The following is a 57,671-nucleotide window of genomic DNA, read 5'->3' on the forward strand; positions in this document are numbered from 1 at the left end:
TGTAATTTCAATTACTTCAGAAACTGAAGGTGCGGGAGAAGTAATTTCTCTCCATGTTCTCCAACCGGTAAAAACTAACACAGCCATTACAATCGCTGGAATGATTGTCCAAATAATTTCTAACTTATGATTAACAGGATAGAATGTTGCCTCATTTCCTCTCTTGTTGCGATATTTAAAAGCGAAGAAAAACAATAAAGTATTGGTAACAAATAAAGCCAAAGTAACAATCGCCATTGACATCCAGAACATATTGTCTGTCTTAATACCATGCTCAGAAGCAGCAACTGGTAAGAAATCAGGCTGAGAATCTAAAAATGACCAAACCCCACCAACTGTACCTAACAACCAGAAAATAATAAATCCGATTGCATTTGTATTGTTGCTTGAATCTAATGGTGTACCATCATTTTCGCCACCTTTAATTTTATTACTTAGGCCTGCACTTTTGCTAATAACAGCAAAGGCTAATCCTAAAAATACTATAGACAAAAGACCAATTAGGTAATTCATAATATTAAATTTTGAATCGTTTTAAAATTTATTCGATATTAAATATCGTGATGTAAAGCTTCTGGTAAGAACGGGTGATTTTTTGCAACCAAAGATGCCTTTGTAAGTTCCGCAGAAATCATGTAAATAAATGCAGAAGCAAAAACTGTAACCATTCCAAATTCTACTAAACCGTAACCTCCATGCTTACCTAAAACTCCTGGCATAATCATTTGATAGAAATCGATGTAATGACCAGCAATAATTAAAAATGCAGCAATCTTTAAGAAAATACGAGTTCTTTTCGCGTCACGAGTCATTAATACTAAGAAAGGTAATAAGAAGTTTAATAAAACCATCAAAACTTCAGAGGCCTTGTAAATTTTATCATGACCTTCCCAACGCTCTAAGAAATAAATAGATTCTTCAGGTAAATTAGCATAGTAAATCAATAAGAACTGCTCAAACCAAACATAAGACCAGAAAATTGAGAACGCAAACATAAATTTACCTAAATCATGTAAATGGTTTTCATTTACATAAGCCATTAAGCCTTTATCCTTTAAGTATAGAATTGCTAAAACGATAACTGCATAAGTAGTCACATGCCATGAAGCAAACATATACCAACCAAACATAGTTGAGAACCAGTGCGTATCGATTGACATAACCCAATCCCAAGCAAAAATTGAACTTGAAGCACCAAATACAACGATAAATGCCGTTCCAATTTTAACTTTTTGAGTGAATAAATCTGTTCCACCAATCAAATCTTCTTCTAAAGATTTTTTGCGAAGCATATTCCATAGGATAATCCAAATTGCACCAAAACCTAATAAACGAATTAAGAAGAAGTTTTTGTTTAGGTACCCAGATTTTCCAGCAATAATTTTATCATAATTAGCGTTTCCAACTTCTGTTACACCATGATGCATCCAATGGAAAATAACATCTCCTTTGAAGAAAAATACTAAAGCTAAAATTGGTATAGAAACGAACAAAAACTTAGGAAATGCCTCAGGTACGCGTTTCATCACTGAAGACCAACCAGATTTAGTTAAATATTGTAAGGATACGAAAAACATACCAACAACCGCAATTCCAGTAAAGAATACAGCGTTCAACCAAACGTTTGCCCAGATACGGTTTGTCCAATCATAATGCTCTTCAGCACCTGCTTGATGTGAAACTGCACCACCAGAAACATGTGCTTGTGCTGCTTCATGGCCTGCTCCGGCTGCTTCATGGCCAGCAGCTGCAATTTCATGACCACCTGACTCTCCTTTGGAAAGAAGATAGATACCTATGATTGTTGCAACCAAACCAACAATAAAAGCAATTATTACACGACGTTTACCTTCTGAAGTAAATTCAAAATGCTCTTCAACGTTTGCTGGGGAAAAATGTGAATGTCCCGCCATCTTATTCTATTTTTAAATTAAATTGTAATATTATTGTTTTTGTAATTCGTGTACATAAAGTACAATCTTCCATCTATTTTGTGGAGAAACTTGAGAACCATGTGGCCACATACGACCTTTACCATTTGTTATTACATGGTAAATATGTCCATCGTTCATTGTTTTCAAAGCATCAGAAGAATAAACCGGTACACCTTTATAGGCTTTTCCTGCTAAACCATCTCCTTTACCTGTTTCACCATGGCAATGCTGACAAAAACGCTCATATTGTACCTTTCCAGCCTCAATATTTTCAGGGGTAGCTTCTAAAGGGTTTTTTAAAGCAGCCTCTGAATAAGAAATACTGTCATGCGGAATACCACGAGAAATCAAATCTTGGTCTAACAAAGCTTTCTTTAAGCTATCAGGACCCGAGAATTTGTTTCTAGCAACAGTACCTTTTACAGGTAAACGCATGTTCATTCCATGAGGGTTAATAGTATTTGTATCTCCTTCTGTTTGAGACATTGGCTCATACGCAACAGAATGGTACATATTAGGCGCAAATTCAGTTCCCGTATCATTCGGATCCGAACCGCAAGAACTTAAAATTCCTGCTACTAAACCTGCTACTATAAGGATTTTGCTATTTTTAACTAACATCGTCTTATATTTCTCTAGAACGTTTGTTCTGGTTTTATTTAACATTAACTTCTATCGCACCTGAACTTTTCAGTGCTTTTGTAATTTCATCCTGACCCAATTTATTTTTATCTAAATTGATCGCCATTACAAATTTATCATCTGTAATACGTAAATCAAGAGGTTCTACATTATTCCCAGGGAACAAGTTATTTGAAATACAAAATGTAATTACCAAACCAAAGGCGGTAAATAATACAGTACCTTCAAATGTTACTGGTATCCAGTTTGGAAGGGCAAAGAAATCTTTACCACCAATGATCATTGGCCAATCAAAAACCATTGTATAGCTGATTAATGATAAAGCACATATCATACCCAAGGTACCAAACATAAAAGCAGCAATTGGTAAACGTGTACGCTCATGCCCAATAGCCGTATCCAATCCGTGAATTGGAAAAGGAGTATAAACTTCATCAATTTTGATGCCCTTTGATTTTACCTCGCTTACAGCGTGTAAAACTTCGTCCTCATCATCAAAAACTCCTAAAATATAATTAGTTGTAGAACTCATAATTATTTTATTTCTGAATGCTAAAAATCTTATTCTTCTGATTTACTTTTCTTTGCTACTTTTTTCGGAAAATTTGACGAAACCCCCTTCATAACCGACTTAACCTCTGCCATATTTACAACTGGCAAGAACTTAGCAAATAAAAAGAATAACGTAAAGAATAAGCCGAAAGAGAAGATGTAATCACCAATATCATACATAGTCGGAGAGAACATTGCCCAAGATGATGGTAAATAATCTCTATGCAAAGAAGTAACAATAATTACAAAACGCTCAAACCACATACCAACGTTTACAACGATAGATAAGAAGAAAGAAACCATTAGGTTGGTACGAATCGACTTAAACCAGAACAATTGTGGAGAAATTACGTTACAAGTCATCATCATCCAATATGCCCACCAATAAGGACCCGTAGCACGGTTGATAAATGCATAACTTTCGTATTCAACTCCAGAATACCAAGCAATAAAGAACTCTGTTAAATAGGCAATACCTACTACCGAACCCGTAACAGTTACAACGATATTCATCATTTCGATATGCTCAATAGTGATATAATCTTCTAATTTGAACACAACACGAGTGATTAATAACAATGTCTGTACCATGGCAAATCCTGAGAAAATCGCACCTGCCACGAAATATGGAGGGAAGATTGTTGTATGCCATCCTGGAATTACTGAAGTAGCAAAGTCCATAGATACAATCGTGTGTACAGAAAGTACTAAAGGAGTAGAGATACCTGCTAAAATCAATGACATGTACTCATAACGAGCCCAAGTTTTTGCAGAACCGGTCCAGCCCAAACTGAATAAACCATACCAGAATTTTCTTCCTTTAGTGGTTGCTCTATCACGAATAGTTGCCAAATCTGGCACTAAACCCATATACCAGAATAATAAAGAAACTGATAAATAAGTAGAGATTGCAAATACGTCCCAAACCAATGGTGAGTTAAAGTTAACCCATAATGAACCAAAAGCATTTGGAAGTGGTAAAGCCCAATGAGCTAACCAAGGACGACCCATGTGAGCTAAGATAAAGGATGCAGCACAAAGTACGGCAAAGATTGTCATTGCTTCAGCAGAACGGTTGATAGAAGTTCTCCATTTTTGACGGAACAACAACAATACTGCAGAGATCAATGTACCGGCGTGACCAATACCCACCCACCATACGAAGTTGGTGATATCCCAAGCCCAACCTACTGTTTTATTCAATCCCCAAACACCAATTCCTTGCCACCAAGTATAAAACAAACAATACGCTCCATAAGCGAAGATTACGCAAGAGATTGCAAAAGCAATTTTCCACTCTTTTGTTGGTTCTCCCTCAACCTGCTTACAAATATCGTGAGTAACATCTGAATAAGATTTGCCTCCGGTAACCAGGTGCTCTCTTATGGGTGATACAACGTGCGACATATATTTTTAAATTTTAAGTTCTAAATTTTTATTAATTACGCTTCACTGTGTTTTTTAGCTTCCTTGTTTCTCACCTTCATTAAGTAAGAAATATTTGGCTTAACATTGATTTCTTCAATTACTCCGTAAGCTCTTCCTTCTCTCTCTTCTGCCAATAAAACTGAAATTGCTGATTTCGGGTCATTCATATCACCAAATGTGATTGCATTAGTAGGGCAAGATTGAGCACAAGCGATTTCGATTTCTCCGTCAATTGGTCTTCTCTTCTCTTTCTTCGCTGCTAACTTACCTTCCTGAATACGTTGAACACACATTGAACATTTTTCCATAACCCCACGTGAACGAACTGTTACATCTGGGTTAATCACCATACGACCTAAGTCATTGTTGAAATTGAAATCGTATTCATCTGTTTGGAAATAACGGAACCAGTTGAAACGACGAACTTTGTATGGACAGTTATTTGCACAATAACGAGTACCAATACAACGGTTGTAAGTCATTTGGTTCAATCCTTCTGATGAGTGAGTAGTTGCTAAAACTGGACAAACTGTCTCACAAGGAGCATTGTTACAGTGCTGACATAACATAGGTTGGAATACAACCTCTGGATTATCAGAAGCAACTTCTAATCCTTTTAAATCTTCTACTTCTGCATCTGAAGAATAATAACGGTCGATACGCATCCAATGCATCTCACGACGATTAATTACCTCCTGACGACCAACTACGGCGATGTTGTTTTCCGCATTACATGAAACCACACAAGCAGAACATCCAGTACAAGTATTTAAGTCGATTACCATTCCCCATGCGTGGTTGTTGTAATCGTGTCCATTCCACAAGGAAAGATCTGTAGCTTTTTTCTTTCCTTCAGAAGTTAAAACTTCAGGAACAAAGCGACCAGACATTGGATTTTTAACAAACTCTCCTAAAACAGTTTCTTGAACTACTGCCTGACGAGCCATTACTGTGTTGTGCGTTTGAGTTTGAGCGATAGCCTTCTCCTCACCTGTGGATGTTACTGAAACACCTTTAGTACAAGCACCTACACAAGCACCGTTAACCTCTGTAATAAATGGATAAGCATTAACACCTACCCCATTTGCAGATTTACCAGCCTTCGCACGACCGTAACCGATAGAAATGGCTACCGTATCGTTGGCTTGGCCTGGTTGAACTAAAACTGGAAGACTAACTTCAGTTCCATTTGCTGAAACCTTAACTACATCTCCTTGTTTTAAATTTAATTTAGTTGCAGTTGGTTGCGAAATAGATGCATAATTGTCCCAACATGCTTTTGATACTGGCTCAGGGAATTCTTGCAACCATGGATTGTTTGCCTGGGAACCAGTTCCCAAACCAACTTTCTCATAAACTGCTAATTCTAAATCAGAACCATTTGAATATGCTTTTGAAATGGCAGCAGCAGCTTCTGCAGTATTAACTGCTGGGCTAGCTGAAGAAACAGTAGCATTCCCACCAAATACACCATCGTGTAATGCAGTTTTCCATGCTAAAGATCCCGACTTTAAGATTGTCGACTCCCAATTTCTCTCTAAATAAGTTGCGTAATCAGTCGTATTTCCAGCCCAAGTCAAGAAAGAATCTTGTGCCTGACGAGTTTTGAAAATAGTTGAAATAGTAGGTTGAACTAAAGAATAGAATCCAGTTTTGGGCTCAGCATCGTTCCAAGATTCTAAGTAATGAGAATCTGGAGCATTGTACTGACAAAGAGAACCTGTTTCATCTGCTCTATCATTTGTAGAAAGAGTTAATTCAACTTTTGCTAATGCAGCACCTAATTTAGCCCCCATTGGATGGTTGTAAACTGGATTTGCATTGTAGAAAATTACTGCAGAAACTTTACCTGCAGAAACTTCATTGATAAAATTTGACATTGCCATGTCATTACCTTGACGGTAATTTACAGCAACACCTGTATTAATTGTAGCACCATAAGCACCTACTAAAGCATTTGTTGCAGCAACAATCTTTTGAACTTGAGGATCATTCGAACCAGAAACAACGATTGAAGCACCTTTTGATTTAACCAAATCTTTAGCAGCAGCTTCTAAATGATCAATTTTTACAGAAGTACCAGCTACAGTAGCAGCACCTGTTAATTTTGCCACGGCATTGTAAAGAGCAACAGCCACTAAACCTTCTTGGGAAGGCTTGTAGGCAGAACGGTAATCTGCGTTTGCACCTGTATTTGATAAAATTGTTTCAAATTGGTAGTGACGAGACATTTCTTTCTTGCCATCTTTTCCAGAACCCACACGACGAGTTTCAGCCCATTGGCCAGCAAACTCAGTTGGAGCTACCCAAGTACCTAAGAAATCGGCACCTAAAGAAACAATTGTTTTTGCTTTTGAGAAATCAATTGATGGAATGATACCTCCATGAGCAACTGAAAGGCCGTATGCAGAGTTTGCATCATATACTACATGTTGTGTAGTTGGATATTTTGCGGTAAACTCAGCAATTACCTTCTTAGTTGTTGGAGATAATATTGTATTCGAAACAATACGAATTTGACCACCTTTTGCAGCAATTGCCGACAATTTAGCAACAAACTCCTTATCTAATTGGACCCAATCAGTAGCTTTGCCACCTGCTTGAGGTCCTTTTAATTTTTCATTATCGTATAAACTCAAAACTGAGGCTTGAGCTCTTGCAGACAATGCACCTTTAGAAACTGGAGAAAGTTTATTACCCTCAATTTTGATCGGGCGACCTTCTCTTGTTTTCACTAACACAGAAGCATATTCACCTCCGTCAGTAAATGTAGAAGCGTACCAGTTTGCGATAGTTGGCTCTACATCTTCAGGCTTGTTTAAATAAGGAATGGTATTTTTAACGGGAGCTTCGCAGGCAGCCAATGAAACAGCTGCAACCCCAAATCCTAACACCTTTAAGAAATCACGACGATGTGTACCCGTTCCATCAACTAATGAATCCCCTTTGGAATCATTTTCAGATGGCATGTTACCAAACTCGTTGTGGATATTCTTTACGAATGATGGATCATTGGTTAACTCCTCAATCCCTTTCCAATACCTCTTGTTCGAATTTTCCATATAATTTTTCTTATTCAGAATAATTTTGAATCGATTTTAATTTATTAATAGTGACACTTAGAACATTCTAAACCACCAATATTTTGCACTTTCAAAGGAGTCTTGCTATCCTTATTATGTAATTCTACTAATTTATCGTAGTAGGCGTTTCCTTTTGAATTAACATCAGTTTCACGGTGACAATCAATACACCATCCCATTGTCAAAGAAGAACGTTGCTCTACAACTTCCATTTTGTCGATATCTCCGTGACAGTTCTTACACTCTAAACCTCCCACATTTGTATGTTGAGAGTGATTGAAGTATGCTAAATCTGGCAAATTGTGTACACGAACCCATTGTATTGGCTCATCTTTTTCAATTGCACGGTAGATTTTTTGAATTTCTGGAGACTCTCTTTTGATTGCATTATGGCAGTTCATACAGATGTTTGCAGAAGGAACGTTTGCCCCTTTTCCAGAATAAACCCCCGTATGGCAATAATTACAATTGATTTGGTATTGTCCTGCGTGCAATTTGTGAGAAAACTTAATTGGTTGCTCTGGAGCATATCCTTGGTGGATACCTACACCGTAAGCTGCATCAATAGTTGCTTTACCTCCAAATAATAAGATTAAAACAATAACACCCGTTTTAATTGCTGAATTTGCAGCCATTGCTTTGATGTTATCTTGGATACGCTTTGCTAATGGAGTTTCGTCTTGCGCTTCACCTGATGCTAATTTAGATAAGGTATTAACAATTGACAATAAAGCAACCAAAACTAAAACCATAATAAGCAACAAACCAACTAACAAACCTTCCATCATTCCGCCAGAAGATTGTGCAGGAGCTGCTGCTGCGCCTTCTGCAGGTGCTGCCCCAGCCGCTGGTGCTGCAGGTGCTGCATTTGCTGCATCAATATATGCAACGATCCCTTTAATTTGATCATCTGAGAAATTAGGATAAGGAGTCATAGCGGCCTTATTGAATTTCGTATACAAATCATTTGCATACTTATCTCCGGAACCGATTACTGCCTGTGGATTATGTACCCACTTGATGATCCAGTCGATTGGACGGCGCTCAGAAATACCCTTTAAACCAGGTCCTACCAACACTTCATCGCTGGTATTGTGACAAGCCGCACAGTTGTTTTTAAACAATGTTTCTCCCTCTGCTGCATCTTGTGCAAACACCACATTACTCGAAAATAATAGTGCTAGAGAAAAAAGAAATGTAACAAGCGTTATTTTTCTGTTGAACATAATTATAGAAATCTCATTTTAATTCAGTCCGCAAAGCTACAAATCGAAAAGTTTGTATGCAATTTATTTTTAATCGTTTTTCAGGAATTTTTAAGAAGTTGCGGCTTATTTAAAACATTTCTAAATAAGTGTTTTATAAATTTGAACTTTTCTAAGAAAAATTGGACTGTAATAGAATAGATTGTAAGAAAACAAAAAAACCTTCCGTTTCGGGAAGGTTTTTATTAGGTGAGGCTTCGAGCGGATTCGAACCGCTGTACAAGGTTTTGCAGACCTCTGCCTAGCCACTCGGCCACAAAGCCCTTTAATTGGGATTGCAAAAATAAGCTTTTGTTTGGGATTTACCAAATTTGCCAGGTAAAGAATTTGAGAATATTAGAATCGAAGAATTGAAGAAAATTTTAACATTCACAGATTCTCCGATTCACAGACTCACCCTTTCACAAGTTCAAAAATGGTTATCTCCGGTGGCATACCTACTCTACCTGGGTAGCCCAAATATCCAAATCCCCGATTTACATATAATTGTTGATTATCTTCTTGATACAAACCTGCCCATTGTTTGTAAACATATTGTGCTGGCGACCAACGATAATCGCCTACTTTTACACCAAACTGCGTTCCGTGTGTATGTCCAGCAAAAGCAACATCTACATCCTTGTATTTTTTTCTTACTTCTCCGTCCCAATGGGTTGGGTCATGAGAAAGCAATAATTTAGTTGCAGCCTCCTCTGTTCCTTGATAGGCTTTTTCCATATTACCATACCAAGGGAAACGTTTGCCGATACCAATATTTTGAACTCCTAGAATGGCTAATTTGTCGCCCGACTCCTCTAATATATGATTAGTATCGTTCATCAAATTCCAGCCCATTAATTTATGGGCCATCATTAGGTCATTTAAATTTTGTTTTTTAGCCTGTGGTGAAGCCCAACGGAAATAATCCCCATAATCATGATTACCTAAGGTACTGAATACACCTAAAGGTGCCTTGATCTGTGAAAACATATTGAAATAATCTTCAAATTCTCTGGCTTCGTTGTTTACCAAATCGCCCGTGAAAAACACCAAATCAGTTTTAGCGTTTTTGATCATATCCACCCCACCCTGAACTGCCGTTTTATTGAAGAAACTACCGGAGTGTACATCTGAAATTTGGGCAATTCGTAATCCATGAAAAGATTTGGGCAAATTTGGAATAGCTAATTTTACTTTTTCCAATCTATAATCATGAGCACCAGAAATAATGCCATAGGTAAAGGCTACGGCCGGAACCGTACCTGCTGCCAAAGCAGCTTTCGCTAAAAATTCGCTTCTAGAGATTGGAGCAAGTCCTGCCTTTTCCTCAATAAACATTTGTTTTCCTCTGCCAACACCCCAACGGATTACCCGAGTGATGTCCTCAATCAGCAAAAAAATCATCATGAACAATTTCGACACAATGGATACCATCACCAAACCCATAAAAAATACACGGAGATTGTTGGTCCAAACGCTCAAGGGTAAAAAATTGTAGGCTAATATTCCTAAAATAATCAAAGCCGAGATAAACCAGAAAATCGATTTTACTGCTATTTGAATTCCTGAATTTGCATTTTGTACAGCTAATTTGACAGCTTGATATACATAAGTATCAATGCTTAGCAATAAAATAGAAAGTAAAGGAATAAAAATAAACTTGTTCATTGGCGAAATTGAAATCTTAGCAAATAAAACTAATTTTAAGAGAAATTTGTTCCATTTAATTATCAAAGGTTGAAAATCACTATTTACGGTACAGGTTGGCTAGGGAAACCGCTCGCTGAAAAATTAGTACAAAACAAATTTGAAGTAATTGCTCCAAATTGGCGTGCTAAAACCTATCAATCAATTGATTATTGGAAACCGATGATCGAATCTCCTATTCAAGTATGGAGTATTCCGCCAAGAGTTAAACAAAATGGGCCCGATTTTTATGAAAAGATTTTGACAGAATGGACAAGTTTTTTGCAACAAAATCAGGTTTTAAAAATCGTATTTTTTTCATCAACTTCAGTCTATGAATCTTCAGGAGATCTTATCACGGAAGAATCTGCAACAAATCCTGAATCCATAATAACTAAAGCAGAGCAAATTATAATCAATTCTGGCTTGCCTCATTTAATCATTCGTTTGGGGGGACTGATGGGTGGGGATCGATTCGTTGCAAAATATTATGCTGGCAAAACGGTAGAAAGAGCCAATGACCCGGTCAATTATTTGCACCAGGAAGACGCTGTTTCTTTCGTTTCTGAAGCAATCCAACAAAATTTATCTGGAATCTATAATCTAGTAGCGCCTGAGCATCCCTTGCGAAAAGCGGTTGTTGAGGCAAGTTGTCGAAAGCATAATTTACCTTTTCCCGTAGAATTTAAATCAAACGAAAATTCCTCAAAAATCATCTCTGCTGAAAAAATTTCTGAAAAATTGGGCTTGTCTTTTAAACACCCGAATCCGATTAATTATTAATTGTTAATGGTTAATGGTTAATTGTTAATTATAGATTGGTTAATTCCATAATTGCTAGCCAAGCCATAAGACCGGGTCCATGAGCAAGGGCAGATTCATCGATATCAAAATTAGGGGTATGAACCCCGTTAACAATTTCTTTTTCTTCGTTTCTGACACCTAGTCTGTAAAAACAAGCATCAACGTGATGCGTATAGAATGCAAAATCCTCTCCGGCCATCCAAAGATCTAAATCAACTACATTTTCTGCACCCATGTAATCTATGGCAGCTTGTTTCATTTTTCGCGTAAGTTCTGGATTGTTTTGTAAAAATGGATATCCTTTCAAAACCTCAAAAACAGCAGTCCCGCCCATTGCCTCTGCCATACCTTCGGCTAATTTTTTCATTTTTGACAATCCATCAGCTCTCCAGGTTTCATCCATTGCTCTGAATGTCCCTTGAATTTTTACTTCATCTGGGATTACATTTGTAGCTCCGAGTCCCTCGATTTTCCCGAAAGTTAAAACAGAAGGTAATTTCGGGTTTTTGTTTCGAGAAATAATTTGTTGCATAGCCACAATTATGTGGGAGGCGATGACAATTGGATCTATACATAAATCGGGCAAAGCGCCGTGACCACCTTTACCAATAACAGTAATATAAATTTCATCTGTACTTGCCATGTACATTCCTTCCCGAAAACCTACCTTACCTACGGGAACGTTTGTAGCAACATGTTGTCCTAAAATGGCAGCAGGTCTAGGATTTTCTAATGCTCCCTCTTTGATCATAATACTTGCACCACCGGGAGCTTTTTCTTCTGCAGGCTGAAACAACAATTTAATAGTTCCTTCAAAATCGTCTTTAACTGATTGTAATATTTGGGCGGTAGAAAGTAAAGAAGAGGTGTGGACGTCGTGACCACAGGCATGCATAACGCCAGGATTTTGAGATTTGTAGGACACCTCATTGCTTTCAACAATTGGAAGAGCGTCCATGTCTGCCCGGAGGGCCACAATTTTTTGGGAAGGATTTTTTCCTTCAATCAATGCTACTAAGCCTGTATTAGCAATTTTTTCAGACTTTATGCCCATTTTTGACAATTCTGCCTGCACATATTTTTGGGTTTCAAACTCTTGAAAAGACAATTCAGGATGCGAATGTAAATGTCTTCTACGCTCAACAGTTTGTTGGGCAATTTGAACAGAAAGGGATTTAATTTTTTGTAGCAAAGATTCCATTTTCTCAGATTTACTACAAATTTAAGAAAAAAACAGCTAGTACTTAAATCGGCTAGTAAACCTATTGATTATTAGGAATTTATCTAGTAACTTTAAAGACAAGAGAGCTGAGGCGTGGGAGAACCAAAATTACCTCTTTTGTCAATGAGTCAGAAAGTTTTAATTCTAAACCAAGACTACAGTGCTTTAGCTGTTTGTTCAATGCCCAAGGCGTTTTTATTAGTTTATATGAACAAGGCAGAATTAGTAGCAGCCTCCACTACTGAAAAGCTTCATTCCATTACTCAAACATTTCCATTTCCTTCGGTCATTCGTTTAAATCGATACGTTTATTTTCCCTATAAAGGTGTAGTATTGACCCGACAAAATATTTTTAGAAGGGATAATAATTGTTGTCAATATTGTGGCTCAAGAGATCATTTAACACTGGATCACGTATTGCCAAAATCGCGCCAAGGAAGGACTAGTTGGGATAATTTAACAACAGCTTGTAAATATTGTAATTCAAAAAAGGGAGACATGACACCTGAAGAAGCTGGGATGCCATTGAAACAAAAACCATTTCGTCCATCTTTTATTATGTTTTTGAGAAATTTTTCTGGAATTTTGGATTCGCAATGGCTTCCTTTTGTAGGTGCCAAAATGGAACAAATAGTTTAAAATGAAAATTTCTTTTATTGGTGCTGGAAATGCTGCTTGGCAATTGTCGAGATCCTTTGAAAATGCAGGAGAAACGGTTATGGAGGTGTTTAGTCGACACGCAACACATGCCAGAGATTTAGTTAAATACCTTTACAATGCCCACATCCAGGAGCATTTGGATTTTTCTGAATCTTCTTCAAGCGTTTTTTTTCTTTGTATACCAGAAAGTGCTTATGCACAAGTTTTGCCAGAGTTAATTCTTCCTAAAGATGCTACTTTGATTTTGGTCACAGCTCATTTTAGTTTAAATGAGGCGGCAGATTTGTACGATCCTGTTAGGGAAAACAATAATCCTATCGGTATTTTTTACCCTGTTCAATATTTACAAAAAGGCGTCAATACAAGTTTTGACCAATGCATGATTTGCATTGAGGGTGATAGTCCTACAACTGAGTTATTATTAAGTGCTTTTGGTAAAAAACTTAGTAAAATAGTTTACGCTGTATCGGAGGAAGAACGAAAAAAAATTCACTTGGCAAGTTTGTTTGCAGGCGATTTTACAAGGTTATTATGGAACCAAGCTGAAGGATTATTAAAGGAAATTGAATTGGAAAGTCATTTAATTCAACCTTTAATCCGAAACCATTTAGCACATTTACAGCAGAATTTTCCTTATCTCAATCGGGCAGAAAGAGAATTTTTATCGCATCCTAGATATGTCCGCGAATTAAAGGATGAACTTGACTCAAATGAATATAAGGAATTATTTGAGCAATTTGTAAAAATGATTAAAAAGGGAGAATAATTCGTATCTTTGCGGTTTATTTACATTTCAATAAATTATGCTGGAGCAATTAGAGGCTATTCGAGAAAGATTTTTAGAAGTTGAGCAGCAAATAGCAATGCCGGAGGTCGTTTCCGACCTAAAAAAATTCAAAACTTTAAGTAAAGAGTATAAAGATTTACAAAAAATTGTAGAACAATATCTTTCCTTCCAAAAAATTCTTTCGGACATTGAACAAGCGAAAGACGTTATTGCCAACGAAAAGGATGAGGAATTCAGAGATATGGCAAAAATGGAATTGGAAGAGTTGTTGCCTCAAAAAGAGGAAATGGAAGAAATGTTGAAAGAAATGTTGATTCCAAAAGACCCGAATGACTCCAAGGACTGCATTCTTGAAGTTCGTGGGGGAACAGGTGGAGATGAGGCTGCAATATTTGCTGGAGATTTGTTTAGAATGTATCAAAGATATGCCGAAAGTCAAGGTTGGACTTTCCAGATCATGGATTATACAGAGGGTACTTCCGGAGGTTATAAAGAAATTATTGCTTCGGTTCAGGGGGATGATGTATATGGAAAATTGAAGTTTGAGTCGGGCGTGCACCGTGTTCAACGTGTTCCAGCAACTGAATCTCAAGGAAGAATTCATACCTCAGCAGCTTCTGTTGCGGTATTACCAGAGGCCGATGAAGTTGATGTACAAATCAACATGAATGACATCAGAAAAGACACTTTCTGTTCTTCTGGTGCTGGTGGACAGTCGGTAAATACCACGTATTCTGCTGTTCGTGTAACGCACATTCCAACGGGCTTGGTGGTTCAATGCCAAGATGAGCGCTCTCAAATCAAGAACTTTGACAAAGCGATGACCGTATTGCGTTCTCGTTTGTACGAAATTGAATTAGCGAAACGAAACGCTGAGATTGCAGGCAATAGAAAGTCGATGGTTGGTTCTGGTGACAGATCTGACAAAATTCGTACGTATAATTATCCACAAGGTCGGGTTACAGACCACAGAATCGGTTTAACAGTATATAATTTACCTGTTGTAATGGATGGTGATATTGGAGAATTTATTGAGCAGTTAAGGATTGCGGAGAATGCCGAGAAATTGTCCGAGGGAGGGAATTGATGTAAGAGGTAAGAGGGATGATGTAAGATGTAAGAAGTAAGAGGGATTAGGTAAGAGGGATGAGGGATGAAGCTAGGGTTTTTAAGTGGTCTGCCGATGAAAAATTATCAGTTTAATTTTATTAAAAACATGTAAATTGCAGGGGGTAAGGGGAGTGATTTCCCCAACAAAAAAATAGTTAAATTTCCTATCATTTAACTGATTTTAAATGTTTTAGAGAATTTATAAATTAATTTCAACTCATACCTATTACCTATTACCTTTTACCTATTACATCATACATCTTATACTTTTTCTAATTTAAAAGAAAACGTGGTCCCCTTATCAATCTTAGAGCTTACTGATATCTTGCCTCCGTGGGCTTGAACGATGTGTTTTACGATGGAAAGCCCTAATCCAGAACCTCCAGAGAGTTTGGTTCGGCTTTTATCTACGCGATAAAATCGTTCAAATAATCGGGGCAAATGTTCTTCCGGAATTCCTGGCCCATTGTCTTTTACATCAATTTGAAAGGTTTTGTTTCTCTCAATAATTTCAACTGTAACCTTTCCGTTTTCATTTCCATATTTTACGCCATTATCAATTAAATTGGTTAGGACTTGAGAAATTCGTTGGTAATCTGCTTTAACTAAAATAGGTCCTTTAAAACCCAATAATTTTAAGGAAACCCCTCTTTTTTTTGCTTTCCCTTCTAGTTGTTCAAAAATCTCGAGAATTACCTCTCGGAGATCTATTGATTTTTTTTCAATCTTTACTGCACCAGTTTCAATTTGGGAAACGGTCAATAAATCTTTAACCAACACATCTAATCCGTCTAAACTTTTGGCAGCTTTTTCTAAAAATTTGGTCCGAACCTCTTCTTCTTCGTCCGGATTATCCAACAGTGTATGGACAAATCCTTGAGCGGCAAAAATTGGGGTTTTTAATTCGTGGGATACATCTGCCAAAAACTCTTGTCGGTATTTGGCGGCCTTTTTCAACTCCTTAACTTCATATTCTGTAGAAGAAACGTAGGTGTTTAATTCTCGTTTTAACAATTCGATTGGATTTTCCTTTTCAATTACCTGTCTTTTGGGAGTTATTTTGAAGTTTTTATTCTTAATCTTTTTGATGTTGTCGTATAATTGATTGACCTCCTTAAACACCAAATAATCTAAGGTAAAGAAAATCAGGATAGAACCGAAAATCAATACAGAGATAAAACATACAAATAGTGTAAAAAAATCAGTTTCAGGCAAAAACGACAAAAAAGCAGTTGCTACTCCGGCAATAATAAATGCTAAAATAACCGATAAGATTCTTGGACTAAGCATTTTATGAATGAGTAAATTAACATTTCAAAGATACAAATTCTCCGCTAGGATATACCAAAAGCAAGGGAAAAAAGCCTTATCTTTGCACTTTGAAATCAAATATGGATTTATCTTTACTTAGTGCCATTTCTCCTGTGGATGGCAGATATCGCAAACAGACAGAAGCATTAGCCCCTTATTTTTCTGAATTTGGACTTATTCAATTCCGTATTCGGGTTGAAATCGAATATTTTATTGCGCTTTGCAATATCCCATTAGAGCCGCTGAAAGGCTTCCCACAAGCTGCTTTCCCTGAACTAAGAAAACTTTATATCGAGTTTACAGAAAAAGATGCTCAATGGATAAAAGATAAAGAAAAGGTTACGAACCACGATGTAAAGGCCGTAGAATATTTCATCAAAGAGCGCATGCTTAACTTGAAGGAATTTGGCGATTTATCCACATTTGTAGAATTTATTCATTTTGGCTTAACTTCTCAGGATATCAATAATTCTGCTATTCCATTATCGATGAAAGAAGCGCAAGAAGCTGTTTTATTCCCTGGAATTGTAGAAGTTAAAAAACTTATTGCGGATGCAGCTGAAGCGTGGAAAGATGTTGCTTTATTGGCTCATACGCACGGACAACCCGCCTCTCCTACTCGCTTAGGGAAAGAATTTAAGGTCTTTGTAGAACGTTTAGACAGACAAATTGATTTATTAGAGCAGGTTCCCTTTTCTGGAAAATTTGGAGGTGCTACAGGGAACTTCAATGCCCATACAGTTGCTTTTCCAGCAATAAATTGGCCAGATTTCGCCCATCAATTACTACAAGATTTAGGCATAAATAGAAGTAAAGTTACTACTCAAATTGAGCATTACGACAACATGGCGGCCTATTTTGATGCCTTGAAGCGTATCAATACTATTTTAATTGACTTGTCGAGAGATATTTGGACGTACATCTCTATGGGGTATTTCAAGCAAAAAATTAAAGCAGGAGAAATTGGCTCTTCGGCCATGCCACACAAAGTAAATCCCATTGATTTTGAAAATGCCGAAGGAAATTTGGCAACTGCAAATGCCTTATTTGAGTTTTTGTCTTCAAAACTCCCAGTTTCTAGATTGCAACGCGATTTAACTGATTCAACCGTCTTGAGAAACGTTGGTGTACCATTAGCCCATACGCTAATTGCCATTAATTCATTGAAAAAAGGTTTAGGTAAATTAGAATTAAATCCATCCGCAATTGAACAAGACCTGCAAGACAATTATGTAGTAATTGCTGAGGCCATTCAAACAGTGCTAAGAAGAGAGGCATATCCGCAGCCCTATGAAGCATTAAAAGATTTGACTCGAAATAATCAGAAAATTGATAAAGCTGTTTTTGACCGTTTTATCGACGATTTAGGGGTTTCTGAGGCTATCAAAACAGAATTAAAACAAATTACACCATTCAACTATGTTGGAGTAAGGGAGTAAAGTTTGTATTTTAGTAAGCCCATTTAAAAAGCCCTTTACAATTGATGGATTATTTATCAGGACTCAATGAGCCCCAAAGAAAAGCTGTACTTCATACCGAAGGTCCCTTAATGATTATTGCCGGTGCAGGATCAGGTAAAACACGTGTTTTAACCTTTCGAACTGCACATTTAATCGAACAAGGAGTTGACCCATTTGCCATTTTGTTGTTAACCTTTACTAACAAAGCGGCAGGAGAAATGAGGCATCGTATTGAGCAGGTAATCGGGAAACAGGCAAAAAACATTTGGATGGGAACTTTCCACAGTATTTTTGCTAAAATATTGCGTTTTGAAGGAGAAAAATTGGGCTATACATCAAGCTTTTCGATTTATGACACAGATGATTCCAAGTCTTTGTTGAGAAGTATCATTAAAGAAATGAATTTGGATGACAAGGTTTATAAAGTAAACTTGGTTTTAAATCGAATTTCAGCTGCCAAAAATAAATTAATTTCTCCTCAAAGTTATTTTAACAATGAGGTCATTCGAAATGAAGACCGAATGGCCAAAGTTGGAGAAATTGGAGCAATTTATAAAACCTATGCCTTACGTTGCTTCCAAGCAAATGCAATGGATTTTGATGATTTATTGTATCAAACCAACATTTTGTTCCGCGACCATCTAGATGTATTGAACAAATACCAACACAAGTTTAAACAAGTGATGGTGGATGAGTTTCAGGACACGAACGTGTCGCAGTACCTGATTACCAAAAAACTTTCAGCAGTAAATCAAAATATTTGTGTTGTAGGTGATGATGCTCAAAGTATCTATGCTTTCCGTGGAGCAGATATTCAAAATATATTAAATTTTGAAAAAGATTATCCTGATTTGACGACCATCAAGTTAGAAGAAAATTATCGATCTACACAGGCTATTGTTGGTGCTGCAAATTCGATCATCTCAAAAAATAGACACCAATTACAAAAGAATGTATTTACTTCCAATGAAAAGGGGGAAGATATTGAAATTATAAGAGCAACCACGGACTCCGAAGAAGCCCGATTAATTGCAAGTTCAATCTTTGAAGGAAAACAAAGAGATGGCTTAAATGGTTCAGATTTTGCGATTTTATATCGAACAAATGCCCAATCCAGATCATTTGAAGAGGCTTTAAGAAAACTTAATCTTCCTTATAAAATTGTAGGTGGCCTATCTTTTTACCAGCGTAAGGAAATCAAAGACCTTCTATCTTATTTACGATTTGTAGTAAATCAACAAGATGAGGAAGCTTTTAAGCGTATAATCAATTTACCCAAACGAGGTATTGGTGACACAACCATTGCCAAAATTTCTGTTACAGCAGCTGAAAACAATGTTTCTATATGGGATGTTGTTTCGAATATTCAACAATATTCAGGCAAGGGGGCCCAAGCCATTGAAAATTTTGCTGACTTGATCAAATCCTTCAAAATAATGGTTGAAGTTGACAAAAAAGATGCATACGATGTGGCAAATCATGTTGCAAAGGCTTCTGGACTATTGAGAGAATTGTATGAAGACAAAACCGTAGAAGGTTTGGCTCGTTACCAAAATATTCAAGAATTACTGAATGCTATCAAGCAATTTGTAGATTCAGAAGAAAATGAAGATAAATCTATTGCTACCTTTTTGCAATCAGTATCTTTATTGACCAATGCAGATCAAGAAGAGGAAGGAGACATTAAAGAAAAGGTTACTTTGATGACCATCCATTCGGCCAAAGGACTTGAATTTAAAAGAGTATTTTTAGTGGGCTTAGAGGAAGATCTATTCCCAAGCCAAATGATGTTGGCTAGTCAAAGTGATTTGGAAGAAGAAAGAAGACTTTTTTACGTTGCTATCACACGAGCTGAAAAACGCCTTTACATTTCTTATGCAGAATCTCGCTATCAATTTGGTCGATTAAAAACATGCGAACCCAGCAGGTTTATTGACGAACTGGATCCACAATATTTACGCATTTCAAAATTAGGAGGCAAAAAAGAAATCCAAGGATTCAAACCCGTTCAGAAGGTCGGAGGGTTTGCACAAAAAACTCCAGTTAATCAAGGTCAACAATTGGTACAAAAAGCTGCACCATCAAATTATCAGCATATAAGTAGTTCCAATTTTACTCCAAGTAATCCACTTGAATTACAAGTTGAGCAGCGAGTAGAACATCAAAAATTTGGCTTTGGAAAAATTCTTCGAATTGAAATCAATGGAGCAGAACGGAAGGCCGTTATTGCCTTTGAAAAAGGTGTAGGAGAAAAAACCTTATTACTTAGCTTTGCGAAGCTGATGGTTATCGGCTAATTTTTCTGTAAAATAAAGATGTACAGGATTGAGTGATTGTGCTGTTTCAGACAGGGTATAAAAACCTTTTTCATAAACCGCAAAGGCCACTGCTTCTCCCTGAGGTTCCAGTTTGCTTGGCACAGATTTAGGTTTTCGAGAAAGAGCCTCTGGAATGGATTCGAATTTATTTTTTTTCCAGTAATACACTTCTAAATAATTCCTTAGGGCTATTTCATTATTTTGGGAAGAAACAGAACCGCCTGTCAAAAAGTACAATTTTTCAATTAATGAAATAGAAGAATTACTTGTAGAAAACTTTAAAGTTTTAATTTTTTCTGCCTCAACTTTGGTTCCCCAGGTTTTTGAGGGGATTTTGTAGAGGATTTTATACTTTTCTCGTTTAGAAACAACAAAAATATCACTTGTCCGTTGATCTATTAAGAGAGTCTCCATATCTCTTGACTCATCTGGCAGAGAAAATTCAATAGATTCAATAGTAGAGATGATGCGATTGGGTGCTAAAAATTCTTCAAAACGAGGTTCTTCGAAGCGATGAATAAAGTAGGAAGGATATTTTTTATCATTATCTCCAATATCTGCAATATAAATCCAGGATTTACCTGCTTCATCTAAAAAGGATCCCATATCTTCCCAATCTCTATTTTTTATTCCTTTTAAAAAAAACTCCACTTTACCTTTTCCGGAATTATTTATAAGAAAAATGCGTGGAAGATCCCCTGAGTCATTATGAGTCCAAAAAAGATTAGAATTATAATTACTGGCTACAAGACCTGAAGCTTCTTTTATCTCAAGATTATTTAAAACACCTTGGTCTTTTGGATTTGAAAATTTAGTTCCTTCAACTAAGTGGTCATAAATAAAAATTGAACGACAGCCCCAAAGGAAAAGTAAAATAAACAATAATGCTCCCTTATTTCTAGATCGCATTATTTCCTCTTAAAGAAATACAAATGACTTTGATTTCCATCTGAATTTTCAGAAATTGAGTAATAGCCATCTGCAGAGGTTGAAAAAGAAACACCTTCTCCTTGGGATTCCCCTTGTTGATCTAAAGAAGAATATTTTGTTCGGCTCGGAACCACTTTTGCTTGTCTACTTAAAGCTTGGGGAATGGTTTCGTTTGTCTCACGTTTCCAATAATATATTTCTCCATAATTTCGAATAAGAATTTCTGTATTATCTGGAGAAACATTTCCGTCGGTCACATAAAAATATGTTCTAACTTCTTCATTACTTGAAAACGGATTTGAAAAATCTAAATCTTTCACAAACTCGGCTTTTGCCACATTTCCATTAACCAACTTATCAGCAGAAATCATATATAATTTCTTTAAGTCCTCACGTTTAGAAATAATGTAAACATCTTTAGTTTTTTGATCGATAAGAATGGTTTCCATATCTCTTTTTGAACCATCGGACAAGGTAAATTCCAATTTGGAAACATTGTCCAGGGTTCTATTTGAAGTACCCGTAAAATCTACCTTTGGCTCATTAAACCAATATAAAAAATAACTATTATACTGGGCATAATTATCCCCAATTTCGGCGACAAAAAGGCTAGAATTCCCATTACTATCTTTAAAAATTGAGATGGCTTCCCAATCACGATTAGGGGCACCATTTAAGGTATAGTTAATTAATCCTTTCCCATTAGAATCAAGTAAAAATATTTTATTGGGATTCCCTGAATCATTAAAGGACCAAAGATAACCAGGATTATTATTTGAATATACTAATCCAGAAGCCTCATCCAATTCGGCGTTTTCTACAATGCCTCTATCCTCATATGAACTAAACGTTGATGAGCCAATGATAACGGGTTCCAGTTTTTTCAATTGCTGACAAGAGCTAATTAAAAACAAAAACGAAATCAACAATAAAATTTTGGGACTATAATGCATCATCTTTCCTTATGGGTTGGTTAAATGTCACTCTAACCTTTTTAATCCTTTTTAAATCGACGGATTGAATTTTAAATTCAAATTCCTTAAAACTAATTTCTTCGCCTGCACTTGGTATTCTCCCAAAAAGTTCGATAAGCATCCCTCCTAAAGTTTCGCTTTCCCCTTTTGCTTCCTCAAAATAATCTTGTTCAAGGTCTAAGGCTCTATGAAAATCCATTAAGGATGTTTTGGCCTCAAACAAGTAAACATTATTTTCTAATACTTTGTAATCCAATTCCTCCACATCAAATTCATCGTTAATTTCTCCAACAATTTCTTCGATGATATCCTCCATGGTCACTAATCCTTTAGTTTCACCATATTCATTCACAACAATAGCTATGTGAACGCGCTTTTCTTGAAAATCGTATAGTAAATCGTCAATTTTTTTGTTTTCAGGAACAAAAAAAGGTTGATGAATTAATTCTTGCCAATTGAAATTCTCGTCTTTGTCAATATGTTTTAAAAGGTCCTTAATATAAAGAACACCTTCAATTTTATCTAAAGTGTCAACAAAAACAGGTACACGAGAATATCCATTTTTATTTATTTTATCCATCAATTCATGATAATTTAAAGAGGTTTCAAAGGCAATGATTTCTGGCCGGGGTCTCATAACACCTTTTACAGAAATATTGCCAAAATTTAAAATCCCTTTTAAAATATCTTTTTCTCTTTCTGAGGTGTTTTCATCAGTAGTTATTTCCAGGGCATGATTTAATTCTTGCGTAGTTAGGGTGTAGGATTTACGCTCAACTCTTTTTTCAATTAAATTTGAAATGCCCATTAAGGTTTTTGATAAGGGAGCAACTACAAATGAAAAGAACTCAATTATCGGTCCGGTAAACAAAGCAAATTTGAGATTATTTTGTTGCGACCACACCTTCGGGATTAATTCTCCAAAAAAAGTTATCACAAAGGTTACGCTAAATAATAACACTAAAACAACAATGGGTTCTTCAATAGACTCCTTCCCAACAAGTTGCTCTGTTAAGTAATTTGCAAGCGTTATAAAAATAATATTTACAAAATTGATGGAAATCAATAAGGTAGCCAACAGCTTTTGAGGTCGATTCAACAAGTTTGTTAGCGTTCTTTCTTGACTTCCATCACTATCTCTCAAAAAAGCCCTTTGCTCATTATTTAAGGAAAATAATGCTACCTCCGCCCCAGCCAAAAGAGCAGTTAAAAACAATAAAAGCAATAAAATAAATCCGATAAATAACACTGAGCCTAGATTAAATTGGGGCTCAATTTGCAATAAAAGGGGACTGGGATAAGGGTCAGCGTCCATAAAATCTTACAGATATTTGGAACAAAAATAATAAAAACCATTAAAATGGCAAAACATCATCCTCATCCATGGCCTCTAATTTTACTACTGGCTCATTCACTGAAGGACTCCCCAGATTACCCATTCCTGGTGCAGGTTTAGCGGCTTGTACACCAGCATTGGAATCGGTCCTAGAACCAATTAAATTCATCGATGTAGCTCTTATTTTATACGAACGAGCCGTATTGCCACTCTTATCTTGGTATTCTTCTGACCGAATTTTACCTTCGATGTAAACAGGATTGCCTTTTTTCAAATACTGTTCAGCAATATTTGCTAAACCATCCCATAATTCAATTCGGTGCCATTCTGTTTGTTCAACTTTTTGCCCTTCCTTATTTACATAACTTTCGGAAGTTGCAATACTAAAATTTGCGACTTTAGTGCCACTCGGCAAATGACGAATCTCTGGATCTTGTCCAAGGTTTCCTAATAAAATAACTTTGTTTACTCCTGCCATGATTAAAATTGTTTAAAGTGAAAAGGGGAATACATTTCCGCTTCAAATGTAAAAAGGATTCTAAGAATTGAAAACAGGCAATTGAAAATTATCAGTTATTAGATTTCCAATTAATACTGGTTTTCCCAATTCCTCAAGCTCTATGGCCGATTTCCACTCATATTCCCCGCCTAATTCAAATTCAAAATTATCAGGAATTTGGACATGAAATGCTTTGGAATAAATCTTTTGATGACTTAATTGATGAGGTTTAGGAGCTGGTAATTCATTTGTAAAATTTGCAAAAAATGCTATTTTTTTGTCATTAAGCAAGATTTCTTGTAAACTTAAAACACTTTCCGTTTCAATTAAATAAAACTCATATAAACCTTCCCAAATATCCTTATTTGCCCTTTTTTTGACCAAAATTTTATTATTTTTTTCAATGACAAAATAATTAAAAAACCTACTTAAAATTTTTACTTTATTTGTCTTTACGGGCAAAGAGTTAACCTTCCCATTTAAAAATGCAAAACAACCGATTTTAATAGGGCAACCATCACAATTGGGAGAAGGACTGCATTGAAGCGAGCCGAATTCCATGATACTTTGATTGAATTTTGCAGCTTGGGACTTTATGAGTAAGTCGTTGGCTAGTTTTTCAAAAATTTTACGGTTTTTTGAATCTGCGATATCGACCTCAATTCCAAAGTACCTTGCCAAAATTCTAAAAACATTTCCATCAACCACTGCATGGGGTTCACCAAAGGCAAAGGAACTAATGGCTGCGGCAGAATACGGCCCAATTCCTGGCAGTTTTATAAGTTCTTGGTAGGATTTGGGGAAGAACCCCTTAAATTGTTCCACTACTATTTTGGCCGTCTTTTGTAAATTTCTTGCTCGGGAATAATAGCCAAGTCCTTGCCAATGCCGAAGTAATACATTTTCGGGAGCAGCTGCTAAATCAAAAACTGTAGGAAAGTTTTCTTTGAATTTTTCAAAGTAAGGTAAGCCCTGCGCTACTCGGGTTTGTTGCAAAATTACTTCCGACAACCAGATTAAATACGGATCGTTTGTTTGCCTCCAAGGCAAATCGCGGGCATTTTTTTCATACCAGCTTACTAATTGTTCAGAAAAAGGATGAATAGTTGACATAATGATACCTTCAAAGATACTTTAATTTTTTTTAGATAAATCCAACAAGACCTTTTCAAATTTGAGAGAAAAGCATTACTTTTGTGTCCCCGTTCCCAAAAGGAATATTTATTTTTAGTGAAAGAGAATTTTTAAAGATTAATTATTGTGACTAAGGCAGATGTAATTGCTGAGATTGCCAGCAAAACAGGGATTGAAAAAAAAGATGTTTCAGAATCATTAGAAACCTTTTTTGAAGTAGTAAAAGATAATTTAGCTAAACAAGAAAACATTTACATCCGAGGTTTCGGAAGTTTCATCAACAAAAAAAGAGCTAAAAAGATAGCAAGAAACATTTCACTGAATACGGCTATCACAATTGACGAACATTATGTACCTAGCTTTAAACCAGCTAAAGTGTTTGTTGAGCAAGTTAAAACTAGTGTAGTACCTACAGAAAACTAGGGCCTTTTAAATGGTTCAAGCTTATGAAAAAGTCATTTTTGATTATTATTGGCGTTGGACTGGCATTGATTTACGGATTATTTCAATTGCCGAAAGGAAATGTGAGTAAACAAAATCTTGCTTCGGCAGGAGCTGCCAACCGAGACGCGGGTGGAGAAACATTGAAAGAAGAGAAAAACGAAGAAACTAGCCATGCGGCTCCAATTTCTGAGGCTCTCCAAAAGAAAATCGCAGGATTGAAAATGGAATTAGCCCAAGCGAAAGGAGGTCCAAAAGAATTAAATTCCTTGAAAGAGCTCTTAAAGGCATTTTCAGAAGGAAATCGATTGGATAGTGCAGGATTTTATGCTGAAAAATACACCAATGAACACCCTTCAGTGGCAAATTGGAACATGACAGCAGAACTTTATTTCCAAGCCCAAACCTATGCATTAAATGCACAAAAAGGACAAGCTATGGGAGCAAAGGCTAGAGAATTTTTCGAAAAAATATTGTCGCAAGATCCGAATAACCTATTGGTAAAATCAAATCTTGCAATGACATATGTGGACACTCAAACACCGATGAAAGGGATTACTCTTTTACGCGAAGTGATTGAACAAGACCCGACATTTGTGCCGGCATTGTTTGATTTGGGTGTTTTGTCCATCAAATCGAATCAATTTGGGAAAGCCTCAGAGCGATTCGCACAGATCTTAAAGTTGCAGCCCAACAACTACAAAGCCGAGTTAAACCTTGGTTTTTGTTTGGCGCAATTAGAGAAAAAATCAGAAGCTGTGGAACATTTAAAACGAGTTGAAAAGCTTAGCAAAGACTCAGAGGAAATCAAAGCAGCGAAAGAACTACTTGCAGAAATGCAAAGCCATTGAGTTTGAAAATCAAACTCGTACATTTTTTACAATATAAACGCTTAAAGGTATGCCTTGCGGAAAGAAAAGAAAGAGACATAAGATCTCAACTCACAAAAGAAAGAAAAGACTTAGAAAGAATCGTCACAAGAAGAAATAATTCCTTATTTCTGTGAAGTTTAACACAAAAAACAGGCATTTAAATTAATTGCCTGCTTTTTGTGTTTATATCTATCTAAATCATTTTTCGTCTGAACAATTGTGAGTAATGAACTAATCATTAATTCTACACCCACGGGTGATAGAATTGCCCTTTTGCAAGACAAAAGGTTAGTAGAATACCATATAGAGCAGTCGGAACCCCAATTTTCTGTGGGCGACATTTACCTAGGAACCGTGCGCAAACTGGTTACGGGTTTAAATGCTGCCTTCATCGACATTGGATATGAAAAAGACGCATTCCTACATTATCATGATTTAGGTCCACACCTAAATACCCTCAATAAATTTACCAAAGAGGCAATGACCCAAAATGGGAAAAATGCCAAAGTGGAAAAAATAAAATTGGATGAGGAAATTGATAAACTAGGAAAGATTGACAAGGTATTGACCAAGGGTCAACCTATTTTGGTACAGGTAGTAAAAGAACCTATTTCTACCAAAGGACCTCGTTTATCGTGCGACATATCCATTGCTGGAAGATTTTTGGTATTGGTTCCCTTTGCAAATGGGGTAAATATCTCAAAAAAAATCACATCTAAAGCAGAAAGAAATCGCTTGCAAAAGTTGATGTCGTCTGTAAAACCCAAAAACTTTGGGGTGATTGTACGTACTGTAGCGGAGGGAAAAGCCATTGAAGAAATGGAAATGGACCTTCGCGATTCCATCGCCAAATGGGAAGATGGAATTAAGAAATTAGGCAATGCGAAGCCTAATGACCGAATTATTGGAGAAATGAGTCGAGCAACTTCCATGTTGCGCGATTTATTAAACAATGATTTTGACAACGTGATGATGGATAGCCCTGAGGTTTATCAAGAAGCCAAGGATTATGTGCATCATGTTGCCCCTGAAAAAGAAAAAATAGTCAAACTACATACTGGGAAAACAAAATTATTTGAACAAGTAGGCATTGAAAAGCAATTAAAGATGCTATTTGGTCGTTCTGTATCTTTACCAGGTGGTGGATATTTGATTATTGAACACACTGAAGCCTTACATGTTATTGATGTAAACTCAGGGAATAAATCCAATTCTGAGCAAGATCAAGAAGCCACAGCTGTAAGTGTGAACCAAGAAGCAGCCAAAGAAATTGCGCGACAGCTTCGTCTAAGAGATATGGGTGGAATCATTGTAGTTGATTTCATCGATATGAAAAAAGCAGAAAATCGGAAGAAAATTCAAGATTTAATGCGTGACGAAATGCGCCCTGATCGATCCAAATACACAATATTGCCTTTGTCCAAATTTGGATTAATGCAAATTACTCGTCAGAGGGTCCGACCAGAAATGAATGTTTCCACTGTTGAATCTTGTCCAACTTGCGGCGGAACAGGAACAATCACGGCAAGCATTGCAGTTTCAGAAATCATTGCACAACACGTTGAGCATTTGGTTTCAAAGCAAAACGAAAAGGATTTGACTATTTTAGTGCACCCTTTCCTTTTTGCTTACTTTACAAAAGGCTTCCCTTCTATCCGAATGAAGTGGTTTTTCAAATTCAAAACCTGGATTAAACTGAGAGAAGATTCTTCTTTAGGTTTAACAGACTTTAAATTTTTAAACCGAAACGAGGATGAAATTGAATTATCGTCTTAAATTTTTAGTACTACTTCTTTGTCTTTTTTCACTAAATGCAAACGCACAATGGTGGAAAAAGACAGAAGAAGCAGAAAAAGAGCGTTCCAAAGGAATGTTGCTTTTCACCTCCGAATTTCAAGTGGAGGCTACCTATGCCATTAACCAAATGTATAATTACAAATTCCCGGAAGCAGAAAGGGAATTTAATTATCTTAAAATCAAATACCCCCAACATCCCCTACCCGATTTATTACTTGGACTTGTACAATGGTGGAAAATTGTACCAAACACCCAAAATGAAATTTATGATGAACGTTTCAACGAATTCATGGATTCGAGTATTGAAAAGGCTGAAAAAATTTGGGATGATACCGAGAATCCGGAAGCTGCATTTATTTTGGCCGCATCCTATGCTTTTAAAGGCAGGTTACATGCTGAAAGACAACATTGGACCAGAGCTACCTGGGCGGCCAGAAATGCCTTGAAATATTTAGAAGAGTGCAGAGATTTTGCAGACTTTAGTCCTGAAATATTATTTGGAGATGGTTTGTACAATTATTATTACCACTTCATCAAAAAGAATTTTGCCCTGTTGAGACCTGTTTTGTGGTTGTTCCCAAAGGCTAACAAAGACCAGGGTATCAAACAAATTGAAAAGGCCGTTTACCAAGCTTTTTACACTCGAACAGAAGCAAGGTATTTTTTATTACAAATTTATGCAATGGAAGGCATGAGTAATAAATCCTATGATTTGGCAAAATACACACACGAAAATTATCCTGACAATCCTTATTTCCACAGATACCATGCAAGGGAGGCCTATATGCAGGGAAATATGGAGGAGGCAACGCTATTGTCAAAACAAATTTTAGAGCGAATAGATAATCATGAAGTAGGCTATGAAGCAGTTTCGGGCAGATATGCAAGTTATATTTTGGGCTATTATCAATTATATGTTTTACGCAACCTTCCTGAGGCCAAAATGTACTTCGAAAAATGCATTGATTTTTCAAATCAAACTGGCACCAAAGAATCTGGTTATTATTGGGCTTCTTTACTAGGTTTGGCAAGAATCTCCTTTCAAACAAAAGATTATGATAAGGCGGTAGACTATTGCAAAAATGTTTTAGAGAATGCAGATAAAAAATCGGCTCAACATTCAGAGGCCAAAAAACTGCTTTCAGAGGCCAAAAAAGCAAGGAGAAAGTCTAAGTAAACAAATTTAACAATTCCTTAACATTGACTTTACAAAGTTTGTATAGTTTTGCAATCATATTTGCACCAATATAAATTTTAAAACAATGTTTGGACTAGAACCAACTCTATTTTTCCTCTTATTTTTCTGCCTTTTTGCTGCCTGTGCATTTGAATTCGTGAACGGATTTCATGATACAGCCAATGCAGTCGCAACAGTTATTTACACACATTCCTTAAAACCAACCCAAGCAGTAGTTTGGTCTGGATTTATGAATTTCCTAGGTTTATTAACCGGAGGAGTAGGTGTAACAATGAGTATCATTGGGCTACTACCCACAGAGCTTCTCATAGACGCAGATGTTTATCACTCCATGTCAATGGCCTTAGCTATGTTGATTTCAGCAATCTTGTGGAATGTGGGCACATGGTATTTCGGTATTCCTGCATCAAGTTCTCACACTTTAATTGGTTCAATTATCGGTATTGGCGTTGGTCACGCATTATTACCTGAAAATTCAAATAAAGGCATTTCAAGTATCAATTGGGACAAAGCTTTAGAAATAGGGCAAGCGTTATTATTGTCTCCATTATTTGGTTTTGCTTTGGCAATTATCCTAATGTATGTTTTGAAAAAATCAGTAAAAAACAAAGAAATTTTCAAAGAGCCTAAGAAAAATTCCCCTCCTCCAACATGGATTAGAGGTATCTTGATCGCAACTTGTACATTAGTGTCTTTTTTCCATGGAAGAAATGATGGACAAAAAGGAATTGGTTTGGTAATGGTAATTTTAATTGCTTTTTTACCAGGTTATTTTGCTATAAATACGAATTTAAATATTAGTCAAGTAAAAACCAGCTTAGCGGTTGTTCAAACCATTTCTGCAAAAATAGATACAGTTCCATTATCAGAAAAAGAAAGAGAAAGTTATCATAAATTAGTTACATCAAGTTCTGATTTAAATACAATTGTAAATGCTCCTACTTTCAACAGCGAAAATTTATCAAATTCTCAAAAATTTGATGTGCGCAAGGCTGCATTAACAATTAATAAACATTCCAAAAAATTATTAGAGAGCGAATCCATTGCACTTTCAGATGCAGATAAAAAGTCTTTGAAAAAAGCAACACAAGGAGATAAAGCACCATTCTTTAGTTTTGGAGGAAACTCTTCAAGTGGTATTGCAGGTGTAACTGATTTTGCACCAGGATGGGTAATGTGGATGGTAGCGCTTTCATTAGGTTTAGGAACAATGGTAGGTTGGAAAAGAATTGTAGTTACCATTGGAGAAAAAATTGGAAAACACCATTTGACTTATGCCCAGGGTGCATCTGCAGAATTAATTGCATCCGTAACTATTGGCTTGGCAACTGCATACAAATGGCCAGTGAGTACTACCCACGTTTTATCATCTGGGATTGCAGGTACAATGGTAGCATCAAAAGGTATTAAAAACCTTCAAGGAGGAACTGTAAAAAGTATCGTAATGGCATGGGTTTTAACCTTACCTGTAACAATCATCCTTTCTGCCTCATTATTCGTCTTATTCAGATGGATTGCTGCATAAAAATTTAATCAAATTTAACGGGGGACCCCTCCCCCGTTTATTCAACACCAATATAAAATGAAAAAAATATTTGGAGCCATTTTGGTGGCACTCACCCTTTTTATGTCCAATTCCTATGGACAAGGGCCACGTTCTTATTATCATATTTCTAATGGTTGGACCGATTTAAATGTTTCGGGAAAATTAGCTGGTAAGTTTTCTTGGCAAATTGAAAACCAACACAGAAGAGAAGATATGCAAGGAGATTATAACGAAAGTACTACTTCGGGAAATCCTTATAACAACCTTAATCAACATGTTTTCCGCCCTTATATTCATTATCAAGCAAATCCAAATGTTAGATTTTCACTAATGCCACTGGGTTGGATTGGATCAAATAGATTTAAAGATGGAAAACCATCTGCATTTTTCGCAGAATTACGAATAGCACCACAAGTAATTTTATCACAACAAATTGGTCGATTAAAAATTGATCACCGTTTACGCTATGAATTCAGGTGGTTGGGTGCAAATCAGTCGGTGGACGAGAAAAGCTTTTTATATGGAGGAGATTTTAGCACATCAACTTTCAAAGAAAGATTTCGTTACCAGTTAAAGGGTACAATGCCATTGAATAAAACAAAAATGGAAGATAAAACATTGTATGCACAAGCCTATAATGAATTATTTGTTAACATGGGACAAAATGTTGCTAACGTCAATTTATTAGATCAAAACCGGGTGTTAATCGGATTAGGGTACAGATTTAACAAATTTTATTCTGTAGAAGCGGGTTACATGCAACAGGTAATTTTTCGTTTCAACAATGCTGACAAAAACAACGTAGATGTAAACAATATCCTACAGTTAAATCTAGCCATTTCAAATTTCGAAGGGATATTTAAGAAATAGCAAAAGCAATTTTTTATCTTTGTACTTTCGAAGAACATGAAAGCACAAATCATTAAAAAATATTTTCCTCAAATTACAGAAAAGCAGCTCAAGCAATTCGAGCTGCTTTTTCCATTGTACCAGGAGTGGAATGAAAAAATAAATGTCATTTCAAGAAAAGACATTGAAAATTTGATGGAACATCATGTGTTACATTCTTTGGCAATAGCGAAATTTATTGACTTTAATGTTGGATCAGAAATTTTAGATGTAGGTACAGGTGGAGGTTTTCCTGGAATCCCGTTGGCCATTATGTTTCCTGAATGCCAATTTACTTTAATCGATTCAATCGGTAAAAAAATACGAGTGGTTGAAGAAGTTTCAAAGGCTTTAGGATTAAAAAATGTGTTGGCAATTCATGGCCGGGCAGAGCAATTGACTACCGATTATGAGTTCATTGTTAGTCGCGCAGTAACCCGAATGGCCCCATTTTATGATTGGGTTAAATTTAAAATTAATCGCAACAATTACCACAAAATAAAGAACGGATTAATCTGTTTGAAAGGTGGTGATTTAAAGGAAGAATTAGAGGAATTTGGGAAAAAACATAAAGTAATTGAATTGTACGATTACTTTGAGGAGGAATTTTTTGAGACCAAAAAATTAGTGTATGTCCCAATGTAAAATTTCTGTTGCACTTTGTACATATAATGGTGAAAAATATCTCAGAGAACAACTCGAGAGTATTTTTCAACAAACATTACCTGTGCACGAAATTATTCTTTGCGATGATGGTTCTAAAGACAGAACCTTAGACATTGCGAAAGAATTTATTGGGAGAAAGAGTATTGATTTTCAAATTTTTTCAAACGAAAAAAATTTAGGCTCCACTAAAAATTTTGAGGCATGTGCCTTAAAATGCACAGGAGACATTATCTTTTTTGCAGACCAAGACGACCGCTGGTTGCCAAACAAAGTTAAACGCACGCTAGAAATGTTTGATATGCATCCAGAATGGCAAGCCGTTTTTTCAAATGCAGAAATAATTGACTCCAATGGAAAACAAAAAGGGAAAACCTCTTTTGAATCTATTGAATTTACAGAAAAAGCACAGCAAAATTGGCGGGCAGGCAAGGCGTTTGATATTTTATTAAGAGGATATGTTGTAACAGGTGCAACTTTGGCTGTCCGTTCAAAGGTAATTGACAAGCTATTTCCTACACCTGATTTATTTCCTGAATTAATTCATGATGGTTGGGCGGCCATGTACCTAGCAGCATTCAATCAAATTGGATTTACAAACGAATGTTTAATAGAGTATAGGGAGCATGAAAGTCAACAAGTAGGTTTTCGTCCAAATTTAAACAATGTTTCAATATGGAACAGATTAACAAGGGGTACGGAAGCGAAACTGGAAAAGGTATTACCAAAGTTACAAAAGGCAAAAGCCCTAAATGAATACTTTTCTAAAAATGAATTATTCTCCGAAAATGTACGAAATAAAATTTTCAATAGGTATAAACATTTTGAATTTAGGTATAATTTGCCTAAAAACAGAATTTTAAGAATAGTACCTATTTTTGAAAAATTAGTTTCAGGCAGTTATAAAACAAATGAAGTGGGGAAATGGTGGAGAACAGTTTTAGGTGATATTTTTGAATAAATGAAAAAGGTTGTAATTGTCATTCCGGTTCATCAAAAGGAGCTCAACAAAGATGAGCAAAAATCTCTTGCGCAATGCCAAAAAATTCTGGGACATTATCCTATCTATTTTGCGGCACCGGAAGGTTTAAATCCTAGCTATTTTTCAACCATAAAAAACTACCAAATTAAGTATTTTGACGAAAAATATTTTAAAAGTCCAAAATCCTATAATCAATTTTTGGTAACCAAAGAGTTTTACAAATCTTTCCAAGATTACGAATACATGTTAATTTACCAAGTTGACACATTTGTTTTTTCTGATCAACTGCTCGAATGGTGTGAAAAAGGCTTCGATTATATTGGTGCCCCCCAATTAAACGAAAACCATTTTAACAATCCTGGCTACAAAAATTCGCTATGGAATCCACTCCTATTAAACGGTGGTTTATCCTTGAGAAAAATATCTTCTTTTATCAGATTACTCAATATCTATCATTTGTTTTATCCAGAATGGCCTGGACATGAAGACGCCTTGTTTTCCTTTCAACTAAGAAGAGCATGGCCACTTCGATTCTTATTTAATTTGCCTACTTGGCAAACGGCGCTTCAATTTGCTTTTGAAGCAGAGCCAGAAAAATGTTATGAATTAAACGGAAAACAATTGCCTTTTGGTTGCCATGCCTGGGAAAAATTTAATCCCCAGTTTTGGAGTCAATTTATGGGTTAAATGTCGTATTTTTGTAAAAAAATTGACATCATACCGTGAACAAGAAAGTAGTACTCATGATTTTAGATGGTTGGGGAATTGCCACCAACCCAAAGGTTTCTGCCATTGATGCAGCAAAAACTCCATTTATTGACTCTCTATACCAAAAATATCCTCATTCTAAGCTAGAGGCCTCTGGCCTAGCCGTTGGTTTACCAGAAGGACAAATGGGAAATTCGGAAGTTGGACACATGAATTTGGGTGCTGGTAGAGTGGTTTATCAAAATTTGGTGCGAATCAATAAGGCTGTTACTGAAAATACATTGGGACAAGAGCCTGAGTTAGCCAAAGCATTTGATTATGCAAAGGCAAATAACAAATCGGTTCATTTCATCGGTTTGGTTTCAGATGGGGGGGTGCACGCACACATTGAGCATTTAAAATCTTTGTTAAGCAGTTCTCAAGAGGCTGGCTTATCAAACGTTTTTGTTCATGCATTTACGGATGGTCGTGATTGTGATCCAAAATCTGGATTGAAATTTTTAACAGACTTACAAAATCATTGTCAAAAAACAGGGGCAAAAATTGCTTCAGTCACAGGTAGATATTATTCCATGGACCGCGATAATCGCTGGGAGCGTGTAGCATTAGCCTACAATGCCATGGTAAAAGCCGAAGGCACACCAAGTCAAGATGTTTTGAAATCCATTGAAGCATCGTATGCAGAAAATGTTACGGATGAATTCATCAAGCCGATCATTATGACAGATGCTGCTGGTGCACCAGTTGCAAAAATTGAAGAGGGCGATGTGGTTATTTGTTTCAATTTCCGAACAGATAGAGGTAGAGAAATTACACAAGCCTTGACCCAGAAAGATTTCCATGAGCAAAATATGTACAAAATGAATTTGTATTATTTGACCATGACTGAATATGACAAAGAATTCCAAGGAGTTCGTGTAATTTTCAATGATTCTAATTTACCAATGACAATGGGTGAGGTGTTGGAAGGAGCAGGTAAAAAGCAAATTCGAATAGCAGAAACAGAAAAATATCCACACGTAACCTTCTTTTTCTCAGGAGGTAGAGAACAACCTTTTGAAGGACAAACAAACATTTTAAGAAATTCTCCAAAAGTAGCAACGTACGACTTACAGCCAGAGATGTCGGCAGGAGAATTGCGTGATGCCCTAATTCCTGAATTGGAAAAAGAAGAAGTTGATTTTGTGTGTTTAAATTTTGCGAATCCAGACATGGTTGGCCATACGGGTGTTTTCTCTGCAGTAGTAAAAGCGGTCGAAACCGTTGATGCTTGTGCGCAGGCAGTAGTTGAAACTGGATTACAACATGGCTATTCTTTCATTATTATTGCTGACCATGGAAATGCAGATGTGATGATCAACGAAGATGGAAGCCCAAATACTGCTCACTCTACAAATTTGGTGCCATGTATTTTAGTCGACAAAGACTTCCATCCTACCATGAAAAATGGTAAATTGGGAGATGTATCACCTACCATATTAAAAATGATGGGAGTTGCACAACCTAAAGAAATGACAGGAGAAACATTGTTTTAAATAATTGAATTTATGGCAAAAGTTGTAATTTTTGGTAATGAATTAACGGCAGAATTAGCCTTATTCTATTTACAAACAGATAGTGAGCATGAAGTCGTTGCCTTCACGGTCAATCAAGAATACATCAAAGAGCCAAGCTACAAAGGACTTCCACTTGTTCCATTTGAGGAAGTTGAAAAACTTTACCCACCTACAGAATTTTCCTTTTTCGCTCCTTTAACAGAGCGCGAAATGAATAGAATGCGTGCAAGGATATATCAAGAAGCCAAAGATAAAGGATACTCTTTTATTTCCTATATAAGTTCAAAAGCTACAGTTCTTACCGATCAAATTGGTGAAAACTGTTTTATTTTAGAAGATAACACGATTCAGCCCTTTGTAAAAATTGGGAATAATTGTGTGTTGTGGTCGGGGAATCACATTGGTCACCATGGCACTATTGGCGACCATGTGTTTTTCACCTCGCACGTAGTACTTTCAGGACGTTGTATTGTAGGTGATTATTGCTTTTTTGGCGTAAATGCAACCATAAGAGACCTTTCTAATTTAGGAGAAGGCACACTCATAGCAATGGGAAGTAATTTAACCAAACAAAAAACAGAGCCTTGGACTATTTGGAAGGGAAATCCGGCAGAGGTTGCTAAGATAAGTAGTAAGGATATAAAGATTTAATCGAAATGTTCTACCTTTGTGGGATATTTCAAAATCACAGCGTTTAAAATGAGTTCAATTTTAATTACAGGTGTTGCCGGACTAATTGGAAGTAGATTTGCAGATTGGTTAATTGAAAACAAACCTGAATATACAGTTGTAGGAATCGATGATATGTCGGGCGGGTACAAGGAAAATATCCATGAAAAGGTGGTGTTTTATCAAACCAATCTTGTATCTGACGTAAAGGAAGTTGAGAAGATTTTTAATAAACACCAGCCAACTTACGTATTTCATTTCGCGGCCTATGCAGCAGAGGGTTTATCCCCTTTTATTAGAACTTATAATTACGACAACAATTTGCGTGCAACTGCCCTAATTGTTAACGAATGCATCAAGAATAACGTTAAAAGACTCGTTTTTACCTCAACTTTGGCAGTTTATGGTGAAGGATATGGTGGGGTTTTCAACGAAGAACAAATACCTAAACCAATAGATCCTTATGGTGTTGCAAAATATGCCTGTGAAATGGACATTCAGATAGCTGGAGAACAGCACAATTTGGATTGGTGTATTATTAGACCTCACAATGTGTATGGTATTAAGCAAAATATTTGGGACAAATACAGAAATGTATTAGGTATTTGGATGTACCAATATCTGAACAATGAAAAATTAACCATTTTTGGTGATGGTTTACAAACGAGAGCATTTAGTTTTATAGATGACACATTAGAACCCTTCTGGAATGCCGCTGTTTTACCAGAAGCAAGTAAAGAAATCATCAATTTGGGGGGAATAAAAGAATATTCAATCAAACATGCTGCCGAAATTTTAGTGAAAATATTAGGTGGAGGGGAAATTGAATATTTAGAAGCTCGCCATGAAGTTAAGCACTCGATTCCAACTTGGGAAAAATCGGTAGAATTATTGAACTTTAAACACACCACCGATTTGGAAGATGGTCTAACAAAGATGTGGGAATGGGCACAAACACAACCCAACAGAGAGCGTTTTGTATGGCCAACTTATGAATTAGAAAAAGGAATTTACCAATTTTGGAAAAACTAGTCTGAAAAAATAATCATGAAAAGCCCTAAAAATTTAGGGCTTTTTTTTATTGAAAAAAGGCTTTCAACTTCTCTTCTTCCTGAAATCCTGTAACTTTTTGAATTAATTTCCCATTTTTGAATACCAAAAATGCGGGAATCTCATCAATTCCGTAAGATTGCAAGATGGCTTGATTCCCGTCTGCCTCTACTTTTAAAACTTTTACTTTTCCGTCGAATTCGGTAGCCAATTTGTCAACAATTGGCATCATTTTGATACAAGGTGCGCACCATTTCGCAAAAAAATCAACAACAACATGAGATTCCTTTTGAATAATGGTATCAAAATCAGATTTTTTCCAAGCCTGGTCGTGTTTCACTGCGGGAACACCTTCTAAAGGTTTCATTTTGGTAGTCCATTTCAAATAGCCACCCTTCAATTCTGTGACTTGAAAACCTTCTTTGCGCATTATTTCAGCGGCTTGAGCGGAGCGACCACCCGAAAGACAGTACACTAAAATTGGCTTAGATTTATCTAAACCTTTGATTTTTTCCAAAAATTCTGGAGAACGGAAATCAATATTTTGGGCCTTGGGTAGGTGTCCCCCACCAAATTCTCCTGGGGTACGAACATCCACCAAGGATGCAGTTGGATTTTCTTTGATAGCTTTTTCAAATGCATCAGGTTCTACGGTCTGGGAATAGGACAAAAATGAAATCCCAAAAGTAAATAGGAATATGCCAAGAATATTTTTCATATAAAAAGCTTATTAACAGATATTTAATGAGTTAAGTACAAAAATAGGATGGAAATTTGGTAAATTTTCCCTTATTTTGCACTGCAATTTATGCAATTAGATTTGTAATATAATTTTAAACTATAATTTTTAAAAGATGAGTGCAATACAGTATGTACACGCCAGACAAATTTTAGATTCTCGCGGAAATCCTACAGTTGAGGTTGATATTAGAACAGAGGACGGAGCTTTTGGTAGAGCTGCGGTACCATCAGGAGCATCAACAGGTATCCACGAGGCGGTTGAACTTCGTGATGATGACAAATCGGTTTACGTTGGAAAAGGAGTTTTAAAGGCGGTTGAGAATGTAAATACAAAAATTGCTGAAGAATTATGGGGCTTAGAAGTTTCTGAGCAAAACATGATTGACCGTTTAATGATCGAATTAGATGGTACTTCAAACAAAGGAAATTTAGGCGCAAACGCAATCTTAGGTGTATCTATGGCGGTTGCTAAGGCTGCAGCACAAGAGGCTGGTTTATCACTTTACCGTTACATCGGTGGTGTAAATGCAAACACCTTACCAGTTCCAATGATGAACATCTTAAACGGTGGTTCACACGCAGACAACTCAATCGACTTCCAAGAATTTATGGTAATGCCAGCGAAAGCAGAGAGCTTCTCTCAGGCTTTACGTATGGGTACTGAAGTTTTCCATGCATTGAAAGGTGTATTGAAAAGCAAGGGATATTCTACAAACGTTGGTGATGAGGGTGGTTTTGCACCAAATATCAAGTCGAACGAAGAGGCTATCGAAATCGTTTTACAATCGATCGAAAAAGCAGGTTACAAGCCAGGTGAGGAAATCTTCATTGCAATGGATGCTGCTTCTTCTGAGTTTTATGATGAAAAAACAGGTTTGTACACTTTCAAGAAATCGGATGGTAAGCAATTGAATTCTATGGAAATGGCTGCTTATTGGCAGACTTGGGTAAACAAATACCCTATCATTTCTATCGAAGATGGTATGGCTGAAGACGATTGGGCAGGTTGGGCTGAGCAAACTAAATTGATCGGTTCTAAGTGTCAATTGGTAGGTGACGATTTATTCGTAACAAACGTAAAGCGTCTACAAGAAGGTATCGAAAAAGGTGTAGCAAATGCGGTGTTAGTTAAGGTAAATCAAATTGGTTCATTGTCTGAAACAATTGATACGGTTAACTTGGCGAAGCGTAACTCATACAAAAACATTATGTCGCACCGTTCGGGAGAGACTGAAGATGCTACAATTGCTGACTTGGCAGTTGCATTGAACACAGGACAAATCAAAACTGGTTCTGCATCTCGTTCAGACCGTATGGCAAAATACAACCAATTGTTGCGTATTGAGGAGGAATTAGGAGCAAACGCATATTTCCCTGGTTTAAAATTCTAATTTAAATGGAATTCATCAAGCGCTGGTTTTGGGGTCCTTATAGGTTTTATGTGATTACAACCTGCGCTTTGATTGTTTGGATGGCTTTTTTGGACACGAATGATTTTTTGGTTCAATACAGATTATTCAGCGAATTAAACCATTTGAAGTCGGAAAAAGTTTATTATCAACAGCAGCTCAAAGCCTTAGAAAAGGAAAAGCGGCAGGTAATGGGCAATCCGGCCTTATTAGAAAAATACGCAAGAGAGAAGTATTTTATGAAACGCCCGAAAGAAGATATTTACATTCTGGTGGATGATCAAAATAATGGAATTGAATAAAAAATAAGCCGTGCAATACGGCTTATTTTTTTATTTTCAGTTTTTTATCTATCTTTGCACCTCTCTACGGGAATAGTATAATGGTAGTATGCAGGTCTCCAAAACCTTTGGTCAGGGTTCGAATCCTTGTTCCCGTGCAAAATTTATAAATTAAAAACCCTTTTAGGGCCAGCTATGAGCAAATTTACATCCTTATTCAAGGAATCTTGGGTGGAGGTTACCGAAAACGTAACCTGGCCAAAATATTCTGAATTACAGAGTAGTTCAGTATTGGTTTTAGTAGCATCATTAATCTTCGCTGTATTAGTAGGATTAGTTGATTTAGCATTCAAATCTGGCTTAGATTTGTTCTACAGTTCTTTTTAATAAAGCTATAGCCTTTTAACCAAGAATTCGATGGCAGAAACTAAATGGTATGTTCTTCGCGCAGTAGCAGGACAAGAGAAAAAAGTTAAAAATTACATGGAGAATGAATTGGCACGCCAAGGTGTTGCAGATTCTGTTCCTCAGATTTTAATCCCAACAGAAAAAATTTATGAAATCCGTAAGGGTAAAAAAGTGATTCGTGAGAAAAACTTGTTCCCTGGGTATATCATGATTGAGGCCGACTTGGCAGGTGAAGTGAGTCACATCTTAACTTCTACTCCTGGTGTTATCGGTTTCTTGCAATCTACTAATGAGGAGATTGAAGAGACTAAGGTAGAAGGTGGAAAAATCAAGAAAGTAAAGGTAATGGTTAAAAAACCTATGCCTTTGGCACAGTCTGAAGTTAACCGTATGTTAGGTAAGGTTGACGAAGCTGCAGCTGTTGAAGAATTTGAAAATATTTCATTCATCAAGGGAGAAACAGTTCGCGTGATGGATGGTCCATTTGCAAGTTTTGAAGGAACAGTTGAAGACATCAACGAACATAGCCGTAAATTACATGTTATGGTTAAAATCTTCGGCCGTAGCACACCACTTGAATTAAATTATGCGCAGGTGGAGAAACTTGTTAATTAGTGAGCAGAGTGAGCTAGTTAGCAAAGTGGGCTAATAAAAATCTTATTAAAAAGTCTGTAGGAAACTACGGACTTTTTTTGTGGCTTCAAGGGCTCAGCCTACTAAAAAAGTAAAAAGCCTCGGATTTAAATCCGAGGCTCTAGAAAGTATTGTTTCACTATTCATTTTTCACTTTTCACTCTTCACTCTTCACTTTTCACTCTTCACTTAAAAAGAGTATTCCGTCTTTGTCTTATACACCTCCCCTGGTCGTAAAACGGTGCTTGGGAATTTCGGTTGATTAGGTGAATCTGGAAAATGCTGCGTTTCTAAGCAAAAGCCTGAACGTTGCTGAAAGAATTGTCCCGGTAAACCCTCTACTGTCCCATTCAAGAAGTTTCCTGTATAAAATTGCGTAGCAGGCTGGTCGGTAAACATTTTCATTTTTCTGCCTGAACTTGGCTCAAACACTTCTACAACTTGCTCAAATTTCTTAGGGTCTTTATCGAATACCCAGCAATGATCATATCCATTTCCAATTTGAATCTGCTCTTCGTTGGCTGCTATTCGATCTCCAATTGTATGCATCGTAGTGAAATCGAAGGCGGTGCCTTTGACAGCCCTAATTTCTCCAGTTGGTATCAAGCCCTTATCTACAGGAATGAACTTCGAGGCGGCAAGTTTGATTTGATGCGAAGTAATCTTATTTTGTGGATTTCCTGTTAAATTAAAATAGGTATGATTGGTTAAATTCACAACTGTTGGCTTATCGGTAGTAGCCTCGTATTCTATAGAGATAGCGTTGGTATTTTTTAATGTATAGGTAACTTTTACTGATAGGTTTCCAGGATACCCTTCTTCCATGTCTTTCGACAAATAGGTCAATTCCAACTTTGGTTCTGAACCGTCAATGGCTTTTGCCGACCAGAGTACTTTGTCAAATCCTTGCTTCCCTCCATGTAAGGCATTTTCTCCATTGTTGATGAACAATGAATATTGTTTGCCATCTAAGGTAAATTTACCCTTCGCAATTCTGTTACCATATCTACCCACTAAAGCACCGAAAAATGGATTCCCTTTAACATAAGCGTCCAAAGACTCTAATTTAAGGACAACATTATCAAAATGCCCATTTTTATCTGGCGCAGTCAAATATGTAAGTAAACCCCCATAATTAGTGATTCGGGCTTCCATACCGTTTTTGTTTTTTAAAGTATATAAATCGGCTGTTCGACCATCTGGCAAGGTGCCAAAAGTAGATTTTTGAATATTATTCATTTGTGCAAATGAGTTAAAAGTGAGCAAAGTGAGCAAAGTGAGCAAAGTTTTCATTTTGAATTATGAATTATGAATTATGAATTAACAATTTATTTATCATAATTCATAACTTTCAACCCTTTTCCACTTACCTGCAAATAAAGTACTTGGTCCATAGAACGTGGAACCACAATTTGTTGCAAGGTTTGATAAATTATAAAAGCTGAAAGGGTCTGTCCAGAGCTGTTAGTCCAGGATGCACTTTTACCTATCATTTCCTTGGGGACTTCTAAATTAATTACCCCTGAAGTAACAGGATTTGGATATATTCTAAATTCATTACCATTTTCTTCAATCCCTAACACATTTTGAACCTGTAGGGTTTGTTTCACTTCATTGCTTTTGCATCCGAAACTGGAAGTTCCAAATACTTTTAAGTCTCCATTGATTGCACTGGGTTTGAGCTTTATTGTATTAGTGTTTGAACTGCCTTCCCAGCCAGCCGGTGGGGTCCAAGAATAGGTTTTAATTGAATCGCTTAATTTTACTGAAAAGTCTTGCAACACTCCTGCATAAATAGTGGCTGGAGCAATTATGGAATTTTCTAATATTGGATTCTGGTGAACATAAATTGGTACTAAAAGTTTTTCACTTTCAAAGCCATTTACGGTTTGACTTACATATTGGGCCTTTGAGCCAGATGCAGTACTATTAATTACATTTTTATTTACTTGGATTTTTTGACCTTTGAGGTCTGTCCAATTAATTATGGAATTTTCATCGCCTTTTGCTGTCAATTCTATCGTTTGGCCTTGACAAAAATCTGGACTCGAAAAATTCAAAATACTAGGTACCCCAGATGGGCCGCATCCGTAATTGGGTTGGGCTACAAAACAATTTGAACAAGATCCATCTTTTGATTTGAATACGGTAAAATGATCCATAACCTCACCTTGATCATCAATAAATTTTCCTACCAATTTATTTCCGTCGACCTCAGCAAAGAAAGAACCCACTTTGTCCTTTTTATCAAATTGCATCATTTCTAAATGTCCAAACCCACTAGGTCTTCCTGTTGCACCAGAAGCACCATTGGTTACATAAATCACCCCTGATTTATTGGGTTGGGTTTGATCAAAGAAATAGGGACAAGAGTTAACAGTACCATTGTAGGCACCAGAAGAATTTTGTGGCTGATGTGTGGCAGCTTGAAAGGTATTAGAAAGTCCATAATGATTGAGCGTTGGTTTGGAACGCTCCATCGTGTGTGAATGACCCGTCAAAACTAGATCAACTTTAAATTGATCAAAAATAGGGGCAAGTGTTTCTCGCAATTTGATAAGATCTGAAACAGCGTCAGAATCGTAAGATCCTTTAGTGTATAAAGGATAATGAAAATAAACGATAGTCCAATCTTGTTTGTTTTGAGTTAAGTCATCTTTTAGCCAATTTAATTGAATATTATCAGGCTCAAAAAGTCGTTTATTGTCCTTTCCCACCGCATGAGTTTCTAAAACAACAAAATGTACATTTGCGTAATTGTAAGAAAAATAACCCTCAGAATTAGAGGGAACACCCCCCATTTCACCTTTACTGGGTAAATCAAAAATGGAATAATATGGCATACCGGGACTATCTACAATCCGGGTATTACTGTCATAGTCGTGATTTCCAGTGGAAGGAAAAAGTCCCGCCTGGTGCATAATGGGTGCATTCTGATATACATCAAAAAAATTAGATTGGTAACAATCATCGGTTCCACCACAGTACACATTGTCACCAACCGATAAAAATAAATTTGTGTATTTGTTATTCCTAAATTTCAGAAACCCATCTAAAACTGCCTGTTGCGGTTGCCCAGGATACAAGTCGCCAATTGACCAAAATGAAAATTTTGACGGCGCGCCAACTTTAGGGGCTGTAATAAAATAATAAGTAGAATCTCCCAAAACAGGCTCTCCATCTGCCTGTACTTTATAAAAATATTTTGTTTTAGGTTTTAAGTTATCGACTAAAATTGAATGGTCTGTAGCTGAAAGACTTGTAGATTTTGAAAAATTTAAATCATTTAAATTTTCACCCCAAAAAACTTTTGCATTTAGGCTATTCTTCAAACGAAACTTAATAGTTACCTCTTGGTAACTAAGCTTTTGAAGATAAGGTTTTCGAATGAACGACTGTGAGAACCCTTGAGCGGAAATCAGAAAAAATAATAAACAGAAAAAAGGGATAAGAATTGAAGTTTTATTTTTTTTGACCAGCATAAAATTTCTTTGGCAACTCGCTTTATTGGGGACAATTTACAAAATTATACCTAAAATTTTATTAGTTTACTTTTAGTTTAAACGCGTAAATTGCAGGGGGCCACCCTGGCGGGGTTAGGGGAGCCATTCCCCCAAACAAAAAACATTTTCATTACCTAATAAATCATATTTCTGTAATATCTACTTTTTCAAAAAGTGTTTTAGGAGTACAGCCATAAAATTTTTCTGTGCAACTATATAATGTCTGTCTAGATTGAAACCCAACAAGCTCACCGATATAATCTAAAGAATATTTTTTCATTAAATCATCTTTTTTATACAGTTCTATCAAATAATCCACTCGCTTTTTATTTATAAAATCTTTGATAGACATCCCATAAACTTGTCTGAAGGAAAACGATATTACTCGCTGCGGAATTTTAGATTGCAAATATATATTCTCTACCGTACATTCTGATTTGGTAAAATAATGATACGCCTCCAAAATTTGATTAATTTCCTTGCAAACATTCTCGCAATGAATTTGATATGAATCTTCTTCTGAATTTCCTGACCCATTTGAACTTTCAATGCTTTTTTGGTATTCCTTTAAATAGTGAAAATCTAAAATGTCAGGATTAAAAATCAAAAACAAGATGGAAAAACAAGCGTCCATACTCAATAGCCATTCTAGTCCTGTCGGGGAAATCGAGGGTTGATAATTTACTATATATCGATATAATAAAAACAAGTTGGAGATAGCCCGCAATACGATCATGCCAAGAATCCAATAAGTAAATTTCTTTGATTTCCAAGGATTAAAAACCAATTTTCCTTGAAGAAATTTAACCAAATTTTTAATGGTTAAAGAGGAAAACAAAAAGTACAAAAACACCTTAAAATATACATGATACAAGGGATTTAAGTACACAAATTTTGAACTATGATAAAACAAATCTCCCGTCTGAATGTATAATTTGACTTCATTTATTTTATCCTCATAACTTGCAAAATAATATTGTGTATTTTCAAGTAATTGAAATAAAAAAGGAATAAAAAAAAGTAAATGCAGCTTATTGAATTGCTTGTTGGGAAAGAAAAAGTACAAAAACGAAAGGTAACCCAAAGGTGGCAATAAATAAATGAGTGGCGAAATAGTCCGAAAAGTATAGGGGTATTTTAAAAGGTTATCTTTTTGAAAAAAAATGAAAAGAATTAAAATTAAAGCAACAACAAAAAAGTGTAAGGAAAAAAAACGCAGTGCAAGAATGTTCCTCCCTTTAACAAAAAAATAAATAGAATAGATGAAAGCAAAAAATATAAAGAACTGAAGTAGAAAATCGTATAATTGATGCATAAATTTTAAGAAAAGGATTTTATTTTAGATACTCTTTGAAAAAGTCGGATGGAGTTTGGTTGTACATCCGGTTAATCACCTTGTGTAATGTTTGCCTGCTCCCAAAACCTGCCCTTTCAGCCATTTGTTCAATGGTAAAATTAGCCCATTCTGGGGAACTTGAATGCATATTTTTGATATAGTTCAATCTCCATTTCGCTACAAAATTAGCAAAATTAGAATCGTATGTTTTCTTAATAATGGTGGAAACTTGTCGCTCGGTAACATTCAAGCTTTGGGACATTGTTTTAATAGAAAAAGAATCCTCAATAAATGGCACCTCAGTCTCCATGTAGATGTTTATTTTTTCCATTAATGCATCCCTTGGTTTTTGCTTTACATTAATGGATTCATCTTTATTACTTGTTTGATTTAACAAATCATCCTGAAAATTCTTAAACAATAATCCCGATTGAATTTTTGGAGCAAAAACTATAAAAATAAAATTATATAAGGCATCTGAAAAAACGAATGCGTCCAAAGGTTGAAATGCAAAACCATGAAAAGGGTTAAAAATTCCAAATCCCTGTAATGTTATAAGAATTAATGACAAGAATTTAAGTAAATTATCAAAAAACAACCATCTGTAAAGTTGTTTATTATTATAATACAAGGACGATTTTGCACTATTAAAATAACTTTTTATATAGAGTTGGATTGACAAAAAAGTATAAACTAAGATTGAAATAAACTTAGCAATTGTATGGTATATTCTAGGAACAAAACCTACTGTTTTATTATAGGTAATTAATTCTTTTACTTTTAAAAAATCGTCAAGAACCTGCCTTTTATATTCTAAGGAAGAAATCAAAAAAGGGAAAAGTTCAATAGTGTAAAAAACGAAAGGGAAAAAATGTAAGGCATACCAAAAAGTAAGCTTTTTGTAAGGTTTCAACGCAAAATAAGTATATAAATAGGCTGAAGGTCCTATTAGGTAATGTATTAGTGATTGATAGACATAAAAATGCGGTGCAAATGATATCTCTGGCTCAGCCAAAAAATAAGCTGAGACATTTCGAACAAAAAATGAAAGCAAATAAATACCTAAAAATAAGCTAACTGGACTCCTCTTAAAGCAAATATGCCTTATTCCAACCAACAAAAAGAAAATTGGAAGGATAAAGAAGTATAAATTTTTAAGTATAAAGTAGAACATTGAATTATTAATATAAATGCGAACCTATTTTTCAAAAAACTCTTTTGGGGTACAATTATAATGTTTTTTGACGGCCAAGTAAAAACTTTGTCGAGTACCAAATCCTGCACATTCTCCAATATAATCCAACGAATATTTTTTGTAATCTCCGTTAATTAGAAAGTTTTTTTCAATATACGCCAAACGCTTAAGATTAATGTAATCACGAAATGAAATTCCATATTTCCTGCGAATACTATTTCCAATCGTACGGGAATGCAAATGAAGCGCAGAGCTCAACAACTCTGCTGTCAATTGAGAATTTAAAAATACTTCATTCTCAGAAAAATACTGATCTATCGTTTCTGCGGCAATCTCTTCGTTGGAAATTTGCTCGGTAGAAATTTCTAAAGCTTCAAAAGTTGTAAGGTTGTTCGACAAAATAGGATTAGTAAATTTAGAGCTACGATATTTATCAGAAAACTGATTGTTCTCTTTATGTTTTTTTTCAAGTAAGTACCAAATAATTCCAACTATTGGAAAGATTAGGCTAATGGAAAAGGCGTGCATTTTATAAGTACTAAATTTTAAAAAAAAAGGTGATGCCACGAAATAAGCATTTTTAAAATTCAGCACGTGTAAAAAAAAGCGACAAAACAGTTTTTTAGACAAAAAATATGGCTACAATACATTTTTTTTACGTCAACTATTTGGCAAAAATCGTGTTTGGGGACATAAAAGTCCTGTTTTTAAAAATTTAGCTTGTGTAAAAAAAATGAAAAGGCCCCAATTGAAAGATCATAAAATCATACAATTTTACATATATTGCAAAGCACAAAAACAAAGAACTATGAAACATGTAAAAAAAATCGCTCTATTTATTTTCATTTTTAGTACAAGCGTATTTGCTAAAATCCAACCAAGTAAAGAAAGTCTAAAGGCTGCAGAACTTGATCGTTTTAAGGTAATGATTGCAGCAGATAAGGCCGGTTTAGAAAAATCCCTACACAAAGATTTATATTATTGCCATTCTTCCGCTACCATCGACAACAAAGAGTCGTACATCGAATCAATCGTTTCGAAAAAAACGATCTACCACAAAATTGAAGTAGAGGAATCGATGCAAAGAGTTTATGGGAATACCGGTATTAATACGGGAATATTAAATGTTACCAATCTTAAAGACGGTGTAGAGCAACCAGTAAATAGAATACGTTATACTGGAGTGTATATTTTCGAAGACGGCCGTTGGCAAATGGTTAGTTGGCAGACAACGAAAAGCCCGAAATAACAACCGCCCCCGTCGCTTCGCGCCACCCCCTCCTTCTGAAGGAGGGGGTGGCGCGAAGCGACGGGGGCGGTTTTAAAAGTTATTTTGGGGAAGATTAAAGAATTTCCTTATACTTATCTCAGAAATATTTTTCGCCTTCAACTCCCCTTTTCTATTAATTAAATGGAACATGGGGTTAGAGAAGGCGTCAAATATGCTTTGTAAATTGCCCTCCGATGGGAGTGTAACATGCGCCGCATTCGATGTAAGCTTGTATTCAGAGATAAATTCCCTCCAGCGTGCCTTGGAAGCAAAAGTGGTGTTTTTAATGTAATAGCGACCTATTTTTAGCTTGTGGCGCAATTCTAAAACCTTTAAAGTACTATCCATTAGGGGTAATTCCTTCTGACAATGATCACAATCTGGGTCATAAAAAGCTAACACAGTGTAATCATAGTTTTTGGCAAAATCTAAAACACTTACAACTACCTTTGCCGTATCCAATAACTTCATATCAATTATCGGCTGATCCATTTTTAATTTGCTCAGATTCTCAACGTCTTTTAAATAGGTCTTTTTTGTCGTTTCACTAAGCACTTTACAGACATCCTTTTGGATGTAATTTTTTACAAAAGACATATACGAATCTACGTTGTTTGAAATATTTCTGTTTTGTAAAAGCTTCCCAAAATGATCCACTACAAAGGGATAGGCTTTAGACTTACAATCGATCGACTTCAACACATTTTTTACTCCAACATAAATAGAATCTCCTTCAAGCGGGAAATAATTAATGTATTCCTGCAGCAAACTTTTATACAGGGGGGAGAAAAACAATTGGTTGTCGTTCCAGGCGGTTTGTTGCAAAAGTTCCATTCTACCTTTATAATTTTTTCTATTAGGAACCGATTCATCCAATCGATTTAATGTCATAAAATACAAATACAAAGGGTCTGAACCCTTGATTTTTTTAAGCGCCTGTTTTCTAAAAGCCACTAATGACTCTGTTTTTTCTCTAAAAAATGCCGCTTTGTTGGCATGACTAAATTTTCTTCCTCTTTTAATCTCCACATCATATAAACTGTCTATGATAGAGAAAGATTTTTCTAAACGCTGATATTCCAAAAACAATTCATTGGTAGGGTCAGTTGAGTGGGTAGTTTTCAAGTAATCTGAACCGGCAATTTGCAGTCGCAGCGTGTCCTTATCAGAAAGTGCTACATAGATTTTTTGCTTGGTTTTGGGAAAATTTAAATAGTAAATACCTCCAAAAATGGATTTTTTATTGTTGAAGTAAAATGAGTTTTTCTTGAGCTTTAAGGTGTCTTTGGGGATGTAATTTTTATCATCAAAAATACAAGAGCGAAAGTGAACAATAGAATCTTTAGCCTCTTTCATATTGATGCGCAGAGTAAATTGTGCTTTCGACTGAAAAGAAAGTAAAATACTGAAAAATAAGACGAATGAAAAAAACTTAAGAACTGATCTTCCTAACATTTCTAAAATAGTATTTTGATGAATATAAATTAAAGCAAATCACTAAATACTCATTAAAATCTCAGAATCTGTGTAAAAAAAATGTAAATGCAGATTTTTTTACAAAATAAAGAAGTCCATTATTTTAAAGAACTGACAAAATCTTGCAATTTTTTTAGATTTTGTCCACTAGACCCTTTAACAAGATAGGCAGGTAAATTAAACTCAGACAAATCTGTAAATTCCCAAGGGTGAAAATAAAGCATCAGTGTTTTATCGTTTTTATAAGTCCACTTAGCTACTAATTTATAAAACCATAAGGGGAAGTTTTTAAATGCAAGCCAAAAAAGGGGGATACGGATAAGAGGACTCACAGAGGCAGGAATTCTTCGTAATCCTTTGTCAACATATTCGGTTCGCGGCAAATCAAAATGGTTATACCGACCTGGAATCCATGTAGGGTGAACCGAACTATCATACGTATAACCTGCATCAATAATATCTTTCACCGGTACGTCTTTCATTCGAGGCATTCGAAGTCCGCTTACAGGCTTTCCGGTGATTTCTTCTAATTTCAATCGAGATGCCAACAAATCTTTGGTTTCAAAAGTAGAATGATAATAAGTATGTGAAGCAATTTCATGCTTTTCAGAAAGTCGCTTAATTTCTTCTGGAAAATGCTCGGCAAAAAAAGCAGTTGTAAACAAAGTACATCGAACGCCCGGCAGGTCTAAAATGGGCATTATTGCCTGCAAACCTTTGAAGCCAATTTCTAATTGTTTTTCAATAGAAATTTCTTGACCATATTCCAAAGGCAAGTCAAACTCTTCCACATCAAAACTGATACAAATATTAGGCTTCATTTTTATAATTCTTGAAAAGCAAGTGCGAACTTATCCAAATCCACGCCAATAAACAAGGCAAGGCCTTTAAGGCATACTTGACGATATATTCTGTCCGAATGAATTTAGGAACAAGGTCGGTTGGGGAAAGGATGGTAAGGAAAACAAGTAAAGTGAAAAGTGAAAAGTGAAAAGTGGAAAATCTTACCTCCCCCGTCGCTTCGCGCCACCCCCTCCTTCTGAAGGAGGGGGAAGGGGGGAGGTAAAAAAGAAAATACCCCGCCACCGCTATTATATACGTTGAACTCTCCGAAGAAGATGAAAAAATAACCAATCCAATCATCAATTGTGCCAAATAATCATTTTGAAAATGGATATTCTTCAAATTTTTAAATCTAATTAATGGTAAAAGACTTAAAAGCATGGCTGGTACCAAAAAGAATAAGCTTGCAATTTGGTAGTTTCCTGAGATGCGTTTAAATAATCCCATGGCTGATATATCTTGCATGCCAACGTTTGTATAGGAAATTTGATTCAAGTCGTTTTTGTTTACTATAGTATTGTACCAATCCGAATAAGATTGCAAAACAAAACTTGGGGAAGAAATAACTGAGGGTAAAAATCCTAAAACCAAAAGCCATACAATTCCATACCCGATTAATTTAAATGGTTTGGGAGTAAAGAAAACCAAGACAAGTCCAACAACACCATAAATCTTCGTTAAAATTAATAGGGCAATGATACCTGCTGCTAACCAATCTTTATTTTGTCGAGATAAACCAAAAGCACAAAGTAAGCCCCCTGCTATTAATACATTAAACTGCAAATTACTTAAAGCAGTTGTAGCCTCCACCAAGACTAAAATAAGTGGTAGCCATGGAGGATTTTCACCCCAAAAATAACTCATCCCTTTCCAAAGCACCCACATGGAACCTAAACCCCACAGCAACATCCCTGCCCAATCGGGCAAAATAGCAAATGGTGCTATTAATAAGGCAAAAGTTGGACCGTACAAATTATGGTCAAAGTATTCAGAAGGATAATAAGCATACAAATTCTTTTGTTGAAGCGTGTGCCAAAAGACATTTTTATACACAACAAAGTTATTATACGCCTTTGGCCCTCCAAAGTATTTGGATAGCACAATTGCAATGGTTGCTAAGTACCAGAGGAGGGGTTTGGGTTTGAGGAGCATGCACAAAATTAATTGTTAATTGTTAATTGTTAATTGTTAATTGTTAATTGTTAATTGTTAATTGTTAATTGTTAATTGTTAATTGTTAAAGCGATAATAATTTAAATTAACAACGTTTTTTTGAATTTTTTAAAATAATTAACAATTAACAATTAACAATTAACAATTTTCCCCTATCTTTGCAAGCTATTTTCGGCTCAAAGTAAAATTGGGTCTATAGAAATGAATCTGAAACACCTTTCTCATATCGTAGGGGAAAAGAAAAGGGATCGCATTTCTGAATTCTACGAGGCATTCAGCTTATTTTTATTAATTTAAACTAAAAAGCCTTGAGTAACATCACAGCCACCGGTCGTCACAGCTTTGCAAAAGCGCATTCTGTAATCGACTATCCAGATTTTCTGGACATCCAAATCCAGTCCTTCCAGGATTTTTTCCAGTTGGAAACAGCTGCAGAAAGTCGCACTGACGAAGGTTTGTTCAAAGTATTTGCGGAAAATTTCCCTATCGCCGACTCACGTGAGAACTTCGTTCTTTCGTTTGTTGATTACTCGGTAGATCCACCGAAATATTCGGTAGACGAGTGTATCGATAGAGGATTAACGTATTCCGTTCCATTAAAAGCGAAATTACGTTTAGTGTGTAATGACACTGATAACGAAGATTTCCAAACAATTGAGCAAGAGGTTTTCTTAGGAAATATTCCTTACATGACCGAAAGAGGTTCTTTTGTTATTAATGGTGCTGAGCGTGTAATCGTTTCTCAATTACATCGTTCTCCAGGTGTGTTCTTCGCACAATCGAAACACACAAATGGTACTAAATTGTATTCTGCACGTATTATTCCGTTCAAGGGTTCTTGGATTGAATTTGCTACAGACGTAAACAATGTGATGTATGCCTACATCGACCGTAAGAAAAAGTTCCCTGTAACGGTTCTTTTACGTGCGATTGGTTTCGGTAACGACAAAGACATCCTTGATTTATTCGGCTTAGCAGAAGAAATCAATGTGGACAAAAAAGCATTGAAAGAAATCGTAGGTCGCCGTTTGGCTGCAAGGGTTTTAAAAACTTGGCAAGAAGATTTCGTAGATGAGGATACCGGTGAGGTAGTTTCTATTGATAGAAATGAGATTTTAATCGAGCGTGATACTGTTATCACAGAGGCTGAAATCGAAACTATCTTGGATTCAGGAGCTTCAACTGTAATTTTACATAAAGATGATGCAAACGTTTCTGACTACAACATCATTTATAATACTTTACAAAAAGATACTTCAAACTCTGAAAAAGAGGCGGTTGAAGTTATTTATAAGCAATTACGTAACACGGATGCACCAGATGAGCAAACTGCTCGTGACATCATCCAAAACTTGTTCTTCTCAGACAAGCGTTACGACTTAGGAGAAGTTGGTCGTTACCGAATCAACAAAAAATTAGGCCACGACATCGATATGGATGTTAAAGTTTTAACAAAAGAGGACATTATCTCTATTGTTAAGTACTTAATTGGTTTAATTAACTCTCGTTCAGTAGTCGATGATATCGACCACTTATCAAACCGTCGTGTACGTACTGTAGGAGAGCAATTATATGCTCAATTCGGTGTTGGTTTGGCGCGTATGGCGCGTACCATCAAAGAGCGTATGAACGTACGTGACAACGAAGATTTCAAGCCAGTAGATTTGATCAATGCGCGTACATTGTCTTCTGTAATCAACTCTTTCTTCGGAACTAACCAGCTTTCTCAGTTCATGGATCAAACGAATCCATTGGCAGAAATTACTCACAAGCGCCGTATGTCGGCCCTTGGACCAGGTGGTCTTTCTCGTGAAAGAGCCGGTTTTGAGGTTCGTGACGTTCACTATACGCACTATGGTCGTTTGTGTACGATTGAAACTCCAGAGGGACCAAACATCGGTTTGATTTCATCCCTTTGCGTTCACGCGAAGGTAAACTCAATGGGTTTCATTGAAACTCCTTACCGTGTAATTGAAGAAGGAAAAGTAGATACTTCTAGCACTGTTCAGTATTTAACTGCTGAAGAAGAAGATGGTAAAAACATTGTTCAGGCAAATGCACCAGTGGATGTAAAAACAGGTGTATTCCAAACAGACCGTGTAAAAGCACGTTTTGAAGGTGACTTTCCTATTGTTGCTCCAGGTGATGCACAATATATGGACGTTGCTCCAAATCAAATTGTATCGGTTGCGGCTTCTATGATTCCATTCTTAGAGCATGATGACGCCAACCGTGCCTTGATGGGATCCAACATGCAACGTCAGGCGGTACCTTTATTACGTCCAGAGGCTCCAATCGTGGGTACTGGCTTAGAGCACCGTGTGGCAATCGACTCACGTACCTTGGTAGTAGCTGAGAAAAACGGAGTGGTTGAATATGTTGACGCATTAAAAATCGTTATTAACTACGAGCAAACTGAAGAAGACAAGATTACTTCATTCGAAGGTTCTGTAAAAACATACGATTTAATTAAGTTCCGTAGAACAAACCAAGATACTACGATCAACTTGAAACCAATTGTTTTCAAAGGACAAAAAGTTTCAAAAGGACAAGCGCTTTGCGAGGGTTATGCAACTCAAGCAGGTGAGTTAGCCTTGGGTCGTAACATGAAAGTGGCCTTCATGCCATGGCAAGGTTACAACTTTGAAGATGCGATCGTAATCTCAGAAAAAGTTGTTCGTGACGATATCTTTACCTCAATCCACATTGAAGAATTTGAATTAGAAGTTCGTGATACAAAACGTGGAGAAGAAGAATTAACTTCTGAAATCCCGAACGTATCTGAAGAAACTGTTCGTAATTTAGATGACAACGGTGTAGTTCGTGTAGGTTCTGAAGTAAAAGAAGGTGATATCTTAATTGGTAAGATTACTCCAAAAGGAGAGTCTGATCCAACGCCAGAAGAGAAGTTATTACGTGCCATCTTTGGTGACAAGGCAGGTGATGTAAAAGATGCTTCTAAGAAAGCGCCACCATCGTTGAAAGGTGTTGTTATCGACACTAAATTATTCTCTCGCCCTAAAAAGGACAAAGAAGAAAGAGAAAAATCTAAGGCAGAGTTGAAGAAGTTAATGAAAGAATATGGCAAAGAGTTGACCGAAGTACGTAAAGTAATGATCGAGAAAACTTTAGGCTTAATTAATGGAAAAACTTCTGGCGGCATTAAGCATAAATTTGGAACAGTAATCGTTGAGGCTGGCGTAAAATTCACTGCAAAAAATGTAGAAGAATTATTATTCCCAGAGAAAAACGTTTACCGCGACGAGTCATCATACGCCGTTCCTGAAGAGGCTAACTTGTTAGCTGATTTAATCTTAGAAGATGCAACTGGAGACAGCAAAACCAATGCATTATTGTTGGCTTTAGTGAAAAACTATAACGTTCGTAGAAACGAAATTGCTGGACGATTTAAGCGTGAGCGTTTTGTTCTAGAAGTTGGTGATGAATTACCAGCTGGTATCGTGAAGTTAGCAAAAGTATACATCGCTAAAAAACGTAAGTTGAAAGTAGGTGATAAGATGGCGGGTCGTCACGGTAACAAGGGTGTTGTAGCCCGTATCGTTCGTGCTGAAGATATGCCATTCTTAGAAGATGGAACTCCTGTAGATATCGTATTGAATCCATTGGGTGTACCTTCTCGTATGAACCTTGGACAGATTTACGAAACCGTATTAGGTTGGGCAGGTCAAAAATTAGGAAAGCGTTATGCAACTCCAATTTTCGACGGAGCTACAGAAGCAGAAGTTGCTGCTGAATTAACAGCTGCAGGCCTACCAGATTGGGGACGTACCTACCTATACAATGGATTAACTGGAGAGCGTTTCGACCAACCAGTAACTGTAGGTATCATCTACATGTTGAAATTAGGTCACTTAGTTGACGATAAGATGCATGCTCGTTCGATCGGACCATACTCATTAATTACGCAACAACCTCTAGGTGGTAAGGCACAATTTGGTGGTCAGCGTTTCGGTGAGATGGAGGTTTGGGCATTAGAGGCATTCGGTGCAGCTAATATCCTACAAGAAATCTTAACGGTTAAGTCGGATGACGTTATCGGTCGTGCGAAGGCTTACGAAGCCATTGTAAAAGGTGAAAACATGCCAAAACCAAACATTCCAGAATCATTCAACGTATTGATTCACGAGTTAAGAGGTTTGGCTCTAGAAATCACCTTAGAATAAGTTTAAATCCATTTTCAATTAAAAATAAAGAAAATGTCATTCAAAAAGACAAGAAAACTGAATAGCGACTTCCAAAAGGTGACCATCTCATTGGCATCACCGGAGTCTATTTTAGAAGGATCAAACGGAGAGGTTACCCAACCGGAAACCATCAACTACCGTACCTATAAGCCCGAGATGGGTGGTTTGTTCTGCGAGCGTATTTTCGGTCCAACAAAGGACTGGGAATGTCACTGTGGAAAATACAAAAGAATTCGTTACAAGGGCATCATTTGTGACCGTTGTGGCGTTGAGGTGACTGAGAAAAAAGTACGTCGCGAGCGTATGGGTCACATTGAATTGGTTGTGCCAGTTGCGCACATTTGGTATTTCCGTAGCTTACCAAACAAAATTGGTTACATGCTTGGTTTATCAACTAAGAAATTAGACCAAATCATTTATTACGAAAGATACGTAGTTATCCAAGCGGGTATGTATGCTTCAGAAGGAAAAGTAGGTAGCGAATACCTAGATTTCTTAACAGAAGACGAATACTTAGAGATCTTAGATAAATTACCACGTGAAAACCAACATTTGCCAGATGAGGATCCACAGAAATTCATCGCAAAAATGGGTGCAGATGCACTAAACATGTTGCTTTCTCGTATCAACTTAAGCGATTTATCTGCTGATTTACGTCATGCAGCAGACAACGAAACTTCTCAACAACGTAAGGCTGAGGCTTTGAAGCGTTTGAAAGTTGTGGAAGCATTCCGTGAGTCGGAAGGCCGTATTGAGAACCGTCCGGAGTGGATGATCATCAAAATGGTACCAGTTATTCCACCAGAATTGCGTCCATTAGTACCTTTAGATGGAGGTCGTTTTGCAACATCTGACTTAAATGACTTATACCGTCGTGTAATTATCCGTAACAACCGTTTGAAGCGTTTGATCGAAATCAAGGCTCCAGAGGTAATTTTACGTAACGAAAAGCGTATGTTACAAGAGGCAGTTGACTCATTGTTCGACAACTCTCGTAAAGTAAACGCAGTACGTTCAGAAGGTAACCGTGCCTTGAAATCTCTTTCTGATATGTTAAAAGGAAAGCAAGGTCGTTTCCGTCAGAACTTATTAGGTAAGCGTGTCGACTACTCTGGTCGTTCGGTTATTGTGGTAGGTCCTGAATTGAAAATGCACGAATGCGGATTGCCAAAAGATATGGCAGCTGAGTTATTTAAGCCATTTGTTATTCGTAAATTGATCGAGCGTGGAATTGTTAAGACGGTAAAATCTGCAAAGAAAATCGTTGATCGCAAAGACCCAGTAGTTTGGGATATTTTGGAAAACGTAATGAAAGGACATCCAGTTCTTTTAAACCGTGCTCCTACGTTGCACCGTTTGGGTATCCAGGCTTTCCAACCAAAATTAATTGAAGGAAAAGCAATCCAATTGCACCCATTAACTTGTACGGCATTTAACGCCGACTTTGACGGTGACCAGATGGCGGTACACGTTCCACTTGGTCATGAGGCTGTTTTGGAAGCATCTTTATTAATGTTGGCTTCACATAACATCTTGAATCCAGCGAATGGTGCGCCTATTACTGTACCATCTCAAGACATGGTTCTTGGTTTGTACTATGTAACAAAAGGTAGAAAATCAACTGAAACACATAAAGTAGATGGCCAAGGTGCTCGTTTCTATGGATTTGAAGAGGTTGTTATTGCTTTGAATGAAAAGAAAATCTCTAAGCACG

The 57,671-nt window shown here is 36.4% G+C and carries 49 protein-coding genes and 2 tRNA genes (2 of these 51 running past the window's edge); 26 read left to right on the plus strand and 25 right to left on the minus strand.

Annotation, left to right across the window (positions count from 1 at the left end; translation table 11 throughout):
• From EOJ36_RS05710 to EOJ36_RS05750, 9 genes are all read right to left on the minus strand, one after another.
• Positions 1–513, minus strand: the 5' end (the start) of a protein-coding gene (locus EOJ36_RS05710) for a cytochrome c oxidase subunit II (RefSeq protein ID WP_127803239.1). The gene continues 573 nt to the left of window position 1, outside the view; 513 of the gene's 1,086 nt are visible here — the first part of the coding sequence; the start codon lies at positions 511–513; the stop codon falls past the left edge of the window.
• Positions 514–551: 38 nt separating this feature from the next.
• The gene (locus EOJ36_RS05715; RefSeq protein ID WP_127803241.1) at positions 552–1,913 is read right to left on the minus strand and encodes a quinol:cytochrome C oxidoreductase; all 1,362 of its coding nucleotides are present in this window, start codon (positions 1,911–1,913) and stop codon (positions 552–554) included.
• A gap of 30 nt (positions 1,914–1,943) precedes the next feature.
• Complete coding sequence (locus tag EOJ36_RS05720) at positions 1,944–2,555, minus strand: c-type cytochrome (RefSeq protein WP_127803242.1); 612 nt, start codon at positions 2,553–2,555, stop codon at positions 1,944–1,946.
• Positions 2,556–2,589: 34 nt separating this feature from the next.
• Positions 2,590–3,108 (minus strand): DUF3341 domain-containing protein, encoded by a 519-nt coding sequence (locus tag EOJ36_RS05725; protein WP_127803244.1) that lies wholly within the window; start codon positions 3,106–3,108, stop codon positions 2,590–2,592.
• A 29-nt stretch (positions 3,109–3,137) separates the two neighbouring features.
• Positions 3,138–4,535, minus strand: a complete 1,398-nt coding sequence (nrfD, locus tag EOJ36_RS05730) for an NrfD/PsrC family molybdoenzyme membrane anchor subunit (protein ID WP_127803246.1) — start codon at positions 4,533–4,535, stop codon at positions 3,138–3,140.
• Positions 4,536–4,570: 35 nt separating this feature from the next.
• The gene (locus tag EOJ36_RS05735) at positions 4,571–7,618 is read right to left on the minus strand and encodes a TAT-variant-translocated molybdopterin oxidoreductase (protein WP_127803248.1); all 3,048 of its coding nucleotides are present in this window, start codon (positions 7,616–7,618) and stop codon (positions 4,571–4,573) included.
• A 44-nt stretch (positions 7,619–7,662) separates the two neighbouring features.
• Positions 7,663–8,865, minus strand: coding sequence for a cytochrome c3 family protein (locus EOJ36_RS05740; protein WP_127803250.1), 1,203 nt, complete (start codon positions 8,863–8,865; stop codon positions 7,663–7,665).
• A gap of 231 nt (positions 8,866–9,096) precedes the next feature.
• A tRNA-Cys gene (locus EOJ36_RS05745) sits at positions 9,097–9,167 on the minus strand.
• A 130-nt stretch (positions 9,168–9,297) separates the two neighbouring features.
• The gene (locus tag EOJ36_RS05750; protein ID WP_127803251.1) at positions 9,298–10,551 is read right to left on the minus strand and encodes a metallophosphoesterase; all 1,254 of its coding nucleotides are present in this window, start codon (positions 10,549–10,551) and stop codon (positions 9,298–9,300) included.
• Positions 10,552–10,620: 69 nt separating this feature from the next.
• Between EOJ36_RS05750 and EOJ36_RS05755 the strand changes: the two genes are divergently transcribed.
• Positions 10,621–11,352: a Rossmann-fold NAD(P)-binding domain-containing protein gene (locus EOJ36_RS05755; RefSeq protein WP_127803253.1), complete on the plus strand. Its 732-nt coding sequence runs from the start codon at positions 10,621–10,623 to the stop codon at positions 11,350–11,352.
• A gap of 28 nt (positions 11,353–11,380) precedes the next feature.
• Here EOJ36_RS05755 and EOJ36_RS05760 read toward each other — a convergent pair whose 3' ends face one another.
• Positions 11,381–12,574: a M20 metallopeptidase family protein gene (locus tag EOJ36_RS05760; RefSeq protein WP_127803255.1), complete on the minus strand. Its 1,194-nt coding sequence runs from the start codon at positions 12,572–12,574 to the stop codon at positions 11,381–11,383.
• A 144-nt stretch (positions 12,575–12,718) separates the two neighbouring features.
• On the opposite strand from EOJ36_RS05760, the gene EOJ36_RS05765 reads away from it, so the two are divergent.
• The 3 genes from EOJ36_RS05765 to prfA are packed head-to-tail and all read left to right on the plus strand — an operon-like array spanning position 12,719 to position 15,129.
• Positions 12,719–13,234, plus strand: coding sequence for an HNH endonuclease (locus EOJ36_RS05765; protein WP_127803257.1), 516 nt, complete (start codon positions 12,719–12,721; stop codon positions 13,232–13,234).
• A gap of 1 nt (position 13,235) precedes the next feature.
• Complete coding sequence (locus EOJ36_RS05770) at positions 13,236–14,021, plus strand: DUF2520 domain-containing protein (protein WP_127803259.1); 786 nt, start codon at positions 13,236–13,238, stop codon at positions 14,019–14,021.
• A 37-nt stretch (positions 14,022–14,058) separates the two neighbouring features.
• The gene (gene prfA / locus EOJ36_RS05775) at positions 14,059–15,129 is read left to right on the plus strand and encodes a peptide chain release factor 1 (RefSeq protein WP_127803261.1); all 1,071 of its coding nucleotides are present in this window, start codon (positions 14,059–14,061) and stop codon (positions 15,127–15,129) included.
• A gap of 284 nt (positions 15,130–15,413) precedes the next feature.
• Here the strand turns inward: prfA and EOJ36_RS05780 are convergent, their stop codons facing one another.
• Complete coding sequence (locus EOJ36_RS05780; protein ID WP_127803263.1) at positions 15,414–16,442, minus strand: sensor histidine kinase; 1,029 nt, start codon at positions 16,440–16,442, stop codon at positions 15,414–15,416.
• Positions 16,443–16,543: 101 nt separating this feature from the next.
• On the opposite strand from EOJ36_RS05780, the gene purB reads away from it, so the two are divergent.
• The gene (purB, locus tag EOJ36_RS05785; RefSeq protein ID WP_127803265.1) at positions 16,544–17,902 is read left to right on the plus strand and encodes an adenylosuccinate lyase; all 1,359 of its coding nucleotides are present in this window, start codon (positions 16,544–16,546) and stop codon (positions 17,900–17,902) included.
• Positions 17,903–17,943: 41 nt separating this feature from the next.
• A complete protein-coding gene (locus tag EOJ36_RS05790) occupies positions 17,944–20,220 on the plus strand; it encodes an ATP-dependent helicase (protein WP_127803267.1) in 2,277 nt (758 codons plus the stop codon).
• On the opposite strand, the gene EOJ36_RS05795 is transcribed toward EOJ36_RS05790, so the two are convergent.
• From EOJ36_RS05795 to mutY, 5 genes are read right to left on the minus strand one after another with little or no spacing between them, the layout of a single operon-like run.
• A complete protein-coding gene (locus EOJ36_RS05795) occupies positions 20,185–21,150 on the minus strand; it encodes a hypothetical protein (RefSeq protein WP_127803269.1) in 966 nt (321 codons plus the stop codon). The genes EOJ36_RS05790 and EOJ36_RS05795 overlap by 36 nt on opposite strands.
• The gene (locus tag EOJ36_RS05800; RefSeq protein ID WP_127803271.1) at positions 21,150–22,127 is read right to left on the minus strand and encodes a hypothetical protein; all 978 of its coding nucleotides are present in this window, start codon (positions 22,125–22,127) and stop codon (positions 21,150–21,152) included. The genes EOJ36_RS05795 and EOJ36_RS05800 overlap by 1 nt, the downstream gene beginning before the upstream one ends.
• Positions 22,114–23,460 carry a gliding motility-associated protein GldE gene (gene gldE / locus EOJ36_RS05805; RefSeq protein ID WP_127803273.1) on the minus strand — a complete coding sequence of 449 codons (1,347 nt, stop codon included), beginning with the start codon at positions 23,458–23,460 and terminating at the stop codon, positions 22,114–22,116. Before gldE ends, EOJ36_RS05800 begins: the two co-directional genes overlap by 14 nt.
• A gap of 40 nt (positions 23,461–23,500) precedes the next feature.
• On the minus strand, positions 23,501–23,959 hold the full coding sequence (locus tag EOJ36_RS05810; protein ID WP_127803275.1) for a single-stranded DNA-binding protein: 459 nt from the start codon (positions 23,957–23,959) through the stop codon (positions 23,501–23,503).
• A gap of 60 nt (positions 23,960–24,019) precedes the next feature.
• A complete protein-coding gene (mutY, locus tag EOJ36_RS05815; RefSeq protein WP_127803277.1) occupies positions 24,020–25,093 on the minus strand; it encodes an A/G-specific adenine glycosylase in 1,074 nt (357 codons plus the stop codon).
• 147 nt (positions 25,094–25,240) lie between these two features.
• Between mutY and EOJ36_RS05820 the strand changes: the two genes are divergently transcribed.
• From EOJ36_RS05820 to EOJ36_RS05875, 12 genes are all read left to right on the plus strand, one after another.
• Positions 25,241–25,537 (plus strand): HU family DNA-binding protein, encoded by a 297-nt coding sequence (locus tag EOJ36_RS05820; RefSeq protein ID WP_127803279.1) that lies wholly within the window; start codon positions 25,241–25,243, stop codon positions 25,535–25,537.
• A 23-nt stretch (positions 25,538–25,560) separates the two neighbouring features.
• Positions 25,561–26,406, plus strand: a complete 846-nt coding sequence (locus EOJ36_RS05825) for a tetratricopeptide repeat protein (RefSeq protein ID WP_127803281.1) — start codon at positions 25,561–25,563, stop codon at positions 26,404–26,406.
• A gap of 240 nt (positions 26,407–26,646) precedes the next feature.
• Positions 26,647–28,203, plus strand: coding sequence for an Rne/Rng family ribonuclease (locus EOJ36_RS05830; RefSeq protein ID WP_127803283.1), 1,557 nt, complete (start codon positions 26,647–26,649; stop codon positions 28,201–28,203).
• Positions 28,181–29,401: a tetratricopeptide repeat protein gene (locus tag EOJ36_RS05835; RefSeq protein WP_127803285.1), complete on the plus strand. Its 1,221-nt coding sequence runs from the start codon at positions 28,181–28,183 to the stop codon at positions 29,399–29,401. The genes EOJ36_RS05830 and EOJ36_RS05835 overlap by 23 nt, the downstream gene beginning before the upstream one ends.
• A gap of 85 nt (positions 29,402–29,486) precedes the next feature.
• Positions 29,487–30,947: an inorganic phosphate transporter gene (locus EOJ36_RS05840; protein ID WP_127803287.1), complete on the plus strand. Its 1,461-nt coding sequence runs from the start codon at positions 29,487–29,489 to the stop codon at positions 30,945–30,947.
• Positions 30,948–31,004: 57 nt separating this feature from the next.
• Entirely contained in the window at positions 31,005–31,838 is an 834-nt protein-coding gene (locus EOJ36_RS05845) for a DUF2490 domain-containing protein (protein ID WP_127803289.1), read from the plus strand.
• A gap of 36 nt (positions 31,839–31,874) precedes the next feature.
• A complete protein-coding gene (rsmG, locus tag EOJ36_RS05850; protein WP_127803291.1) occupies positions 31,875–32,501 on the plus strand; it encodes a 16S rRNA (guanine(527)-N(7))-methyltransferase RsmG in 627 nt (208 codons plus the stop codon).
• On the plus strand, positions 32,488–33,480 hold the full coding sequence (locus tag EOJ36_RS05855) for a glycosyltransferase family 2 protein (protein ID WP_127803292.1): 993 nt from the start codon (positions 32,488–32,490) through the stop codon (positions 33,478–33,480). Before rsmG ends, EOJ36_RS05855 begins: the two co-directional genes overlap by 14 nt.
• Complete coding sequence (locus EOJ36_RS05860) at positions 33,481–34,188, plus strand: DUF5672 family protein (RefSeq protein ID WP_127803294.1); 708 nt, start codon at positions 33,481–33,483, stop codon at positions 34,186–34,188.
• A 35-nt stretch (positions 34,189–34,223) separates the two neighbouring features.
• The gene (gpmI, locus tag EOJ36_RS05865; protein ID WP_127803296.1) at positions 34,224–35,744 is read left to right on the plus strand and encodes a 2,3-bisphosphoglycerate-independent phosphoglycerate mutase; all 1,521 of its coding nucleotides are present in this window, start codon (positions 34,224–34,226) and stop codon (positions 35,742–35,744) included.
• A gap of 12 nt (positions 35,745–35,756) precedes the next feature.
• Positions 35,757–36,416 carry an acetyltransferase gene (locus tag EOJ36_RS05870; protein ID WP_127803298.1) on the plus strand — a complete coding sequence of 220 codons (660 nt, stop codon included), beginning with the start codon at positions 35,757–35,759 and terminating at the stop codon, positions 36,414–36,416.
• Between the two features lie 48 nt (positions 36,417–36,464).
• Positions 36,465–37,466, plus strand: coding sequence for an NAD-dependent epimerase/dehydratase family protein (locus EOJ36_RS05875; RefSeq protein ID WP_127803300.1), 1,002 nt, complete (start codon positions 36,465–36,467; stop codon positions 37,464–37,466).
• A gap of 46 nt (positions 37,467–37,512) precedes the next feature.
• Here the strand turns inward: EOJ36_RS05875 and EOJ36_RS05880 are convergent, their stop codons facing one another.
• Positions 37,513–38,202, minus strand: coding sequence for a thioredoxin domain-containing protein (locus tag EOJ36_RS05880; RefSeq protein WP_127803302.1), 690 nt, complete (start codon positions 38,200–38,202; stop codon positions 37,513–37,515).
• Between the two features lie 136 nt (positions 38,203–38,338).
• On the opposite strand from EOJ36_RS05880, the gene eno reads away from it, so the two are divergent.
• The 5 genes from eno (at position 38,339) to nusG (ending at position 40,938) form a co-directional block, all read left to right on the plus strand.
• Positions 38,339–39,616, plus strand: a complete 1,278-nt coding sequence (gene eno / locus EOJ36_RS05885; protein WP_127803304.1) for a phosphopyruvate hydratase — start codon at positions 38,339–38,341, stop codon at positions 39,614–39,616.
• 5 nt (positions 39,617–39,621) lie between these two features.
• Positions 39,622–39,936 carry an FtsB family cell division protein gene (locus tag EOJ36_RS05890; protein ID WP_127803306.1) on the plus strand — a complete coding sequence of 105 codons (315 nt, stop codon included), beginning with the start codon at positions 39,622–39,624 and terminating at the stop codon, positions 39,934–39,936.
• Positions 39,937–40,002: 66 nt separating this feature from the next.
• Positions 40,003–40,073: transfer RNA gene (locus EOJ36_RS05895), tRNA-Trp, on the plus strand.
• A 37-nt stretch (positions 40,074–40,110) separates the two neighbouring features.
• Positions 40,111–40,302, plus strand: a complete 192-nt coding sequence (gene secE / locus EOJ36_RS05900) for a preprotein translocase subunit SecE (protein ID WP_127803308.1) — start codon at positions 40,111–40,113, stop codon at positions 40,300–40,302.
• A gap of 30 nt (positions 40,303–40,332) precedes the next feature.
• Positions 40,333–40,938: a transcription termination/antitermination protein NusG gene (gene nusG / locus EOJ36_RS05905; RefSeq protein WP_127803311.1), complete on the plus strand. Its 606-nt coding sequence runs from the start codon at positions 40,333–40,335 to the stop codon at positions 40,936–40,938.
• A 207-nt stretch (positions 40,939–41,145) separates the two neighbouring features.
• On the opposite strand, the gene EOJ36_RS05910 is transcribed toward nusG, so the two are convergent.
• The 5 genes from EOJ36_RS05910 to EOJ36_RS05930 form a co-directional block, all read right to left on the minus strand.
• Positions 41,146–42,195, minus strand: coding sequence for an aldose epimerase family protein (locus EOJ36_RS05910; protein ID WP_238944417.1), 1,050 nt, complete (start codon positions 42,193–42,195; stop codon positions 41,146–41,148).
• An 89-nt stretch (positions 42,196–42,284) separates the two neighbouring features.
• Positions 42,285–44,438, minus strand: a complete 2,154-nt coding sequence (locus EOJ36_RS05915) for a metallophosphoesterase (RefSeq protein WP_127803315.1) — start codon at positions 44,436–44,438, stop codon at positions 42,285–42,287.
• Positions 44,439–44,601: 163 nt separating this feature from the next.
• Entirely contained in the window at positions 44,602–45,270 is a 669-nt protein-coding gene (locus EOJ36_RS05920; protein WP_127803317.1) for a helix-turn-helix domain-containing protein, read from the minus strand.
• A 523-nt stretch (positions 45,271–45,793) separates the two neighbouring features.
• A complete protein-coding gene (locus EOJ36_RS11955; protein WP_164847853.1) occupies positions 45,794–46,294 on the minus strand; it encodes a helix-turn-helix domain-containing protein in 501 nt (166 codons plus the stop codon).
• Between the two features lie 699 nt (positions 46,295–46,993).
• Complete coding sequence (locus tag EOJ36_RS05930) at positions 46,994–47,518, minus strand: helix-turn-helix domain-containing protein (protein ID WP_127803321.1); 525 nt, start codon at positions 47,516–47,518, stop codon at positions 46,994–46,996.
• Between the two features lie 280 nt (positions 47,519–47,798).
• Here EOJ36_RS05930 and EOJ36_RS05935 point away from each other — a divergent pair, with 280 nt between their 5' ends.
• Positions 47,799–48,239 carry a nuclear transport factor 2 family protein gene (locus EOJ36_RS05935; protein WP_164847854.1) on the plus strand — a complete coding sequence of 147 codons (441 nt, stop codon included), beginning with the start codon at positions 47,799–47,801 and terminating at the stop codon, positions 48,237–48,239.
• A 72-nt stretch (positions 48,240–48,311) separates the two neighbouring features.
• Here the strand turns inward: EOJ36_RS05935 and EOJ36_RS05940 are convergent, their stop codons facing one another.
• From EOJ36_RS05940 to EOJ36_RS05950, 3 genes are all read right to left on the minus strand, one after another.
• The gene (locus tag EOJ36_RS05940; protein WP_127803325.1) at positions 48,312–49,715 is read right to left on the minus strand and encodes a peroxiredoxin family protein; all 1,404 of its coding nucleotides are present in this window, start codon (positions 49,713–49,715) and stop codon (positions 48,312–48,314) included.
• A 119-nt stretch (positions 49,716–49,834) separates the two neighbouring features.
• Complete coding sequence (locus EOJ36_RS05945; protein ID WP_127803327.1) at positions 49,835–50,557, minus strand: polysaccharide deacetylase family protein; 723 nt, start codon at positions 50,555–50,557, stop codon at positions 49,835–49,837.
• Positions 50,547–51,731, minus strand: a complete 1,185-nt coding sequence (locus tag EOJ36_RS05950) for a glycosyltransferase family 87 protein (RefSeq protein WP_127803329.1) — start codon at positions 51,729–51,731, stop codon at positions 50,547–50,549. Before EOJ36_RS05950 ends, EOJ36_RS05945 begins: the two co-directional genes overlap by 11 nt.
• A 329-nt stretch (positions 51,732–52,060) precedes the next feature.
• On the opposite strand from EOJ36_RS05950, the gene rpoB reads away from it, so the two are divergent.
• Positions 52,061–55,936 (plus strand): DNA-directed RNA polymerase subunit beta, encoded by a 3,876-nt coding sequence (gene rpoB, locus EOJ36_RS05955; RefSeq protein WP_127803331.1) that lies wholly within the window; start codon positions 52,061–52,063, stop codon positions 55,934–55,936.
• Between the two features lie 33 nt (positions 55,937–55,969).
• A protein-coding gene (gene rpoC / locus EOJ36_RS05960; RefSeq protein WP_127803333.1) for a DNA-directed RNA polymerase subunit beta' crosses the window boundary here: on the plus strand, positions 55,970–57,671 show its 5' end (the start). Its footprint extends 2,612 nt past the window's final position; 1,702 of the gene's 4,314 nt are visible here — the first part of the coding sequence; it begins with the start codon at positions 55,970–55,972; the stop codon falls past the right edge of the window.

It is taken from the genome of Sandaracinomonas limnophila, from assembly GCF_004005965.1.
In the GTDB taxonomy this organism is placed as follows: Bacteria; Bacteroidota; Bacteroidia; order Cytophagales; family Spirosomataceae; genus Sandaracinomonas; species Sandaracinomonas limnophila.

Bases quoted from the DNA above. Each gene is read 5' to 3' on its own strand.
- EOJ36_RS05715 (WP_127803241.1), bottom strand. From the start codon at position 1,913: ATGGCGGGACATTCACATTTTTCCCCAGCAAACGTTGAAGAGCATTTT.
- EOJ36_RS05720 (WP_127803242.1), bottom strand. From the start codon at position 2,555: ATGTTAGTTAAAAATAGCAAAATCCTTATAGTAGCAGGTTTAGTAGCA.
- EOJ36_RS05725 (WP_127803244.1), bottom strand. From the start codon at position 3,108: ATGAGTTCTACAACTAATTATATTTTAGGAGTTTTTGATGATGAGGAC.
- nrfD (WP_127803246.1), bottom strand. From the start codon at position 4,535: ATGTCGCACGTTGTATCACCCATAAGAGAGCACCTGGTTACCGGAGGC.
- EOJ36_RS05735 (WP_127803248.1), bottom strand. From the start codon at position 7,618: ATGGAAAATTCGAACAAGAGGTATTGGAAAGGGATTGAGGAGTTAACC.
- EOJ36_RS05740 (WP_127803250.1), bottom strand. From the start codon at position 8,865: ATGTTCAACAGAAAAATAACGCTTGTTACATTTCTTTTTTCTCTAGCA.
- EOJ36_RS05750 (WP_127803251.1), bottom strand. From the start codon at position 10,551: ATGAACAAGTTTATTTTTATTCCTTTACTTTCTATTTTATTGCTAAGC.
- EOJ36_RS05760 (WP_127803255.1), bottom strand. From the start codon at position 12,574: ATGGAATCTTTGCTACAAAAAATTAAATCCCTTTCTGTTCAAATTGCC.
- EOJ36_RS05765 (WP_127803257.1), top strand. From the start codon at position 12,719: ATGAGTCAGAAAGTTTTAATTCTAAACCAAGACTACAGTGCTTTAGCT.
- EOJ36_RS05770 (WP_127803259.1), top strand. From the start codon at position 13,236: ATGAAAATTTCTTTTATTGGTGCTGGAAATGCTGCTTGGCAATTGTCG.
- prfA (WP_127803261.1), top strand. From the start codon at position 14,059: ATGCTGGAGCAATTAGAGGCTATTCGAGAAAGATTTTTAGAAGTTGAG.
- EOJ36_RS05780 (WP_127803263.1), bottom strand. From the start codon at position 16,442: ATGCTTAGTCCAAGAATCTTATCGGTTATTTTAGCATTTATTATTGCC.
- purB (WP_127803265.1), top strand. From the start codon at position 16,544: ATGGATTTATCTTTACTTAGTGCCATTTCTCCTGTGGATGGCAGATAT.
- EOJ36_RS05795 (WP_127803269.1), bottom strand. From the start codon at position 21,150: ATGCGATCTAGAAATAAGGGAGCATTATTGTTTATTTTACTTTTCCTT.
- EOJ36_RS05800 (WP_127803271.1), bottom strand. From the start codon at position 22,127: ATGATGCATTATAGTCCCAAAATTTTATTGTTGATTTCGTTTTTGTTT.
- gldE (WP_127803273.1), bottom strand. From the start codon at position 23,460: ATGGACGCTGACCCTTATCCCAGTCCCCTTTTATTGCAAATTGAGCCC.
- EOJ36_RS05810 (WP_127803275.1), bottom strand. From the start codon at position 23,959: ATGGCAGGAGTAAACAAAGTTATTTTATTAGGAAACCTTGGACAAGAT.
- mutY (WP_127803277.1), bottom strand. From the start codon at position 25,093: ATGTCAACTATTCATCCTTTTTCTGAACAATTAGTAAGCTGGTATGAA.
- EOJ36_RS05825 (WP_127803281.1), top strand. From the start codon at position 25,561: ATGAAAAAGTCATTTTTGATTATTATTGGCGTTGGACTGGCATTGATT.
- EOJ36_RS05835 (WP_127803285.1), top strand. From the start codon at position 28,181: ATGAAATTGAATTATCGTCTTAAATTTTTAGTACTACTTCTTTGTCTT.
- EOJ36_RS05840 (WP_127803287.1), top strand. From the start codon at position 29,487: ATGTTTGGACTAGAACCAACTCTATTTTTCCTCTTATTTTTCTGCCTT.
- EOJ36_RS05845 (WP_127803289.1), top strand. From the start codon at position 31,005: ATGAAAAAAATATTTGGAGCCATTTTGGTGGCACTCACCCTTTTTATG.
- rsmG (WP_127803291.1), top strand. From the start codon at position 31,875: ATGAAAGCACAAATCATTAAAAAATATTTTCCTCAAATTACAGAAAAG.
- EOJ36_RS05855 (WP_127803292.1), top strand. From the start codon at position 32,488: ATGTCCCAATGTAAAATTTCTGTTGCACTTTGTACATATAATGGTGAA.
- EOJ36_RS05860 (WP_127803294.1), top strand. From the start codon at position 33,481: ATGAAAAAGGTTGTAATTGTCATTCCGGTTCATCAAAAGGAGCTCAAC.
- EOJ36_RS05870 (WP_127803298.1), top strand. From the start codon at position 35,757: ATGGCAAAAGTTGTAATTTTTGGTAATGAATTAACGGCAGAATTAGCC.
- EOJ36_RS05875 (WP_127803300.1), top strand. From the start codon at position 36,465: ATGAGTTCAATTTTAATTACAGGTGTTGCCGGACTAATTGGAAGTAGA.
- EOJ36_RS05880 (WP_127803302.1), bottom strand. From the start codon at position 38,202: ATGAAAAATATTCTTGGCATATTCCTATTTACTTTTGGGATTTCATTT.
- eno (WP_127803304.1), top strand. From the start codon at position 38,339: ATGAGTGCAATACAGTATGTACACGCCAGACAAATTTTAGATTCTCGC.
- EOJ36_RS05890 (WP_127803306.1), top strand. From the start codon at position 39,622: ATGGAATTCATCAAGCGCTGGTTTTGGGGTCCTTATAGGTTTTATGTG.
- secE (WP_127803308.1), top strand. From the start codon at position 40,111: ATGAGCAAATTTACATCCTTATTCAAGGAATCTTGGGTGGAGGTTACC.
- nusG (WP_127803311.1), top strand. From the start codon at position 40,333: ATGGCAGAAACTAAATGGTATGTTCTTCGCGCAGTAGCAGGACAAGAG.
- EOJ36_RS05910 (WP_238944417.1), bottom strand. From the start codon at position 42,195: ATGAATAATATTCAAAAATCTACTTTTGGCACCTTGCCAGATGGTCGA.
- EOJ36_RS05915 (WP_127803315.1), bottom strand. From the start codon at position 44,438: ATGCTGGTCAAAAAAAATAAAACTTCAATTCTTATCCCTTTTTTCTGT.
- EOJ36_RS05930 (WP_127803321.1), bottom strand. From the start codon at position 47,518: ATGCACGCCTTTTCCATTAGCCTAATCTTTCCAATAGTTGGAATTATT.
- EOJ36_RS05935 (WP_164847854.1), top strand. From the start codon at position 47,799: ATGAAACATGTAAAAAAAATCGCTCTATTTATTTTCATTTTTAGTACA.
- EOJ36_RS05940 (WP_127803325.1), bottom strand. From the start codon at position 49,715: ATGTTAGGAAGATCAGTTCTTAAGTTTTTTTCATTCGTCTTATTTTTC.
- EOJ36_RS05945 (WP_127803327.1), bottom strand. From the start codon at position 50,557: ATGAAGCCTAATATTTGTATCAGTTTTGATGTGGAAGAGTTTGACTTG.
- EOJ36_RS05950 (WP_127803329.1), bottom strand. From the start codon at position 51,731: ATGCTCCTCAAACCCAAACCCCTCCTCTGGTACTTAGCAACCATTGCA.